The sequence below is a fragment of the Streptomyces sp. NPDC056835 genome (genome assembly GCF_042789485.1).
Taxonomy (GTDB): domain Bacteria; phylum Actinomycetota; class Actinomycetes; order Streptomycetales; family Streptomycetaceae; genus Streptomyces.
Genome location: NZ_JBHUBB010000028.1, coordinates 1 through 55,944 on the forward strand (window position 1 = coordinate 1; position 55,944 = coordinate 55,944).

Annotated in this window: 52 protein-coding genes and 1 pseudogene (1 of these 53 only partly in view); 20 read left to right on the forward strand and 33 right to left on the reverse strand. The window is 71.2% G+C overall.

Annotated features, from left to right (window positions below; all coding sequences use genetic code 11):
* Positions 1–418: 418 nt before the first annotated feature.
* The 6 genes from cobT to ACFRMN_RS27880 form a co-directional block, all read right to left on the reverse strand.
* Complete coding sequence (gene cobT, locus ACFRMN_RS27855; protein WP_383024167.1) at positions 419–3,709, reverse strand: nicotinate-nucleotide--dimethylbenzimidazole phosphoribosyltransferase; 3,291 nt, start codon at positions 3,707–3,709, stop codon at positions 419–421.
* Positions 3,710–4,054: 345 nt separating this feature from the next.
* A complete protein-coding gene (gene cbiE / locus ACFRMN_RS27860) occupies positions 4,055–5,275 on the reverse strand; it encodes a precorrin-6y C5,15-methyltransferase (decarboxylating) subunit CbiE (protein ID WP_383024169.1) in 1,221 nt (406 codons plus the stop codon).
* 173 nt (positions 5,276–5,448) lie between these two features.
* Positions 5,449–6,087, reverse strand: a complete 639-nt coding sequence (locus ACFRMN_RS27865; RefSeq protein ID WP_383024172.1) for a GNAT family N-acetyltransferase — start codon at positions 6,085–6,087, stop codon at positions 5,449–5,451.
* Positions 6,088–6,234: 147 nt separating this feature from the next.
* Complete coding sequence (locus tag ACFRMN_RS27870; RefSeq protein ID WP_383024175.1) at positions 6,235–7,095, reverse strand: MetQ/NlpA family ABC transporter substrate-binding protein; 861 nt, start codon at positions 7,093–7,095, stop codon at positions 6,235–6,237.
* A 97-nt stretch (positions 7,096–7,192) separates the two neighbouring features.
* Positions 7,193–7,864 carry a methionine ABC transporter permease gene (locus ACFRMN_RS27875; protein ID WP_383024177.1) on the reverse strand — a complete coding sequence of 224 codons (672 nt, stop codon included), beginning with the start codon at positions 7,862–7,864 and terminating at the stop codon, positions 7,193–7,195.
* On the reverse strand, positions 7,861–9,000 hold the full coding sequence (locus ACFRMN_RS27880) for a methionine ABC transporter ATP-binding protein (protein WP_383024180.1): 1,140 nt from the start codon (positions 8,998–9,000) through the stop codon (positions 7,861–7,863). The genes ACFRMN_RS27875 and ACFRMN_RS27880 overlap by 4 nt, the downstream gene beginning before the upstream one ends.
* Before the next feature lie 632 nt (positions 9,001–9,632).
* On the opposite strand from ACFRMN_RS27880, the gene ACFRMN_RS27885 reads away from it, so the two are divergent.
* A complete protein-coding gene (locus tag ACFRMN_RS27885) occupies positions 9,633–9,992 on the forward strand; it encodes a hypothetical protein (protein ID WP_383024183.1) in 360 nt (119 codons plus the stop codon).
* Between the two features lie 4 nt (positions 9,993–9,996).
* Entirely contained in the window at positions 9,997–10,410 is a 414-nt protein-coding gene (locus ACFRMN_RS27890; RefSeq protein ID WP_383024186.1) for a hypothetical protein, read from the forward strand.
* A gap of 116 nt (positions 10,411–10,526) precedes the next feature.
* Here ACFRMN_RS27890 and ACFRMN_RS27895 read toward each other — a convergent pair whose 3' ends face one another.
* The 3 genes from ACFRMN_RS27895 to ACFRMN_RS27905 form a co-directional block, all read right to left on the reverse strand.
* Positions 10,527–11,033, reverse strand: coding sequence for a GNAT family N-acetyltransferase (locus ACFRMN_RS27895; protein WP_383024188.1), 507 nt, complete (start codon positions 11,031–11,033; stop codon positions 10,527–10,529).
* Positions 11,034–11,070: 37 nt separating this feature from the next.
* Positions 11,071–11,634, reverse strand: a complete 564-nt coding sequence (locus ACFRMN_RS27900) for an RNA polymerase sigma factor (RefSeq protein ID WP_383024190.1) — start codon at positions 11,632–11,634, stop codon at positions 11,071–11,073.
* Positions 11,635–11,762: 128 nt separating this feature from the next.
* Positions 11,763–12,926 carry a glycerophosphodiester phosphodiesterase gene (locus ACFRMN_RS27905; RefSeq protein WP_383024193.1) on the reverse strand — a complete coding sequence of 388 codons (1,164 nt, stop codon included), beginning with the start codon at positions 12,924–12,926 and terminating at the stop codon, positions 11,763–11,765.
* Positions 12,927–13,217: 291 nt separating this feature from the next.
* Between ACFRMN_RS27905 and ACFRMN_RS27910 the strand changes: the two genes are divergently transcribed.
* Positions 13,218–13,847, forward strand: a complete 630-nt coding sequence (locus tag ACFRMN_RS27910; protein WP_383024428.1) for a lysophospholipid acyltransferase family protein — start codon at positions 13,218–13,220, stop codon at positions 13,845–13,847.
* An 88-nt stretch (positions 13,848–13,935) separates the two neighbouring features.
* Here ACFRMN_RS27910 and ACFRMN_RS27915 read toward each other — a convergent pair whose 3' ends face one another.
* Positions 13,936–15,477 carry an MFS transporter gene (locus ACFRMN_RS27915; RefSeq protein ID WP_383024195.1) on the reverse strand — a complete coding sequence of 514 codons (1,542 nt, stop codon included), beginning with the start codon at positions 15,475–15,477 and terminating at the stop codon, positions 13,936–13,938.
* On the reverse strand, positions 15,474–16,022 hold the full coding sequence (locus ACFRMN_RS27920) for a TetR/AcrR family transcriptional regulator (protein ID WP_383024198.1): 549 nt from the start codon (positions 16,020–16,022) through the stop codon (positions 15,474–15,476). The genes ACFRMN_RS27915 and ACFRMN_RS27920 overlap by 4 nt, the downstream gene beginning before the upstream one ends.
* Positions 16,023–16,116: 94 nt before the next feature.
* Between ACFRMN_RS27920 and ACFRMN_RS27925 the strand changes: the two genes are divergently transcribed.
* The gene (locus ACFRMN_RS27925; protein WP_383024201.1) at positions 16,117–16,638 is read left to right on the forward strand and encodes a hypothetical protein; all 522 of its coding nucleotides are present in this window, start codon (positions 16,117–16,119) and stop codon (positions 16,636–16,638) included.
* A 99-nt stretch (positions 16,639–16,737) separates the two neighbouring features.
* Here ACFRMN_RS27925 and argH read toward each other — a convergent pair whose 3' ends face one another.
* The 4 genes from argH to ACFRMN_RS27945 all read right to left on the reverse strand — a co-directional run bounded on the left by argH (position 16,738) and on the right by ACFRMN_RS27945 (position 19,910).
* Positions 16,738–18,165 (reverse strand): argininosuccinate lyase, encoded by a 1,428-nt coding sequence (gene argH, locus ACFRMN_RS27930; protein WP_383024204.1) that lies wholly within the window; start codon positions 18,163–18,165, stop codon positions 16,738–16,740.
* An 83-nt stretch (positions 18,166–18,248) separates the two neighbouring features.
* Positions 18,249–19,442, reverse strand: coding sequence for an argininosuccinate synthase (locus ACFRMN_RS27935; RefSeq protein ID WP_383024207.1), 1,194 nt, complete (start codon positions 19,440–19,442; stop codon positions 18,249–18,251).
* A gap of 37 nt (positions 19,443–19,479) precedes the next feature.
* Entirely contained in the window at positions 19,480–19,617 is a 138-nt protein-coding gene (locus ACFRMN_RS27940; protein WP_383024208.1) for a hypothetical protein, read from the reverse strand.
* Entirely contained in the window at positions 19,614–19,910 is a 297-nt protein-coding gene (locus ACFRMN_RS27945) for a DUF488 domain-containing protein (protein WP_383024211.1), read from the reverse strand. The genes ACFRMN_RS27940 and ACFRMN_RS27945 overlap by 4 nt, the downstream gene beginning before the upstream one ends.
* An 83-nt stretch (positions 19,911–19,993) precedes the next feature.
* Here ACFRMN_RS27945 and ACFRMN_RS27950 point away from each other — a divergent pair, with 83 nt between their 5' ends.
* From ACFRMN_RS27950 to ACFRMN_RS27970, 5 genes are all read left to right on the forward strand, one after another.
* Complete coding sequence (locus tag ACFRMN_RS27950; protein WP_383024214.1) at positions 19,994–20,575, forward strand: pyridoxamine 5'-phosphate oxidase family protein; 582 nt, start codon at positions 19,994–19,996, stop codon at positions 20,573–20,575.
* Positions 20,576–20,737: 162 nt separating this feature from the next.
* Positions 20,738–21,499 carry a L,D-transpeptidase gene (locus ACFRMN_RS27955; RefSeq protein WP_383024216.1) on the forward strand — a complete coding sequence of 254 codons (762 nt, stop codon included), beginning with the start codon at positions 20,738–20,740 and terminating at the stop codon, positions 21,497–21,499.
* Between the two features lie 98 nt (positions 21,500–21,597).
* Complete coding sequence (locus ACFRMN_RS27960; protein ID WP_383024430.1) at positions 21,598–22,965, forward strand: ferric reductase-like transmembrane domain-containing protein; 1,368 nt, start codon at positions 21,598–21,600, stop codon at positions 22,963–22,965.
* A gap of 8 nt (positions 22,966–22,973) precedes the next feature.
* Entirely contained in the window at positions 22,974–23,471 is a 498-nt protein-coding gene (locus ACFRMN_RS27965) for an FMN-binding protein (protein ID WP_383024219.1), read from the forward strand.
* Complete coding sequence (locus ACFRMN_RS27970) at positions 23,471–24,244, forward strand: FAD:protein FMN transferase (RefSeq protein ID WP_383024222.1); 774 nt, start codon at positions 23,471–23,473, stop codon at positions 24,242–24,244. The genes ACFRMN_RS27965 and ACFRMN_RS27970 overlap by 1 nt, the downstream gene beginning before the upstream one ends.
* 120 nt (positions 24,245–24,364) lie before the next feature.
* Here ACFRMN_RS27970 and ACFRMN_RS27975 read toward each other — a convergent pair whose 3' ends face one another.
* Genes ACFRMN_RS27975 through argC form a run of 5 tightly spaced genes read right to left on the reverse strand, consistent with a single transcriptional unit; the run spans position 24,365 to position 29,256 of the window.
* Positions 24,365–24,901 (reverse strand): arginine repressor, encoded by a 537-nt coding sequence (locus ACFRMN_RS27975; protein ID WP_030355301.1) that lies wholly within the window; start codon positions 24,899–24,901, stop codon positions 24,365–24,367.
* Between the two features lie 14 nt (positions 24,902–24,915).
* Positions 24,916–26,067, reverse strand: coding sequence for an acetylornithine transaminase (locus ACFRMN_RS27980; RefSeq protein ID WP_383024432.1), 1,152 nt, complete (start codon positions 26,065–26,067; stop codon positions 24,916–24,918).
* Positions 26,068–26,105: 38 nt separating this feature from the next.
* Complete coding sequence (gene argB, locus ACFRMN_RS27985) at positions 26,106–27,011, reverse strand: acetylglutamate kinase (protein WP_383024225.1); 906 nt, start codon at positions 27,009–27,011, stop codon at positions 26,106–26,108.
* Positions 27,008–28,222, reverse strand: coding sequence for a bifunctional glutamate N-acetyltransferase/amino-acid acetyltransferase ArgJ (argJ, locus tag ACFRMN_RS27990; RefSeq protein WP_383024228.1), 1,215 nt, complete (start codon positions 28,220–28,222; stop codon positions 27,008–27,010). The genes argB and argJ overlap by 4 nt, the downstream gene beginning before the upstream one ends.
* Entirely contained in the window at positions 28,219–29,256 is a 1,038-nt protein-coding gene (gene argC / locus ACFRMN_RS27995; protein ID WP_383024231.1) for an N-acetyl-gamma-glutamyl-phosphate reductase, read from the reverse strand. Before argC ends, argJ begins: the two co-directional genes overlap by 4 nt.
* Positions 29,257–29,498: 242 nt before the next feature.
* On the opposite strand from argC, the gene ACFRMN_RS28000 reads away from it, so the two are divergent.
* The 3 genes from ACFRMN_RS28000 (at position 29,499) to ACFRMN_RS28010 (ending at position 31,742) form a co-directional block, all read left to right on the forward strand.
* Positions 29,499–30,104, forward strand: a complete 606-nt coding sequence (locus ACFRMN_RS28000) for a dihydrofolate reductase family protein (RefSeq protein ID WP_383024234.1) — start codon at positions 29,499–29,501, stop codon at positions 30,102–30,104.
* Between the two features lie 245 nt (positions 30,105–30,349).
* Positions 30,350–31,273 (forward strand): LLM class F420-dependent oxidoreductase, encoded by a 924-nt coding sequence (locus ACFRMN_RS28005; protein ID WP_383024237.1) that lies wholly within the window; start codon positions 30,350–30,352, stop codon positions 31,271–31,273.
* 106 nt (positions 31,274–31,379) lie between these two features.
* On the forward strand, positions 31,380–31,742 hold the full coding sequence (locus tag ACFRMN_RS28010; RefSeq protein ID WP_383024240.1) for a hypothetical protein: 363 nt from the start codon (positions 31,380–31,382) through the stop codon (positions 31,740–31,742).
* Between the two features lie 135 nt (positions 31,743–31,877).
* On the opposite strand, the gene ACFRMN_RS28015 is transcribed toward ACFRMN_RS28010, so the two are convergent.
* On the reverse strand, positions 31,878–32,729 hold the full coding sequence (locus tag ACFRMN_RS28015; RefSeq protein ID WP_383024435.1) for an ABC transporter permease: 852 nt from the start codon (positions 32,727–32,729) through the stop codon (positions 31,878–31,880).
* Between the two features lie 53 nt (positions 32,730–32,782).
* Positions 32,783–33,697 carry an ABC transporter ATP-binding protein gene (locus ACFRMN_RS28020; protein ID WP_383024243.1) on the reverse strand — a complete coding sequence of 305 codons (915 nt, stop codon included), beginning with the start codon at positions 33,695–33,697 and terminating at the stop codon, positions 32,783–32,785.
* Positions 33,698–33,925: 228 nt separating this feature from the next.
* On the opposite strand from ACFRMN_RS28020, the gene ACFRMN_RS28025 reads away from it, so the two are divergent.
* From ACFRMN_RS28025 to ACFRMN_RS28040, 4 genes are all read left to right on the forward strand, one after another.
* Positions 33,926–34,873 (forward strand): MarR family transcriptional regulator, encoded by a 948-nt coding sequence (locus ACFRMN_RS28025; RefSeq protein ID WP_383024246.1) that lies wholly within the window; start codon positions 33,926–33,928, stop codon positions 34,871–34,873.
* Between the two features lie 153 nt (positions 34,874–35,026).
* A complete protein-coding gene (locus ACFRMN_RS28030; RefSeq protein ID WP_383024248.1) occupies positions 35,027–35,383 on the forward strand; it encodes a YciI family protein in 357 nt (118 codons plus the stop codon).
* Positions 35,384–35,425: 42 nt separating this feature from the next.
* Positions 35,426–36,676, forward strand: coding sequence for an RNA polymerase sigma factor (locus ACFRMN_RS28035; protein WP_383024251.1), 1,251 nt, complete (start codon positions 35,426–35,428; stop codon positions 36,674–36,676).
* Between the two features lie 152 nt (positions 36,677–36,828).
* The gene (locus ACFRMN_RS28040; RefSeq protein ID WP_249951105.1) at positions 36,829–37,020 is read left to right on the forward strand and encodes a DUF1059 domain-containing protein; all 192 of its coding nucleotides are present in this window, start codon (positions 36,829–36,831) and stop codon (positions 37,018–37,020) included.
* Between the two features lie 59 nt (positions 37,021–37,079).
* On the opposite strand, the gene ACFRMN_RS28045 is transcribed toward ACFRMN_RS28040, so the two are convergent.
* Complete coding sequence (locus ACFRMN_RS28045; RefSeq protein WP_383024253.1) at positions 37,080–37,856, reverse strand: VOC family protein; 777 nt, start codon at positions 37,854–37,856, stop codon at positions 37,080–37,082.
* 145 nt (positions 37,857–38,001) lie between these two features.
* Between ACFRMN_RS28045 and recQ the strand changes: the two genes are divergently transcribed.
* A complete protein-coding gene (gene recQ, locus ACFRMN_RS28050; RefSeq protein ID WP_383024256.1) occupies positions 38,002–39,963 on the forward strand; it encodes a DNA helicase RecQ in 1,962 nt (653 codons plus the stop codon).
* A 225-nt stretch (positions 39,964–40,188) separates the two neighbouring features.
* Here the strand turns inward: recQ and ACFRMN_RS28055 are convergent, their stop codons facing one another.
* Both ACFRMN_RS28055 and ACFRMN_RS28060 read right to left on the reverse strand, forming a co-directional pair.
* Positions 40,189–40,764, reverse strand: coding sequence for a histidine phosphatase family protein (locus tag ACFRMN_RS28055; RefSeq protein WP_383024258.1), 576 nt, complete (start codon positions 40,762–40,764; stop codon positions 40,189–40,191).
* A 218-nt stretch (positions 40,765–40,982) separates the two neighbouring features.
* Entirely contained in the window at positions 40,983–42,419 is a 1,437-nt protein-coding gene (locus tag ACFRMN_RS28060) for a PLP-dependent aminotransferase family protein (RefSeq protein ID WP_383024261.1), read from the reverse strand.
* Between ACFRMN_RS28060 and ACFRMN_RS28065 the strand changes: the two genes are divergently transcribed.
* Complete coding sequence (locus ACFRMN_RS28065; protein ID WP_383024264.1) at positions 42,418–43,413, forward strand: DMT family transporter; 996 nt, start codon at positions 42,418–42,420, stop codon at positions 43,411–43,413. The two genes, ACFRMN_RS28060 and ACFRMN_RS28065, sit on opposite strands and share 2 nt — an antisense overlap.
* A gap of 125 nt (positions 43,414–43,538) precedes the next feature.
* Here the strand turns inward: ACFRMN_RS28065 and ACFRMN_RS28070 are convergent.
* Positions 43,539–44,776: pseudogene (locus ACFRMN_RS28070) on the reverse strand (glycoside hydrolase family 10 protein).
* Between the two features lie 192 nt (positions 44,777–44,968).
* Here ACFRMN_RS28070 and ACFRMN_RS28075 point away from each other — a divergent pair.
* Both ACFRMN_RS28075 and ACFRMN_RS28080 read left to right on the forward strand, forming a co-directional pair.
* A complete protein-coding gene (locus ACFRMN_RS28075; protein WP_383024438.1) occupies positions 44,969–45,829 on the forward strand; it encodes a 3-hydroxybutyryl-CoA dehydrogenase in 861 nt (286 codons plus the stop codon).
* 174 nt (positions 45,830–46,003) lie between these two features.
* A complete protein-coding gene (locus ACFRMN_RS28080; RefSeq protein WP_383024267.1) occupies positions 46,004–46,261 on the forward strand; it encodes a hypothetical protein in 258 nt (85 codons plus the stop codon).
* A 189-nt stretch (positions 46,262–46,450) separates the two neighbouring features.
* Here ACFRMN_RS28080 and ACFRMN_RS28085 read toward each other — a convergent pair whose 3' ends face one another.
* From ACFRMN_RS28085 to ACFRMN_RS28115, 7 genes are all read right to left on the reverse strand, one after another.
* Positions 46,451–46,981, reverse strand: coding sequence for an NUDIX hydrolase (locus ACFRMN_RS28085; RefSeq protein ID WP_249951113.1), 531 nt, complete (start codon positions 46,979–46,981; stop codon positions 46,451–46,453).
* A gap of 86 nt (positions 46,982–47,067) precedes the next feature.
* A complete protein-coding gene (locus ACFRMN_RS28090) occupies positions 47,068–48,408 on the reverse strand; it encodes a transcriptional regulator (protein WP_383024269.1) in 1,341 nt (446 codons plus the stop codon).
* A 413-nt stretch (positions 48,409–48,821) separates the two neighbouring features.
* Positions 48,822–49,946, reverse strand: a complete 1,125-nt coding sequence (locus tag ACFRMN_RS28095; protein WP_383024272.1) for a PP2C family protein-serine/threonine phosphatase — start codon at positions 49,944–49,946, stop codon at positions 48,822–48,824.
* A 204-nt stretch (positions 49,947–50,150) separates the two neighbouring features.
* Positions 50,151–52,679, reverse strand: a complete 2,529-nt coding sequence (gene pheT, locus ACFRMN_RS28100) for a phenylalanine--tRNA ligase subunit beta (RefSeq protein ID WP_383024274.1) — start codon at positions 52,677–52,679, stop codon at positions 50,151–50,153.
* Complete coding sequence (pheS, locus tag ACFRMN_RS28105) at positions 52,679–53,806, reverse strand: phenylalanine--tRNA ligase subunit alpha (RefSeq protein ID WP_383024277.1); 1,128 nt, start codon at positions 53,804–53,806, stop codon at positions 52,679–52,681. Before pheS ends, pheT begins: the two co-directional genes overlap by 1 nt.
* A gap of 123 nt (positions 53,807–53,929) precedes the next feature.
* Positions 53,930–55,135: an ATP-binding protein gene (locus ACFRMN_RS28110; protein ID WP_383024280.1), complete on the reverse strand. Its 1,206-nt coding sequence runs from the start codon at positions 55,133–55,135 to the stop codon at positions 53,930–53,932.
* A gap of 84 nt (positions 55,136–55,219) precedes the next feature.
* Positions 55,220–55,944, reverse strand: the 3' portion of a protein-coding gene (locus ACFRMN_RS28115; RefSeq protein WP_383024282.1) for a TrmH family RNA methyltransferase. The gene runs 115 nt beyond the window's last position; the window shows 725 of its 840 coding nt (coding positions 116–840); the start codon falls outside the window, past its right edge — the gene reads right to left on this strand; the stop codon is at positions 55,220–55,222.

Consider the following 55,944-nt stretch of genomic DNA (forward strand, 5'->3'; position numbering starts at 1 on the left):
CGCCTGGTCCCGCCGCCCGGCTGGGGGTTGGGGGTGGGTGCGGGCCGGTGGGCCCCGCCACTCGCCGTCCTGGCGGGGGTGAGTGGCCGGGTGCGGGAGCGTGCCGCCGCCTCCCCCGTCCGCCCTTGCGCACGAACGCGTGGCTTGTGCGGGCAGTGAAGGGGGGCGCGCAGGGGTCGTGTCCGGGACGTAGAGCGTGATTTGTGGCGCGCGACCGCCAGTGTCCAAACGCTGGGCAACTGCGCGCCGTAAATCATGCAGTCCCGGACGCGAGCCCCGGAGCGCACCCCGGCAACAACCCGCACCCCGACCACCGGCCCCAGCCAAAGACGGCCGGACCGCACCCCCCGCCGGACGGCGCACCCCGGAAACCGGCCCCAGCCGAAACGCCGCCCGAACAACGCCTCCTGCCGGGAGGCTACTTCTCCGTTACCCCCGCCGAGTCGAACGTCGCCACCTCGTGCATCGCCCGCGCCGCGCTCTGGACCACCGGGAGCGCCAGCAGCGCGCCCGTGCCCTCGCCCAGGCGCAGGTCCAGGTCGACCAGCGGGCGCAGGCCGAGTTTGTTGAGGGCCGCGACATGGCCCGGCTCGGCGCTGCGGTGGCCCGCGATGCATGCCGCCAGCGCCTCCGGGGCGATCGCTCGGGCGACCAGCGCCGCCGCGCCGGCGCTCACGCCGTCCAGGATGACCGGCGTACGCAACGACGCGCCGCCGAGCAGGAATCCGACCAGGGCCGCGTGCTCCAGGCCGCCGATCGCCGCGAGGACGCCGATCGGGTCGGACGGGTCGGGCTGGTGGAGGTCGAGACCCCGGCGGACGACGTCGACCTTGCGGGCGTGCATCTCGTCGTTGATGCCGGTCCCCCGTCCGGTGACCTCCGCCGGGTCCTGGCCGGTGTAGACACAGATCAGCGCGGCCGAGACGGTCGTGTTGGCGATGCCCATCTCTCCGGTGAGCAGGGCCTTGTTGCCCGCGGCCACCAGATCGCGGGCCGTCTCGATTCCGGCCTCGATCGCCGCCAGGACCTCGTCGCGGCTCAGCGCGGGACCCGTCGTGAAGTCGGCCGTACCCGCGCGGACCTTGCGGGGCAGCAGGCCCGGCGTCGCCGGGAGTTCGCCCGCGACGCCCACGTCGATGACGCATACCTCCGCGCCCACCTGGGTCGCGAACGCGTTGCACACCGCGCCGCCGCCCAGGAAGTTGGCGACCATCTGGCCGGTCACCTCCTGCGGCCACGGGGTCACCCCCTGCGCGTGCACGCCGTGGTCGCCCGCGAAGATCGCGACGGCGGCCGGTTCCGGGATCGGCGGCGGGCAGAGCCGGGACAATCCGCTGAGCTGGGCGGAGATGATCTCCAGCATGCCGAGCGCGCCGGCCGGCTTGGTCATCCGCTTCTGGCGCTCCCAGGCCTCGCCCAGCGCCTTGGCGTCCAGCGGGCGGATTCCGGCGATGGTCTCCTGGAGCAGGTCGTGCGGCTCCTCGCCGGGCAGGGCGCGGCGGCCGTAGGTCTCCTCGTGGACGACCCAGGAAAGCGGCCGGCGCTTGGACCAGCCGGCCTGCATCAGCTCGGGCTCCACGGGGAACTCGTCGACGTATCCGACGCAGAGATACGCCACGACTTCGAGATGCTCGGGCAGTCCCAGCGCGCGCACCATCTCGCGCTCGTCGAAGAAGCTGACCCAGCCGACGCCGAGGCCTTCGGCGCGGGCGGCGAGCCACAGGTTCTCCACGGCGAGCGCCGAGGAGTACGGGGCCATCTGCGGCTGGGTGTGCCGGCCGAGGGTGTGCCGGCCGCCGCGCGTGGGGTCCGCGGTGACGACGATGTTCACCGGGGTGTCGAGGATGGCCTCGATCTTCAGTTCCTTGAACTGCTTGGCCCGGCCCTTGGGCAGCGCCTTGGCGTACGCGTCACGCTGACGCTGCGCCAGCTCGTGCATGGAACGCCGGGTCTCGGCGGAGCGGATGACCACGAAGTCCCAGGGCTGGGAGTGGCCCACGCTGGGCGCGGTGTGCGCGGCTTCCAGGACGCGCAGCAGGACCTCGTGCGGGATGGGGTCGGAGCGGAATCCGTTACGGATGTCCCGGCGCTCGCGCATCACACGGAGCACGGCGTCGCGTTCGGCGTCGTCGTAGCCGGACGGGGCCGCGGTGCCTTCCTGCGCGACGGGCGCGGGCTCGGGCGCGGGCTCAGCCTCCGCCTGAGGCTCGGGCTGCGCCTCGGCCTGAGGCTCGGGCTCGGATACGGGTAGGGGTACGGGTACGGGTACGGCGGCGGGCTCCGGTACGGCGGTTGCCTCCGCGAGAGGTTCCGGTGCGGCTTCGGGCCCGGGGGCCGGCTCCGGCGCCGGTTCCGGGGCTGACTCCTGGACCGGTACGGGTTCGGGCGTGGCTTCGGGGGCGGACTCCTGGACCGGCTCGGGTTCCGGCGCGGCTTCGGGCTCCGGGGCCACTACGCGTACGGGCTCCTCCGCAGGCTGTTCGATCTGCTCGGCGGCGGGAGCCGGTGCCTCCTGCGCTTCGGCCGGCTCGGCGGCCGGGCTCTCGGCCACGGGCTCGGGCCGCTGCTCGGGTTCCGGCTCGGGCTCCGGCGGTTGCTCCGCGGCGGGCGGTTCGGGGGCGATCGGCTCCGGCCGCGGTTCCGGCTCGACGGCGGCGGCCTCCGCGGGCTCCGCGGCCTCCGCGGGCTCCGGCTCAGCCGGGACGGGGACAGGTGCGGGCACGGGCTCGGCCTGGTCCTGCGGCTCCGGGACGACCGTTTCTGCCGGCGCCTCCGGCGCCACGGCCACGGCCACGGGCTCAGGCACGGCGGGCGGCGGCTCGGCCGACCACGGAGCCCCCGCCTGCGGCGGAATCTCGCTCAGCTGGGGCCCGGCCAGGACGGCGGGCTCCTCACGCGGGACGTCCAGGTACTCCGGGCCCGCGGTGGCCGGCCCCTGGGCCTGGGCGCGTACCCGGACGGCCTGTGTCGGCGCGCCCGCGGGTCCCCGGTCGGCGAGCGAACGCACCACGCCGCCCGTCGGGTCGGGCACCGGCGGGCCCATGTGCAGCGGACGGCGCACCGGTGTCTGGACAGAGGCGGGCGCGGGTACGGCCGCCGGGATACGTACGCCGGTGAGGTCGACCGAACCGGTGTCCCGGCCACCGGCCTCGTGCGCGCCCGGCTGGTGCGGTGTCCGACCGAGCCGAGGCGGGTCGGTCACCCCTTCGGCGACGGCCGGGGCTTCGGGCTCCACGGGGGCGGCCGGCTGCTCGAACTCGGCCTCCACGACCGGGGCCCGCTCCGGCTCGGCGGTGAACTCCGGCTGTGGCTGGTAGCCGTCCGGCGCCTCGGCCTGAACGTGTGCCACCGGCTCCTCGATCGGCGCCGGCTGTTGTATGGGCGGCATCTGCTGCTGGATCAGGGCCTGCTCGGGAACGGCGTATCCCTCGGGCGCCGCCGGGGCGTAGCTCTCCGGCGCGGCGGCGTACCCGTCGGGTGTGGCGTACCCCTCGGGCGCGGCATAGGCGACGGGCGCCTCGGCGGGCACCACCTGGGGGTCGTTCCAGCCGCCCTGGGCGCTCGGCATGAGCAGGAGGTCTTCGTCCTCGGTGACGGGTGCGGAGGGGTCGAGGTAGGTGTACGCGCCGGGAGCGGGGATGCCCGGCTGCTCCACCATGCCTGCGTTCTCCGGCAGTCCCTCGACCGGGATCTGGCCGGTGTCAGTCATGTGCGTACCCCTCGCCCATTGGTTCTGCTCCTTCAGCCCTTCCACCGGGGCGCCCGATCCGCGGCGCTTCCGGCGCCCGTCATGAACAACGAGCGTGGGCGCCGGGCGGCACGAAAGCCCCGCGTCGGCCCTGGTGTTTGGGCTCCCGCGGTCTTTCAGGGCCCTGGCGGTGGTATCCGCCACGGCCCGCTGTGGACTGCGCCACGTCGCGCGTCCCCCGGTTCTCGCCGTACCACATCAGGGCCCAAAACGGGCCCCTTTTCCGGACATTGACGAACGAAGTGACGAACGCCCGGCTGCTGTACAACGATCGGCCAGCCTACCCCGCGCGGCGCGGAAGCAGGGTCAGGGGCCGCTTTCCGGACGCTGTCCGGAGACAAGGAAGACGACGGAGCGTTCGCGCTCCGACCAGTCGCCGGTGTCCAGTCCGACGGACTGGAGCAGTGCGCACTCCACCTCATATCCGCCTGCCGCCAGGGCCGTTCCCACCGCCTCGGCCTCGTCCCGGGTGGCCGCGTGGGTGACGATGCGCTCGGGTCGGCGGTCGGCGCAGGCGGTGACCACATCGATACCGCCGCCGCCGATCCGTACGACATCGGGCTCGGGCAGCCGCTCCAGTACATGGGGCGCCCGCCCCTGGACGACCTGGAGCTGTACGCCCGCGCGGCGGGCGGCGGCGGCCGTGCTGGCACAGGCTCCCGGCTCGTCGTCCACGGCGATGACGGCCGCGCCGAAGCGGGCCGCCTCGGCGGCGAGCGCTCCGCTGCCGCAGCCGATGTCCCAGACGAGGTCGCCGATACGGGCACCGAGCCGGGCCAGCTGGGCGGCGCGCAGCCAGGTCGACTCGCCTTCGTCCAGCTCGACGCCGTACTCCTCGGTGGGCAGCGCCCAGCCGCGTTCGGCCGGTGGGTATCCGGGGTCGCGGCCGGCGATCCAGCCGCTGCCCGGGGAGAGCGCCGTGCCGACTCCGCCGATGACGATCACCACGTTCGGGTCGCGCCAGACATGGTCGGCGGTCTTGTCGGAGGTGAGGACGGTGACCTGTTCCCGGTCGGTGCCCAGCTCCTCGCAGATGACGAAGGTGCGGTGGACCCCGTCGAGGAGCAGCGCGAGTTCGGCGGGTCCGGCGCCCGGGGAGGTGAGGACGGCGACCTTGGTGTGCGCCCGGCAGACGTTGACGGCGCGGCGGAGCGTACGGCGGTGGGCGACGACGACCTGGGCGTCGTCCCAGGCCATCCCGGCCCGTGCGAAGGCGCCGGCCACGGCGGAGACCGCGGGGACGACTTCGACCTCAAGGCCGTGTTCCGGGGCGCGCAGGGTGCGTACGACGCCGAAGAAGCCGGGGTCGCCGTCGGCGAGGACCACGGCGCTGCCACGGTGTCCGGCGATCCGCCGGGCCGCGAGGTCTATCGAGCCGAGGCGGATGCGCTCGGCGCCGGGCGGCACCTCGGGGAGCGCCAGATGGTGGGCGGCTCCGGCCACCAGAGTGGCGGCGGAGAGCGCGGACTTGGCCGCGGCGGTGAGGGGCGAGCCGTCCCAGCCGATCACCGTGACGCGGTCGGCCATCGTCGTCAGTCTCCGTAAAGTCGTCTTGAGCGGGGCGGAAGCGGGCAGGGTGGGGGATCGCCGCCGGTGGTCGTTGATCGCGCCGCCGCACGGAGAGTTGCCCGTACGGTCGTGAGCGCACGGTGAGAGTACCTGGCCGGGTCGGCAGGCGGCCGGGCGGTGGGGGGTGGCCGTCAGTTCCAGTCGGTGAAGGACGCGTAGCCCGTCGCGTCCGCCATCTGTTCGGCGACGCCTTCAAGGTCCTCGGGCAGCAGGCTCCAGACGATCAGGTCGGTGCGGATGTCGGTCCAGCCCCCGTCCTCGGTCTGGGTGCGCGCTATCCAGGCGTTGCGCAGGACGCCCTCGCTGATGCAGCCGGTCTTCTGCGCGACCTGCTGCGAGGCGGTGTTGCCGGCGGGGGTGCGCACCTCGATGCGTTCGAACTTCTGGTCGCGGAAGAGCCACTGGGCGACCGCGAGCACCGATTCGGTGGCGTATCCCTCACCGCGCGCCCAGGGCGCGGTCACGTACGCGGCCTCGGTGGCGAGTGCGTGCCAGTTGGTGTTCCGCAGCCGTACGACGCCGACGAGCCGCTGGGTGAGGAACTCGGTGACGGCGAACGCGATCCCGCGCCCTTCCAGGCGCTCGGCGGGGGCGATTTTGCCGATCCACTCCTCGGCGTCTCTTCTCGTATACGGATGGGGCACGGAGGTCCAGGCCGTGACCATCTCGTCATTCATCATCTCGATGTGCGCCGGGATGTCCGCCGGCTCGAAGGGGCGCAGCACCAACCGCTCCGTGCTGATGGAAACGTCCGGAAAGGTGGTAGTCATGCACAGCTCCATGCCTCAGTCCGTCGTAAATGCACAGCATGCAGCATCGGGTGGGGGATGCGCATGACCGGGTCCGTACGGATGCGGAAGCCCCGTACACGACGGGCGTGTACGGGGCTCTCGCCGACAAGGACGTTACTGCGGTGACTACTTGGCCGCACCGAACGCGGGCACGACCGAGCCCTCGTAGGTGTCCTCGATGTACTTCTTCACCTCGGGCGAGTTCAGGAGCTTCGCGAGCTTCTCCACCCGCGGGTCCTTCTCGGCGCCGCGCTTGACGGCGAGGAAGTTGGCGTACGGGTTGCCGTCGGCCTTCTCCAGGGCGAGGGCGTCCTTGGCGGGCTTGAGGTCGGCCTCGATGGCGTAGTTGCCGTTGATGACGGCGGCGTCGACATCGTTCAGGGCACGGGGCAGCGTGGCGGCCTCCAGCTCCTTGAACTTCAGGCCCTTGGCGTCCTTGATGTCGGAGAGGTTGGCGTCGGAGCCCGCGCCGTCCTTCAGCGTGATCACGCCGTTGTCCGCGAGCAGCTTGAGCGCGCGGCCCTCGTTGGTGGTGTCGTTGGGGACGGCGACGCTCTGGCCGGCCTTGAGCTCCTTGAGGTCCTTGACCTTCGTGGAGTAGAGGCCAAGGGGCTCCAGCTCGACATTGACGACGGGCACGATGTCGGTGCCCTTCTTCTTGTTGAAGTCGTCCAGGTAGGGCTTGTGCTGGAAGAAGTTGGCGTCGACCTCGCCGCTCTGGGTGGCGGTGTTCGGCAGGACGTAGTCCGTGAACTCCTTGACCTCCAGTTTGAGGCCGTCCTTGTCCGCCAGGTTCTTCTTGACGAAGTTCAGGATGTCGGCGTGCGGCGTCGGGGACGCGGCGACGACGAGCGGCTTGGAGGTGTCGGCGGAGGATCCGGCGGCGGACGAGGAGCCCGGGTCGGAGGCGGTGCCGCAGGCGCTGAGGCCGAGGGTGAGAGCGGCGGTGGCGGCGGCTGCCGCGCTGAACTTGAGGGTGGTACGCACGAAAAGTGCCTCTTTCTGGTGATACGAGGGACAAGGCCCGGACAAGGAGTGCGGGCCGGGTGGTGGGATCCGAGGGGATCCGGGGGGCGGGATCCGGTCAGGTGGCGGTACGGCCGCGGCGCGCCAGCAGCCGTACGACCCCGTCGCCGATTAGCTGGACCACGGTGACGATCGCGATCAGGACCACGACCGTGGCGATCATGAAGCCGTTCTCGAAGCGCTGGAATCCATAGGTGACGGCCTTGGATCCGAGTCCTTCACCGCCGACCGCCCCGGCCATGGCCGAGTAGCCGATGAGCACGATGACGGTGGTGGTGACGGCGGACACCAGCGACGGCAGGGCCCCCGGCAGCAGCACCTTGCGGACGATGGTGGGGATCGAGCCGCCCATCGCCTGGACGGCCTCGACCAGTCCGTGGTCGACCTCGCGGATCGCCGTCTCGACGAGCCGCGCGAAGAACGGGATGGCACCGATCGCGAGCGGCACGATCATCGCGGTGGGGCCGATGAAGGTGCCGACGACCAGAGTGGTGAACGGGATCAGCGCGATCAGCAGGATCATGAACGGCAGCGAGCGGCCGATGTTCACGATCACCCCGACGGCCTTGTTGACCACGGCGTTCTGGAGCAGTCCGCCCTTGTCGGTGAGGACCAGCAGGATGCCGAGGGGCAGTCCGCCGGCGAGGGTGACGAGCGCGGACCACAGCACCATATAGAGGGTGTCGATGGTCCCCTGGAACAGCAGTGGCTGCATCTGCGACCAGGTCACTTGGCATCTTCCTTCACAAGTGCGGGGCTCTGCGCGGGGACGGTGGCTTCTGTGTCCGTGCCTGTGCCCGTGTCCGTGTCCGCGTCTGTACCCGTGTCCGTGTCCGTGTCCGTGTCCGTGTCCGCGTCGTCCACGACCTCGGCCTGGAGACCCTGCTCGCGCAGGAAACCGATCGGTACGACGTTGTCCTCGTAGGCGCCGGGCAGTTCGATCCGCATCCGGCCGATCTGCCGGCCGCCGACGGTGTCCATCGCCGCGCCCAGGATCGATATGTCGATGTTGTAGGTCCTGGCGAGCTGTGAGATCACCGGCTGGGTCGCGGCGGCGCCGTGGAAGGTGACGTCGAGGACCGTACGACCGGGGCCCGAGGCCGTACCGCCCACCGGGAACAGCTCCTGTGCCAGCTGGGATCCGGGGGTGGCGAGCAGTTCGCCGACCGTGCCCGACTCGACGATCCGGCCCGTGCGCATCAGTGCCGCCGAGTCGCAGATCGTCTTCACGACCTCCATCTCGTGCGTGATGAGCAGCACCGTCAGTCCGAGCTGCCGGTTGAGGTCACGCAGCAGCTGGAGGATCGAGCGGGTGGTCTCCGGGTCGAGGGCGCTCGTCGCCTCGTCGGAGAGCAGCACCTTGGGGTTGCCCGCCAGCGCGCGGGCGATTCCGACGCGCTGCTTCTGGCCTCCGGAGAGCTGGGCCGGATACGCCTTGGCCTTGTCGGCGAGACCGACCAGGTCCAGCAGTTCCAGGGCGCGGCGCGTACGTTCCCGGCCCGCCACGCCAAGGATCTCCAGCGGCAGTTCGACATTGTCCTTGACCGTGCGGGAGGACAGCAGATTGAAGTGCTGGAAGACCATGCCGATCGAACTGCGCGCCCGGCGCAGCTCCTTGCCCGCCCGCCGGCCGCGGCCGGCGAGTGCGGTGAGGTCCTGGCCGTTGACGGTGACCGTGCCGGAGGTGGGGCGTTCGAGGAGGTTGACGCAGCGGATGAGCGAGGACTTCCCGGCGCCGCTCTGTCCCACGACCCCGAAGACCTCGCCCTCGCGGACACGCAGGTCGACGCCGTCGAGCGCGGTGACTTCGCGGCCGCGCGACTGGGGGGACCGGTAGATCTTCGTCAGGCCCGTAGTAGTGATCACAGGGGTTTCCATCACTGTCGAGTGCGCGGCGAGGGGTCCGCCGGGCACGGGGCATTCGTCATTTCCGGATTTCCGGCATGGCACGCTGACGCGGTGGGTGACCGGGAGGCGGCGCACGCGGGGCAGGCACGATGCGACGGCCGGCCTTCGGGCCATGGCGCTCATGACCTTCACGGAGGACGGACGCGGCTCGGCTGTCGGGTCTCGCTTCGGGGCGCGAGGCTCAGGCAGGGGCCCTCAGTTGGCGCACATTCGACACAGACAACGAGCACCGGGCGTGTGGTTCGCCTCGGTCGCGGGGACGCGGTAGCTCGTTGTGGTCATGCGGTAAGTAAAACAGACGTGAGTACGGATGCCGGGGGGTTGTCCGTATAGCGGACGTCTCCATCGCGGCATACGGACACCCCGCCGAGGTCCAGGACAGTCGGTGGTGGCGGCCATCAGTCGGTACGTGCGCCCGCCATACCGGCCGTGACCTGCGCGGATATCACGGAGAAGGGAAGGACGGCGCCGGCCGGGGCCCGCTCGGAGCGGTCGCACGCTGTGGTCAAGGCCACGGTCCCGGGGCTCGTCCGCTCCGGCCTCGCGGGGGCGCGCGCGGCGGGCCTTTCGCCCCGTAATACGCTCGGCCCATGCTTGTCGCCCTGACGGTCACGGTCTCCGTGGCCGCGCTCGCCCTCGCCGCCTGGTGCGGCTTCGCCGCCTACCGCGACCAGCCCACCAAGGACTGGCACTTCATCGGCATGGCCGTGGTGTCGGTGCTCGCGCTGGCGCAGCTGGTGGTGGGGATCGTGCGGTTGGCGCGCGGTGAGCAGGCCGACGAGGGCTCGGTGATCTTCGTCTCGTATCTGCTGGGCGCGCTGTTCGCGGTCCCCGCGGCCGGGTTCCTGTCGCTGAGCGAGCGGACCCGCTGGGGTTCGGTCACGGTCGCCGCCGGAGCGGTCGTCCTGGCCGTGCTGGAAGTACGGCTCCATGACATCTGGGAAGGCTGACGACATGACCACCGAAGGCGCCGACGGGACACCGGTCCGGCTGGTCCGGGGTCCTGGGCTGCTGCTGGTCTGGCTGTACGGCGTGATGTCGGTCGGCGCGGTTTCCCGGTCCGCCTATCAGATCGCCACGGAATTCGACCACGCGCCGCTGGCCTATACGCTCTCCGCCGTCGCCGCCGTGGTCTACGCGTTCATCACCTACACGCTGGTGCGCGGCGGGGAGACGGCGCGCAAAGCCGCTCTGTTCTGCTGCGCCGCGGAGCTCGTGGGCGTCCTGACCATCGGGACGTGGACGCTGGCCGATCCGTCGGCCTTCCCGGACGCCACGGTCTGGTCCGACTACGGAATGGGCTATCTCTTCATTCCGGTGCTGCTGCCGGTCACCGGCATTCTCTGGCTGCGCACGGCGCGGCGGTAGGCCACCGCACGGCCGCCTGCGCCGGTGATCGAGCCGGGTGATCGAGAAGCGGAACCCCCTTCGTACCCCTGAGGCTGTGCCCCTGGGGTCGCGCCGCCGGGGATTCCGCCCTCACGTCAGGCGCTGGCGACGTACGCCCCGACGCCCGCGGCTTCCTTCTCCAGGGTGACGAGTCTCAGCCGGGGGCCCGCCTGCTCCGTCGACACCGGGGCGTAGCCGCGGCTGCGGTACAGCCGCAGATTGCCCTCGCTGCGGTGGCCGGTGAAGAGCTGGAAGCGCTGGGCGGCGGGCTGTCCCGCGAAATGCGTCTCGATGGCGTCGAGCAGCCGTCCGCCGAGGCCGTGGCGCCGCATCCGGGGATGGACGATGAGCTTGGCTATCCGGGCGGTGCCCGTCGCGTCGATACTGCCGCGCACGGACGCCACCACTTCGTCGCCGAGCCTGGCCACCAGGCCGTGGCCCTGGGCGAGTTCGGCCCTCAGGTCGTCGAGCGTCTGGGTCAGGGGCTCGATGGTGTAGTCGCCGTACAGCTCGGCCTCGTTCTGGTAGCACAGGTACTGCAGCTTCAGGATCTGTTCAGCGTCCTGCGCGCTCGCCGCTGAGATGGTCACGCTCATGCCCATGTGTGCATGCCTCCCGCTCACTTGGTCCGCCGGTGGTCTATCGCTCCTTTCCCCCGAGTTCAGGAGCCGCAACCTCGGCGGCCAGCATTCTGCGCAGGCATCCCAGGCATCTGGAACGTAACGGTCCCAAACTGCCCTGTGACATACCCAACTCCCCCGCGATCTCGCGGTAGGTGAGGTCTTCCGGCGACAGCATCGCGGTCAGGACCAGCGGACAGCGGCCGGGGGTGCGGCCGACCGCCGCGCGGAGCGTCCGCGTCCGGTCGGTGCGCAGCGCGGCGCGCTCGGGGTCGGAGTCGGGCGCGGCGACGGGTTCGTAGCGGTACGGCAGTTCGCGGGCGGCGGTGCGCCGGGCGCGGCGGGCCTCGGCCCGTACGACATCCCGTACCCGGCGCGCGGGGTCGCCCGGCCAGGGTTCGGCGGTCGGCCCTTCCAGCAGCCGTACCCAGGCGGCCTGTTCGAGGTCCCCCGGCTCGGCCCCGGCCCCCGGCGCCTCCGCCGCCGCCTCCGCGCGCACCAGCGGGAGCAGCGCGTGGACGAGAGCCGCCGAAGACCGCGCGGACTCCGAAGGGCGGACGGCCGCCGGCGGGCGGTGCGCCATGGGCTGGGGCGGTCGGGAAGCGGGGAGGGGCCGGGTGGGCCGGACTGATGTCATGCCCGCCGTGACGTCCACGCGACGACGGGCGGTTGCTCCCCGGCCGGGCGGTCACCCGACCGGGGCACAAGCGGTCAGCGGCTGACGAAGTCCGCCCGCGCCAGCAGACCGGTGTCCGGGTTGTCGGTGAAGATGCCGTCGATGCCCTGCTCGAAGTAGGCCCGGAAGGCGCCGAAGGCGTCGCCGTACGCGTTCGGGTCCGTACCGCGCCGGAAGTCGGCCGGCAGGAACGCGTTCTCGTCGCGCAGCGTGTACGGGTGGAGGATCAGCCCCTTCGCGTGCGCGTCCCGTACCAGCGTGGTGGGCGTACCCAGCTTGCCCGTGGCGTCCTTCGGGATGATCAGGTCGAGGGTCGGGCCGATGCCCTGCGCGTAGGACGCGATCCACTTCAGGCCCTCGGGCTTGACCAGATCGGCGACCGTACGCGGGTCGCCCGCGACCTTGAAGTCCCACGGGCGGGTGCCCGCGGCGTCGAGCAGGACGACGCGCGGCGAGGAGACCAGCTTGGCCAGTCGCTGGATGCTGCTCGGCTCGAAGGACTGGAGGAAGATCGCGGAGTCCTTGCGGTCGCGCCCGTAGCGGCGCAGCAGCTTCGCGAGGGGCTCCTCCAGGCCGAGGCCGAGACCGCGGAAGTAGGTGGGGTGCTTGGTCTCGGTGTACAGCCAGATCTTGCGGCCGAGGCGGCGGCCCTGCTCGTCCGCCCAGCGCAGCACCTCTTCGAAGGTGGGGATCTCCCAGCGGCCGTCGTAGAGGGTGTTGCGCTGCCGGACGCCGGGGATGCGCTCCTTGGCGCGCAGCGTCTTCAGCTCGGCGAGCGTGAAGTCCTCGGTGAACCAGCCGGTGAGGCTGACGCCGTCGACGCTCTTGGTGGTCTTGCGGCCCGCGAACTCCGGGTGGTCCGCGACATCGGTCGTGGCCGTGATGTCGTTCTCGTGACGGCACACCAGATGGCCGTCCTTGGTGGGCACCAGGTCCTGCTCGATCACATGCGCGCCGAGGTCGAGGGCCAGCTGGTACGAGCCGAGGGTGTGCTCGGGACGGTAGCCGCTGGCTCCGCGGTGGCCGATGATCGTGGGTACGGGCAGCGCCGGCTTCGCCGGTCCGTGGCCGCCCCGCCCGGCTTCAACGGCGCGCTCGGCCGCCTGCGCCGAGGCGGGCAGCGCCACGGCCGCCGAGCCGAGTACCGCCGCACCCAGTACGGTCCGCCGTCCGGGCGTATTCCGCGCACCCTGTGTCATGAACGCTCCTCGATGTGATGTCCCGCACCTGTCAACGTCTGCCAAACGAGGGCCGAGCGTAGGCGGCCACGCCTTCCGTACGGGAGACCCTGGGCGAACGTGGCGAAAACTCACGTCAACGGCGCGTATCCGGTCGATGAACTCGATGTGCGCTCGTGTGGAGTTGCGAGTACCGTCCTCACCTGCAGAGATTTAGAGGTGGCCGCCAGGCCGGCCGTCCAACGACTTCGCACGACACCGGAGGACCCGTTGTCCCGCTTCGCGCTCATCAAGGCAGCGCTCGGACCGATCATGCGCCTGATGTTCCGCACCCGTGTGGAAGGCGCCGAGAACATTCCGGGGAGCGGGCCGGTGATCCTCGCCGGCAACCATCTCACCTTCATCGACTCGATGATCCTGCCGCTGGTCTGTGACCGTCAGGTCTTCTTCATCGGCAAGGACGAGTACGTCACGGGCAAGGGCCTCAAGGGCAGGCTGATGGCCTGGTTCTTCACCGGCGTGGGCATGATCCCGGTGGACCGCGACGGCGGCCGGGGCGGGGTGGCGGCGCTCATGACGGGCCGTCGGATCCTGGAGGAGGGCAATGTCTTCGGTATCTATCCGGAGGGCACCCGCTCCCCCGACGGCCGGCTGTACCGCGGCCGTACGGGCATCGCGCGGCTGACGCTGATGACGGGCGCGCCGGTGGTGCCCTTCGCGATGATCGGTACGGACAAGCTCCAGCCGAACGGTTCGGGCATGCCCAGGACCGGCAAGGTGACCGTGCGCTTCGGCAAGCCGATGGAGTTCTCCCGGTACGAGGGCATGGACCGCGACCGCTATGTGCTGCGGGCGGTGACGGACTCGGTGATGACCGAGGTCATGGAGCTGTCCGGGCAGGAGTACGTGGACATGTACGCCACGAAGGCGAAGGCGGCGTAACCCGTCGTGGCCGGCGCGGCGGGAGAACTCACCCGCCGCGTCCGACGCGCCCGACACGCCGTCAGTGCCCGGGGCACCGTCAGCGCCGTCAGTGCTCCACACCCTCCTCCAGCTTCTGGCCGCGCAGCAGGAACCAGGCCGCCACCGACGTCGCCAGCAGCACCGCCGCGCCCGCCCCGGCGGCGAGGCGCAGACCGTCCACGAACGACTCCTGCGCGGCCGCCACCAGAGCGGCCCCGGAGTGCCCGGGGAGTCCGGTGGCGGCCTCCACCGCGCCGCCCAGGGATTCGTGCGCGGCCGAGGCCACATCGGCCGGGACACCGGACGGGGTGGGGAAGCCCCGGTAGACGCCGGTGACGATCGAGCCGAGCAGCGCGATACCGAGCGCCGCGCCCAGTTCGTACGCCGTCTCCGACACCGCGGAGGCCGAACCGGCGTGTTCCTTGGGGACGCTGGAGAGGATCACATCGGCGGTGACGGTGAAGGAGAAGCCCGCGCCCACGCCGACGATCAGCAGAACGGCGCCGAGGAGCGGATAGCCGGTGGACTGGCTGATCGTGACCAGCGCCGCGAGGGACAGACCGATCGCCGCGAGCCCGCCGGCCACCACGGACCGTACGGAGTAACGGCGTGCGACGCTTCCCGCGAGGAGTCCCGCCGCCACCGCGCCGACGGCCGCGGGCAGTTCGGCCAGCCCCGCTTCCAGCGGCCGGCGGCCCTGCACCAGCTGCAGATACTGCGACAGGAAGAAGACCAGTCCGGAGAGGCCGAGGATGGTCAGCAGGTCGGCCAGTACCGCGCCGGAGAAGCCCCGGTGGTGGAAGAGCCGCATGTCGAGCAGCGGGGCGGGCAGCGTGAGCTGGCGCCGTACGAACCAGTGGATCGCGCCCACGCCCAGCAGGCCCACGACGACGACGTTCCAGGCGAGGCCGTGCGTGGCGCCTTCCTTGATCGCGTAGACGACGCTCACGATGCCGGCCAGGGAGAGCAGCACACTGGTCAGGTCCCACGGGCCCGGCGCGGGGTTCTTCGACTCGGGCAGCATCTTGACACCGACGATCACCAGGACGGCCATCACGGGCAGATTGATCAGGAAGACCGAGCCCCACCAGAAGTGCTCCAGCAGGAAACCGCCGACGACCGGACCGACCGCCGCGCCCGCGGAGGCCATCGCGCCCCAGATGCCGATGGCGACGCTGCGCTCCTTGGGGTCGTGGAAGATATTGCGGATCAGGGCGAGGGTGGCGGGCATCAGCGTCGCGCCCGCGACCCCCAGCAGTGCCCTCGCCACGATCATCATTTCCGGAGTGGTCGCGTAGGCGTTGAGTACGGAGACCCCGCCGAAGGCGACCGCACCCGTCAGCAGCAGCTTCTTGCGGCCGATCCGGTCGCCGAGGCTGCCCATGGAGACCAGCAGACCGGCGATGACGAAGGAGTAGATGTCGCCGATCCAGAGGAGCTGGGTACCGGTCGGCTTCAGGTCCTCGCTGAGGAACGGGGTGGCGAGGCCAAGCACGGTGGCGTCGACGGCCACCAGAAGCACGGCCAGGACCAGCACGGCGAGCGCGATCCAGCGCCCGGGACGGGGCGTCTGCTCGCTCTCCGTCACGGCGAGATGGCTGCTGGTCATGGCTTCACACTCCGTCGTGCTCCGCCGAGCAGCAACTCGGCGATCATGTACTGGAAATCCTTGGGTGCGGCGCGACCGTCCTGGACGGTCCAGGCACCGGCGCTGATCAGTCCGTAGAGGGCGTCCGTCAGCCAGGCGTGGCTGAGGTCGATCCGGAACACGCCCTCCTCCTGTCCCCGCCGGAAGAGCGCGGAGACCCTGGCGTCGGTGCGGTTCCAGCCGTCGTAGACATCGCCCTCGAAGAGCTGGTTCTCGGTGAGGAGGAAGGCGAGCAGTCCGGCGGAGGGCTCGACACGGGCGATGAGCCGCCGCAGCGCCTCGTCCGCCGGGCCCTCGTCCAGCCGAGCGGCGTCGAGGGCCGTCTCCAGCTCCTTGAGGCCCAGCTCCTCCAGCGCCTTGATCAGCGCGTCCCGCCCGGCGAAATGCCGGTGCAGCGTCGCTCGCCCTATCCCCACGGACCGGGCGACCTCGTCCATGGTGGCGGTTGCCCTGCGGGTGAGAAGGGCGGCGGCGGTGCGCAGCACCTGTTCACGATCGACCGTCATGAGACGACCATAACCCACATGAGACAGCAATGTCTCATTCAATACAACGCCGAACCACTACCCAGAAGGGACGAACCCGCGTATGAAGTCGCGTATGGACTCGCGTACGAAGCCACTGCTGCTGATCGATGTCGACGGTCCGCTGAACCCGTATCTCGCCCTCACGGCCGAGCGTGCGCCGGAGGGATACGTCAAACACTGGATGCGGCCCTCGGGCTGGCCCGCGGATCAGCCGCTGCCCGTGCTGCTCAACCCGGAGCACGGGGTGGAGCTGCTGGCGCTCGCCGACCGGTACGAGCTGGTCTGGGCCACCACGTGGGAGGACGACGCCAATGAGTGGATCGGGCCGGTGCTCGGACTGCCGGAGCTGCCGTACGTCGAGTGGTCGGGCGCGGAGCGGAAGGGCCCTCGCGGGACGTTCTGGAAGACCCCGTACGTACTGGAGTACGCGGCCGGACGGCCCTTCGCCTGGGTGGACGACGAGGTCACCTCGTACGACCGCGAGTGGACGGGGCAACGCCACCTCGCCGCCGCCCTGTTGATGTGTATCGATCCCGGGATCGGGCTGATCCGTCCGGACTTCGACGCGCTCGCGGAGTGGGCGGCGGCGCTGTAGCGGCCAGGTGCCGGGGCTCCGGGAAATCCGGCTGCTTCTCGGCGATGGTCACTTCTTGGCGGTGGTTACTTCTCGGCGGTGATCACTTCTCGGCGGTGGTCACTTCTTGGCGCCGGCCCAGGCGTGCTGTATCACCAGATCGGCCTTGACCTCGGAGAGCTGGACGGCGACGGCCGACGGGGCCGTACCGCCCCGGCCGTTGCGGGAGGCCAGCGAGCCCGGCACATTGAGCACCGTCCGCACCTCGGGGGTGAGGTGCGCGGAGATCTTCGCGAACTGCTCGTCCGTGAGGTCGGCCAGCTCGACACCGAGCGTCTCGCACTCCTTGACGCACTCCCCCGCGACCTCGTGTGCCACCCGGAACGGCACGCCCTGCCTGACCAGCCACTCGGCGATGTCCGTGGCGAGCGAGAAGCCGGCCGGTGCCAGCTCCGTCATCCGCTCCCGGTTGACGGTCAGGGTCGCCATCATGCCCGTGAAGGCCGGCAGCAGGACCTCCAGCTGGTCGCAGGAGTCGAAGACCGGCTCCTTGTCCTCCTGGAGATCGCGGTTGTACGCGAGCGGCAGCGCCTTCAGCGTGGCCAGCAGCCCGGTCAGATTGCCGATCAGCCGGCCGGACTTGCCGCGCGCGAGCTCGGCGATGTCCGGGTTCTTCTTCTGCGGCATGATCGAGGAGCCGGTGGAGAAGGCGTCGTGGAGGGTGACGAAGGAGAACTCCTTCGTGTTCCACAGAATGATCTCCTCCGCGATCCGCGACAGATTGACGCCGATCATCGCGGTGACGAAGGCGAACTCGGCGACGAAGTCACGGGAGGCCGTGCCGTCGATCGAATTCCCGACCGAGCCGCGCTCGAAGCCGAGGTCGGCGGCGACCGCCTCCGGGTCGAGCCCGAGCGAGGACCCCGCCAGCGCGCCGGAGCCGTACGGGGAGACCGCCGTGCGCTTGTCCCACTGCCGCAGCCGCTCCGCGTCCCGGGACAGCGACTGCGTGTGCGCCAGCACATGGTGGGCGAAGAGGACGGGCTGGGCGTGCTGGAGATGCGTACGGCCGGGCATCGCGACCTCGGGGTGCGCCTCGGCGAGCCCGACCAGCGCGTCCTGGAGGTCCGCGATCAGTCCGCCGATGATCCGGGCGTGGTCGCGGAGGTACATCCGGAAGAGCGTGGCGATCTGGTCGTTACGGGACCGCCCGGCGCGCAGCTTGCCGCCGAGGTCGGCGCCGAGCCGCTCCAGCAGGCCGCGCTCCAGCGCGGTGTGGACGTCCTCGTCGGCGACCGTGCCCGTGAACGAGCCGTCGGCGACATCGGCCTCCAGCTGGTCGAGACCGGCCAGCATGCGGGTCAGCTCGTCGGCGGTGAGCAGCCCGGCCTTGTGCAGCACGCGGGCGTGGGCGCGGGAGCCGGCGATGTCGTAGGGCGCGAGCCGCCAGTCGAAGTGGACGGAGGCGGACAGGGCCGCCAGCGCCTCCGACGGACCGTCGGCGAACCGAGCACCCCAGAGCCGGACATCACCGTTACTGCTGCTCACTGCTGCTCCTCAGAAGGGATCGGGAAGTACGACCGCCTCCCCGCCGCGGAGGAACGGGGAGGCGGACTGTCCAACGGTTCGATTCAGGCGAGGTCACGCCGGGCGGCGATCTTCGACGAGAGGCCGAAGATCTCGATGAAGCCCTGCGCCTTGGACTGGTCGAACGTGTCGCCCGAGTCGTAGGTGGCGAGGTTGAAGTCGTACAGCGACTCGTCCGACTTCCGGCCGGTGACGACGGCCCGGCCGCCGTGCAGCGTCATCCGGATGTCGCCGGTGACATGCTGGTTGGCCTCGTTGATGAAGCCGTCCAGGGCGCGCTTGAGCGGGGAGAACCACAGGCCGTCGTAGACGATCTCGCCCCAGCGCTGCTCGACCTGCCGCTTGTAGCGGGCCAGCTCGCGCTCGACGGTGACGTTCTCCAGCTCCTGGTGGGCGGTGATCAGCGCGATGGCGCCGGGGGCCTCGTAGATCTCGCGGGACTTGATGCCGACGAGCCGGTCCTCGACCATGTCGATCCGGCCGATGCCCTGGGCACCGGCCCGCTCGTTGAGCTGCTGGATCGCCTGGAGGACGGTGACGGGCTTGCCGTCGAGGGCGACGGGCACGCCCTCCTTGAAGGAGATGATGACCTCGTCGGCCTCGCGGGGCGTGGCCGGGTTCGAGGTGTACTCGTACACGTCCTCGATCGGACCGTTCCAGATGTCCTCCAGGAAGCCCGTCTCGACGGCCCGCCCGAAGACGTTCTGGTCGATGGAGTACGGGGACTTCTTGGTGGTCGCGATCGGGAGGTTCTTCTGCTCGCAGAAGGCGATCGCCTTGTCGCGGGTCATCGCGTAGTCGCGGACCGGGGCGATGCACTTCAGATCCGGGCCGAGGGCGGTGATACCGGCCTCGAAGCGCACCTGGTCATTGCCCTTGCCGGTGCAGCCGTGGGCGACGGTGCCCGCGTTGTGCTTCTTCGCGGCGGCGACGAGGTGCTTGACGATCGTCGGCCGGGAGAGGGCGGAGACCAGCGGGTAGCGGTCCATGTAGAGGGCGTTGGCCTTGATCGCCGGGAGGCAGTACTCCTCGGCGAACTCGTCCTTCGCGTCCGCGACCTCGGCTTCGACGGCACCGCAGGCGAGCGCGCGCTTGCGGATGACGTCCAGGTCCTCGCCGCCCTGGCCGACGTCCACGGCGACGGCGATGACCTCGGCGCCCGTCTCCTCGGCGATCCAGCCGATGGCGACGGAGGTGTCCAGGCCGCCCGAGTAGGCGAGTACGACGCGCTCGGTCACGGGATTCTCCTTACGGTGCATTCACTGACAGGTATAACTATGCGATGCACCGTATTGTTTTGTCAACGTGCTCCCCGCGGACCGCCTCGGCGAGCAGCGGGGCATGGCTGTACCGCGTGTCCTTGGTGGCCGTGAGCAGGGTGAGCGTGTCCTCGGCGGACAGGACCTGGTTCACGCAGCCGGGGCGAGGGGCCGCTCGGGGCCGGGTCCGGCGAGCTCGGCGGCGTACCGGCCGGCGAATTCAGCGAACCGCGCCGGGTCGTTTCCGTACCACTTCCGCAGCTCGGCCGAGGGCGCGGCGTCCTTCAGCCACTCGTCCAGCGCGGCCTCGCTCTTTGCCAGTCCGCGCGGCCAGAGCCGGTCCACCAGTACCCGGGTCCCGTCGCCGGGCTCCGGCGCCTCGTACACCCGGCGCACGCGCACCGCGCGTCCCTCGGTGCCGCGCTTCGTCCTTCGCGCCTCCGTCATCGTTCCATCGTGCGACCGAGCGGGCCGTCCCACCCGTTGAAATCGGCCTTCCTTCCAGGCCCTCGGCACCGATAATCCAGAACATGGGTAAGCGTTACGAACGGATCGACGGCAGGATAAGAACCTTCATCGAGGAACAGCCCGTCTTCTTCACCGCCACCGCGCCGCTCGCGGCCGACGGCCATGTCAATCTCTCGCCCAAGGGGCGGGCCGGGACCCTCGTCGTGATCGACGAGCTGACCCTCGCCTATCTGGACTTCGGCGGCAGTGGCGCGGAGACCATCGCGCATCTGCGGGAGAACGGCCGTATCACCCTGATGTGGTGCGCGTTCACCGGACCGCCCAAGGTGCTGCGGGTGCACGGACGGGGCGAACCGGTCTTCCGGGACGACCCGCTCTGGGGCGAGTACATCCGCCTCTTCGCGGACGCCGACGGGCCCGGCGCCCGCGCGGTCATCGTGATCCACGCACAGCGGATCAGCGACGCCTGCGGTTTCGCCGTCCCCTTCATGGACTACCGGGAGGAGCGCACCCAGCACGCCGAGCACTTCGGCCGGAAGTCGGACGAGGAGTTCGCCGCGTACTGCGCGAAGAAGGACCATGTCGGGGTGAGCCTGGACGGGCTGCCGGCGCTGCCGCTGCCGCTCCCGGCGCGCGCGGACTGACAGAGCGCACCGCGCGGACCGACGGAAGGCACCGCGCGGACCGACAGACACGCGTATGACGCGTATCAGGGCGCACCGCCGTTACCTCCGGGGCCTCCGGGGCGCACCGCCGATCGGAGCAGCGGAGAGGCCGGTGCTCTCCCGGCGGCATACGGTCCGGGCATGCGCGTCGCTCTCGTACTCGGCTCCGTCCTGCTCACCGTCGCCACGCTCACGGCCGCCTCCCCCGGCGCACCGTCCGCCGGCGCACCACCCGCCGATGTGCCGTCCGCCGATGTGCCGCTGCCCGAACGGATGGCGGACACCGGCGGCGGCAGCCAGCTGATCACCGCCGAGGCCCCGGAGCCCGGGGCCACCACCGGCCGGGTGACCTGGTGGGACCGGCGCGGCGCGCGGTGGGTGGCGGCCGGTTCCGCCAAGGCCCGCTTCGGGGCGGGCGGGCTGACCGAGGGCCGGTCGCGTACGCAGGGCACCTCGACCACCCCGACCGGGATGTACGACCTGCCGTACGGGTTCGGCCTCGCGCCCGCGCCGGACGGGACGAGTGTCGGCTACCGCCCGGTGACGGAGGAGTCCTGGTGGTGCCAGGACAACGAGTCGGTGGCGTACAACCGCTGGGTGGAGGGCCTGCCGTCGGACTGCCGGCCGACGGAGGCCGAGCATCTGGCCGACTATCCGTCCCAGTACGACCTCGCGCTGGTGATCGGCTTCAACTACGACCAGCCGGTACGCGGCCGGGGCGCCGGGATCTTTCTGCACGTCAACGGCGAGGGCCCGACCGCCGGCTGTGTCTCCGTACCGGCCGACGCGATGAGCGCGGTCCTGGCCTGGGCCGATCCGGACCGCCGTCCGCACATCGCGATCGGCACGTCCTCGGGACCGACGGCGATCACGTCCGTGAGGGCCGCCGAGAGCGCGTCCTGACCGCGTCCCCGGCTGTTCCCCGGGGCCCCCGTTGAACCCTCCGCCGCTCATATCCGTATCGCCGGGCACGGAGGCGACGGAGGAGCAGTCCTGTGGCGATGTTGCACAACGGCCGGGCCGCCAGAAGGCAGACCCTGCGCGCGATCCGCCCGCGACGGTCGGGCGCACTGCCGGTGCTGGTGGTCTGCTGGGCGGGGGCGGGTGCCGTCCTGGCCCTGTGGTGGTGGAACACCCCGGTCGTCGCTCTCGACCCGGCGGAGTGGCTGACCGGAGCGGGCCGGCTGACCGGGCTGCTCGGCGGATACACGATCGCGATCGTGGTGCTGCTGATGGCCCGGATCCCCGCGCTGGAGCGGCGGGTGGGCTCCGACCGGGTGACGCGCTGGCACGCGACGGGCGGACGGTACGCGGTCGGGCTGGTGCTCGCCCACGTTCTGCTGACCGTCTGGGGGGACGCGGTCCGGGCCGGCACCGGCCTCGTGGAGCAGGGCGTCGGCGTCGTCCTCGAATATCCCCGGATGGTCGAGGCGGCGACCGGAACCGTGATCTTTCTCCTGATCGGCGGTGTCTCGGCGGGGGCGGTGCGCCGCCGGGTGCGCTACGAGACCTGGTACTACCTCCATCTGCTCACCTACGTCGCCGTCTATCTGACGTTCTGGCATCAGCTCGCCACCGGGGCCGAGTTCGTGGGGAACCCGACGGCCCGCACGGTCTGGTACGTGCTGTACGGCGCGGCGGGCGCGCTGCTGGTCCGGTACCGCGTGCTGGCCCCGATCCAGCTCAACAGGCGCCACCGGATGCGGGTCGAGCGGACCGTGTACGAATCGCCCGGCGTGGTCTCCGTACTGATCACCGGCCGGCGGCTGCACCGGCTCGGCGCCCAGCCGGGCCAGTTCTTCCGCTGGCGGTTCCTCACCGACGGGCTGCGCTGGAGCTCCAATCCGTACTCCCTGTCGGCGGCGCCCCGGCCCGATCTGCTGCGGATCACCGTCAAGGCGAACGGCGGGCACAGCGCGGCCCTGGCCCGGCTGGAGCCGGGGACCAGGGTCTGGGCGGAGGGCCCGTACGGCGCTCTGACAGCGGCCCGGCGCAGCAAGGAGAAGGTGCTGATGATCGCGGGCGGCGCCGGTATCACGCCGATGCGCGCGCTGTTCGAGACGCTGCCCGGCGGGCCCGGTGATCTGACGCTGCTCTACCGGGCCGGTAAGACCGAGGATCTGGCGCTCTGGGCCGAGCTGCGGGAGATCGCGTCGGCACGCGGCGCGCGGCTGCTGTACGCCGTCAACGGGCCGGACGGCGTGCGGCCCGAGATCACCCCGCGGCGGCTGCGGGAGCTGCTGCCGGACATCGAGGACCACGATGTCTATCTCTGCGGGCCACCCGGGCTCGCCCGTCAGTCGTACGAGGCACTGCGCGAGGCGGGCGTGCCCACCCGTCGTATCCATCACGAGTCCTTCGAACTGTGAGGCAGCCGATGAAACCGACGAGAACACCGCGTCCGCTCCGGCGGATCATGATCGGTGTCGCCGCGACCGCGTCGGGCATTGTCCTGCTGCTCGCGCTGAAGCAGCCCGGCGGATCGCCGGTGACCGGGGCGGCCGTGGGAGCGGGGACGGGTGCGGCGGGTGCCGGTACGGGAGTGTCCGCGCCGGCGGGCACCGGCGGGCCCGGGGGCGGAGATTCCATCGCCGAGGGCTCGCGGACCGTGGTCGGGGATGCCGTGGACACCCAGTACGGGCCCGTCCAGGTCCGGATCACCGTGGACGGCGGCAGGATCACCAAGTCCGAGGCGGTCCAGGCCCCCGGCGCCGACGCGCGCAGCCGGTCGGTCACCGCCGACGCCGTCCCGCGGCTCGATCAGGCGGCCGTCACCGCCCAGAACGCCCGGATAGACGCCGTCTCCGGAGCCAGCTACACCAGCCAGGGCTACCGGGACTCCCTGCAGAGCGCGCTCGACAAGGCGGGGGTCTGATGTCGTACGGCACCGCCCGACTGCGCCATGTCGAGGAATCGATGGGCACCGTCTTCTCGTTCGACATCCGCGGGGTACGGGACGAGGCCCGGGTCCGGGCCGGGCTGCACGCGGCCGTGGCCTCGCTGCACCACGCCGACGAGCTCTTCTCGCCGTTCCGTCCCGACAGCCAGATCCTGCGGCTGGGCCGGGGCGAGCTCGCCCTGTCCGCGTGTGCGCGGGAGGTCGTCGAGGTGCTGGAGCTGTGCGCGGCGGCGGAGCGGGAGAGCGAGGGATGGTTCACCACCCGCTACGCGGGCGGCCTCGATCCGACGGGGCTGGTGAAGGGGTGGGCGGTGGAGCGCGCGGTACGGATGATCGCCTCGTCCGGCGCCGGTTCGGTGTGTCTCAACGGCGGTGGCGACATCCAACTGCTCGGCGGGCCCTGGCGGGTGGGGATCTCCGACCCGCTGCGCCCCGGCGGGCTGGCCACGGTGATCGAGACCGGGGAGGGGCTGGGCGTGGCCACCTCGGGACCCGCCGAGCGGGGCTGCCATGTCCTCGACCCGTACACGGGCCGGCCGCCGGTCGGCGGGCTCGCCTCGGTCACCGTGGTCTGCCCGGAGGGGCTGACCATGGCAGACACCCGCGCGACGGCCGCGTACGCGATGGGCGAGCGGGCGCGCGGCTGGCTGGAGGCGCTGCCCGGCGCCGAGGGCTTCGCCGTCATGCCCGACGGTCGTACGTGGACGACGAGCGGCTTCCACCGCTATGTCGCCAAGGTCAGCGCCTGAGCGGAACCGGCAGCGGATCCGAAGGCGGAGGCAGATCCGCAGGCGGAAGTGGAACGGGAAGGGGAACGGGAACGGGGAGCGGATCCGGAAGCTACGGCCGGGCTCCGGACTCCCCCGCTCTCAGCGGTCGTTCTGGGCCAGCTTCAGCAGATGGTCCGCGAGTGCCTGGCCGCCCGCCGGGTCGCGGCTGATCAGCATCAGGGTGTCGTCCCCCGCGATCGTGCCCAGGATGTCGCTCAACTCCGCCTGATCGATGGCCGAGGCGAGGAACTGCGCCGCGCCCGGCGGCGTACGCAGGACGACGAGATTCGCCGACGCCTCGGCGGAGATGAGCAGTTCACCGGCGAGCCGGCGCATCCGCTCCTCCTTCGCCGACTCCCCGAGCGGGGCGTGCGGGGTACGGAAGCCGCCCTCGCTCGGGACCGCGTAGATCAACTCGCCGCCGGTGTTGCGGATCTTGACCGCGCCCAGTTCGTCCAGGTCCCGGGAGAGCGTCGCCTGGGTGACGCTCAGCCCGTCGTCCGCGAGCACCTTCGCCAGCTGGCTCTGGGAGCGCACCGGCTGCCGGTTGAGGATGTCAACGATCCTGCGGTGGCGGGCGGTTCTGGTCTGCGGTACGGACTGCCCGCCGTGCTCGGTGTCCTGGGCCTCGGTCATCGTCGTCTCGTTTCTCAGGATCGTCCATCCTCGTCGGCCGCGTCGAGAATGCCGGGCAGCGCCCCCAGGAGCGCGTCCACCTCGGTGTCGCCGATGATCAGCGGGGGCATCAGCCGTACGACATCCGGAGCGGGCGCGTTCACGAGGAACCCGGCACCCTGAGCCGCCTGTTGCACCTGGGGCGCGAGTGGCTCGGTGAGCACCATACCCAGGAGCAGACCCGAGCCGCGGACGTGGGAGACCAGCGGATGGCCAAGGCCCTCGATACCGTTCCGCAGTTTCTCGCCGAGCCGCTTCACCTGGTCCAGGAGTCCGTCGGCGGCGAGCGTGTCCAGTACGGCGAGTCCGGCGGCGCAGGCGACCGGGTTGCCGCCGAACGTCGTACCGTGCTGGCCGGGCCTCAGCAGCTCGGCCGCCTCCCCGAACGCGACCGCCGCGCCGAGCGGCAGCCCGCCGCCGAGCCCCTTGGCGAGGGTGACGACATCGGGCTCGACCCCTTGGTGCGCCTGGTACTCGAACCAGTTCCCCGTCCTGCCGACGCCCGTCTGGACCTCGTCGAGCACCAGCAGGGTGCCGGTGGCGCGGGTGATCTCCCTGGCCGCCTCCAGATAGCCCCTGGGCGGCACGACCACGCCGTTCTCGCCCTGGATCGGCTCGATGATCACGAGGGCCGTCTCTTCGGTGACCGCGGCGCGCAGCGCCTCGGCGTCCCCGTACGGGACGTGGGTGACATCACCGGGCAGCGGCCGGAAGGGCTCCTGCTTCCCGGCCTGGCCGGTGAGGGCCAGCGCGCCCATCGTGCGGCCGTGGAAGCCGCCGTCGGTGGCGACCATGTGCCGACGGCCCGTCAGCCGGCCGATCTTGAAGGCCGCTTCGTTCGCCTCGGCGCCGGAGTTGCAGAAGAAGACCCGGCCGGGGCGGCCGAAGAGCTGGATCAGCCGCTCGGCGAGCGCGACCGGCGGCTCGGCGATGAAGAGGTTGGAGACATGGCCGAGGGAGGCGATCTGGCGGGAGACGGCCTCGACAACGGCGGGGTGCGCGTGGCCGAGGGCATTGACCGCGATGCCGCCGACGAAGTCGGTGTACTCGCCGCCGTCGGCGTCCCGGACCCTGGCGCCCTCGCCGTGGACGAGGGACAGCTTCGGCGTACCGTAGTTGTCCGCCATGACGCTCCGCCAGCGCTGCGCGAGCTCCTCGTTGCCGGTCACTTCGCGGGTCCTTCCTGTCCGTCGGGCACGACCATCGTGCCGATTCCCTCGTCGGTGAAGATCTCCAGCAGGATCGAGTGCGGGACCCGGCCGTCCAGTACGCGCGCGGTGGTGACGCCGTTGCGTACGGCGAACAGACAGCCCTCCATCTTCGGCACCATGCCGCTGGACAGCTCGGGCAGCAGCTTCTCCAGCTCGGTGGCGGTGAGCCGGCTGATCACGTCGTCGCTGTTCGGCCAGTCCTCATACAGCCCCTCGACATCGGTGAGGACCACCAGCGTCTCGGCGCCCAGCGCGGCGGCGAGCGCGGCGGCGGCGGTGTCGGCGTTGACGTTGTAGACATGGCCGTCGTCGGCGCTGCGCGCGATGGAGGAGATGACCGGGATCCGGCCGTCCGCCAGCAGCGCTTCGATGGCGCCCGTGTCGATCGCGGTGATCTCGCCGACCCGGCCGATGTCGACCAGCTCTCCGTCGATCCGCGGCCGGTGCCGGGTCGCGGAGATGGTGTGGGCGTCCTCGCCGGTCATTCCCACGGCGAGCGGGCCGTGCTGGTTGAGCAGTCCGACCAGCTCGCGCTGGACCTGCCCGGCCAGCACCATCCGTACGACATCCATCGCCTCGGGCGTGGTGACCCGCAGCCCGGCCTTGAACTCGCTGACCAGACCGTGCCGGTCGAGCTGGGCACTGATCTGCGGTCCGCCGCCGTGCACGACGACCGGCTTGATGCCCGCCTGCCGCAGGAAGACGACGTCCTGCGCGAAGGCAGCCTTCAGCTCCTCGTCGATCATCGCGTTGCCGCCGAATTTGATGACGATGGTCTTGCCGTTGTGCCGGGTGAGCCAGGGCAGCGCCTCGATGAGGATCTGTGCCTTGGGCAGCGCGGTGTGCTTACGGGCGGTCATGAGCTGTACGCGCTGTTCTCGTGGACGTACTCGGCGGTGAGATCGTTGGCCCAGATGACGGCGGAGTCCGTGCCCGCCGCCAGATCGGCGGTGATCCGTACCTCGCGGTACCGCATGTCTACGAGGTCGCGGTCCTCTCCGACGGAGCCGTTCTCGCAGACCCAGACGTCGTTGATGGCGACATTGAGCCGGTCGGGCTCGAAGACCGCGCCCGTGGTGCCGATGGCGGAGAGCACCCGGCCCCAGTTGGGGTCCTCGCCGTGGATGGCGCACTTGAGGAGGTTGTTGCGGGCGATGGAGCGGCCCACCTCGACGGCGTCGTCCTCGGTCGCGGCGTTGATCACCTCGATACGGATGTCCTTGGAGGCGCCCTCGGCGTCGCCGATCAGCTGACGCGCCAGATCGGCGCAGACCGTACGTACCGCCTCGGCGAACTCCTCCTCGCCGGGCGTCACCCCGGACGCGCCGGAGGCGAGCAGCAGCACGGTGTCATTGGTGGACATGCAGCCGTCGGAGTCCACCCGGTCGAAGGTGGTACGGGTGGCGGCGCGCAGGGCGGTGTCCAGGACCGGCGTCTCGATGTCGGCGTCGGTGGTGAGGACGACGAGCATGGTGGCGAGGCCGGGGGCGAGCATGCCCGCGCCCTTGGCCATGCCGCCGACCGTCCAGCCGTCGCCCTGGACCACCGCGGTCTTGTGCACCGTGTCGGTGGTCTTGATGGCGATGGCGGCCTTCTCGCCGCCGTGCGCGGAGAGCTCGGTGGCGGCCTTCTCGATGCCGGGGAGCAGCTTGTCCATGGGGAGCGGCAGGCCGATCAGCCCGGTGGAGGCGACGGCGATCTCTCCCGCGCTGTGGCCGTCCGCGCCATCGCCGTCGGCGCCATCGACGCCGGTGCCATCGACGCCGGTGCCGCGCCCGCTGAGGACTTCGGCGGCCTTCTCGGCGGTGGCATGGGTGTCCTGGAAGCCCTGCGGCCCCGTACAGGCGTTGGCGCCACCGGAGTTGAGGACGACGGCGGTCACCGCGCCGCCCCTGAGGACCTGCTCGGACCAGAGGACCGGCGCGGCCTTGACACGGTTGGAGGTGAAGACGCCCGCGGCGGCGCGGCGCGGACCGTTGTTGACCACGAGGGCCAGGTCCGGGCCGCCGTTCTCCTTGATTCCGGCGGCGATGCCCGCCGCCGTGAATCCCTTCGCTGCGGTGACGCTCAAGGTGCCACTCCGATCGTGGAAAGTCCGGTGTCCTCGGGGAGTCCGAGGGCGATGTTCATGCTCTGCACCGCGCCACCGGCGGTGCCCTTGGTCAGGTTGTCGATGGCGCTGATCGCGATGATGCGGCCCGCGGACTCGTCGTGGGCGACCTGGATCTGTACGGCGTTGGAACCGTAGACGGACGCCGTGGCGGGCCACTGCCCCTCGGGGAGCAGATGGACGAAGGGCTCGTCCGCGAAGGCCTTCTCGTACGCGGACCTGACGTCCTGCGCCGTGGTGCCGGGCCTCGCCTTGGCGGAGCAGGTGGCGAGGATGCCGCGGGGCATGGGTGCGAGGGTGGGCGTGAAGGAGACGGTGACCCGCTCCCCCGCGGCCTCGCTGAGGTTCTGGATCATCTCGGGGGTGTGCCGGTGCCCGCCGCCGACGCCGTACGGGCTCATGGAGCCCATGACCTCGGAGCCGAGCAGATGCGGCTTGGCGGCCTTGCCCGCGCCTGAGGTGCCGGACGCGGCGGTGATCACGGCCTCGGGCTCGGCCAGCCCCGCCGCGTACGCCGGGAAGAGCGCGAGCGAGACGGCGGTGGGATAGCAGCCGGGCACCGCGACGCGCTTGGCCCCCTCCAGCGCGGCACGGGCACCCGGCAGCTCGGGAAGGCCGTACGGCCAGGTCCCGGCGTGTGCGGAGCCATAGAACCGCTCCCAGTCCGCCGCGTCCTTCAGCCGGAAGTCGGCGCCCATGTCGACCACAAGCACCTCGTCACCGAGCCGTTCGGCGACGGCCGCGGACTGGCCGTGCGGCAGCGCGAGGAAGACGACCTCATGCCCGGCGAGGACGTCGGGCGTGGTCGCCTCAAGCACCCGGTCGGCCAGCGGCAGCACATGCGGCTGAAGCCCACCGAGCCGCCGGCCCACGCTGGAGTTGCCGGTGAGGGCGCCGATCTCGATCCCGGGGTGGCCGAGAAGCAGACGGAGCAGTTCCCCGCCCGCGTACCCACTGGCTCCCGCCACCGCGGCACGTACCGTACGAACAGCCATCGAAAAACCCTCCTCAGCGATGGCATGACTATACGTTTCGCCGCAGCTTTATGCAATGACGGACTCGGCCACCGCCGAGCCGGCTGTGACCGAGCGCTTCAGTTGGCCCCTGAGCGTTTTACTTGGCCCGGCTGAGCGTGACGGTTTGCCGGGCCGTTTTCTCGTTTACTCCACAGCGCGGCCGATGAGTTTGTGGCTCCCGGCCGGTCCAAGCTCGTGACACCTCAGGAAAGGACACCGCCATGTCGGAGCTTCTCGTCGACTTCATCACCTCCCTCGACGGCCACGCATCGGGAGAGGGGTGGCCCGGGTTCTGGGGCCTTGAGGGCCCGGAGTACCTCTCATGGCTCGGCGAGCAGCCCGAGGCCACCTATCTGATGGGAGCGAACACCTACCGCCTGATGTCGGGCTTCGCCGCAGGCGAGGTCCCGAGTGGCCAGGACGAGTTCAGGCCCGAGGAGGAGGCGTCCGTCGACGAGCTCACGCGAGCTTCCAAGGTGGTGTTCTCCTCCTCTCTCAAGGAGCCCCTGACATGGGCCAACTCCACGCTCGTCCGCGACGACGCTGTCGAGGCGGTCCGCGCCATGAAGTCGAGTGGCTCGGGGCTCCTCAGCACGATCGGCAGCCTCAGCCTGTGCCGGTCCCTGCTACGAGCCGGACTCGTCGACCGCTTCCGGGTCGTGATGTTCCCGGTGATCACCGGGGCCACGTGCGAAGAACGCATCTACGACGGCTATCCGGACGTTGCCCTCGACACGATCGAGCACCGCACCTTCGACGGCCGCATCCAGCTGGTCGAGTACAAGCCCCGCGTGCTTGAGCACCCGCCGCTCGGCGTCCCTGCGTGACGACGCCCCGTCCGCCGCTCTGGACGGCCGCCAGGCCGACGCCGGCGGGCGGCCAACGTCAGGGCGCCCGGCCCACCTGGACCCGAGCCGTCGCAGGTCAGCCCATGTACGCCCGCCCAGGCCGCGGTCTCCGCAAACACCGGCTCCACGCCGGACAGGACCTGGGTCCTCGGTTCACACAGCTGACAAGAAGCCGTCACACGACTACCGGAATGCGAGAACGGCCGACGCTGGTTCACACCGACATGACTGTGGGAGTAGCACTCAACGCGACCGGTCCCGACAATCAGATCGACACCACCGTACGGCTGGCACAGGAGGCCGCCGCGGCGGGACTGCGGTCCGCTTGGTTCGGGCAGACCTTCGGCGCCGACTCGCCTCAGCTCGCGGCGATCGTCGGGCGTGAAGTCCCGGGCCTTCAGGTGGGCACGTCCGCGATCCCCGTCTTCGGACGCCACCCGCTGGTCGTCTCCAGCCAGGCCCTGACCGCGCAGGCGGCCACGCACGGCCGGTACCACCTCGGGCTCGCGCTCGGCACCAAGCTGCTGACCGAGGGGGGTTTCGGTATCCCGTTCGAACGGCCCGTCGCGCGTCTGCGTGAATTCCTCACCGCTCTGCGGCAGTTGACCGAGACCGGCACCGCCGACTTCCGCGGTGAGCTGATCACCGCGCACACGCCGATGCCCGCGCGCGTGCCGGGGGCCGACGCCGGTGTGCCGCTGCTCGTCGCCGCGATGGGGCCACAGGCGCTGCGTGCCAGCGGTGAGCTCGCGGACGGGATCCTGCCCTATCTCGCCGGGCCCCGCGCCCTGGCCGAGCACATCGTCCCCGCCGTCACCGCGGCGGCGGAGGCCGCGGGACGGCCCGCGCCCCGGATCGTGGCTCTCGTGCCCGGCGTGGTCACCGACGACGTCGACGCCGTACGCGAGAAGGCCACCGAGCAACTCGCGTTCTACGAGCAGATCCCGTCCTACGCGCGGGTCATCGAGCTCTCCGGCGGCAAGCGGGCCGCCGATGTGGCCGTGATCGGCGACGAGGAGACGGTCGCCGCCGAGGTACGGCGCTACCGGGACGCCGGGGCGACGGAAGTGGTTTTCTCGGCGACGGAGATCGCGGGGGACGCCGACCGACGCCGTACCTGGGCACTCCTGGGGGAGCTGGCGGGCTGAGCCGGCGACCGGCGGGGCGGCTCCCCGACCATGAGCGGTCAGTCGCACGGGTGAGGTTGCGCCGAACCTCCGCGTCCGCCGTGCGGCTGTCGCTACGGTGACCGGCATGGACGCCAAGGACGCACCCCGCCCTGAGGAGGAGTGGCCTGTGCCTCCTTCCTGGATGTGGAGCTGCCACGACTGCGACAGGCTGTACAAGGCGATGAAGCGCGCGCCCGAGGTGGTGGAAGCGGCGCGGGCGGCGGGTGACCCGGGGGTGGATTACGACCCCTTCGACTCTGTGGTGACGACACAGATCCGGCTCGCCCAGCACATCGCCGCCGCGCACACTTCGGAGGTGCCCGCGGTCGACCCGGCGTGCGAGCGGTGTATGTCGGACACGTCGAGTCGGCGGATCCCCGACGAGATGGTCCTGGAGCACCGTGCCCGCCATCTGTTCGCGCCGCCGCGCATCGTCGGCTTCATGTGACGGGATGACGATCACGATCAGGGCGCCGTGACCGTCACCCGCCCTGCCCGCCCCACTCAGAGGCCGCGCGGACAGGTGGGGCGGCGTCGCCTGTCCGCGCGGCCTCTCAGTCGTTCCCCGTCCGCCTCGCGTTCCCTATCCGACTCGCCGCAGAGCCTTCTCGCGGCGCTCGGCCACGCTCGAACCCGACTCCCGGCGCGCCATCCGGCGCAGCACCATCGGCGCGACGACCAGACCGATCACCGCCCAGGCCCCCAGCACGCCGACGGTCTCCAGGTGCCGCCAGGACGCGCCGATCTCGACGCCGACCGCGCTGTCCGGGAGCAGGGCCGAACGCATGCCCAGGCCGAGCCAGTAGATCGGGAACACCTGAGCGACCCCTTGCAGCCACTCCGGCATCGAGGTGAGCGGGTAGAAGATGCCGGAGATCGCGATCATGCCGAGCACCGGCAGTTGGATCAGCCCTTTGCCGCGCGCACTGGAGAACACCGATCCCAGGATCGCGCCGAGGGGCAGGGTCGCCACCATGCCGAGTACCAGCACCCAGACCAGGGTCAGCCAGGCCCCCGGGCTGCCGACCGTCAGACCGTCGATGAGGAGCATCCCGGGAATCAGCAGGATCGCGAGATCGGCGAGCAGACCGCCGGAGACCGTGACGACCTTGCCGACGAGATAGCTCGGCATCCCGTTCGGTGTCGCCCTGGCGCGGAGCAGGGTGCCGTCCTCGCGTTCGGCGGTGAGCACTTGACTCATGCCGACCATGCCCATCGCGACATTCATCCCCAGAACGCTCGGCAGGGCCAGGGTGCCGAGGAGGAGTCCGCCGGTCCCGAACTCCGTGTCCCGCAGGAAATACAGGACAACCAGCATCAGCACCGGCCAGAGCAGATGGGACAGGAGATCCCCGCCGTTCGTGAACGACTGCCGCAGCTCGATCACGCCGCGCTTCCAGCCCACCCGTATCGCTCCGGTCGCCCGCGCGACCATGGCCGACCGTGCCGCAGTCGCCCGCGTCGCCGTCGTCGCCCGTACCGCCGCGGTCACAGGGCCGGCTCCTTCGACTCGCGCGCCTCGGCTTCGCCCTGCCGTACCAATGCCAGATAGCTGTCCTCCAACGAGGCCCGGCGGACCTCCAGTTCGCCGATCGCCGCGCCGTACCGGCTGAACAGCCCGCGTACGAATTCCGTCGACTCGGTGGTCGAGGCCGCGAAGTGCTCACCGTCGCGGGTCCAGCGCACCTCGTCGTCGGCGGCGGTGCGTCGCGCCAGTTCGTCCGTCGAGCCGTCCGCGACGATCCGGCCCCCGGCCAGGATCATGACGCGGTCGGCGAGTTTCCCCGCTTCGTCAAGATCGTGCGTGGTGAGCAGGATCGTGGTGTCGTGCTCCTCGGCGAGCCGGCGGACGAGGTCGTGGAACGCGTACCGGGCCTCCGGGTCGAAGCCCGCGGTGGGCTCGTCCAGAAACAGCACTTCGGGGCGGCCCACGATGCCGATCGCCACGTCGAGCCGGCGCCGCTGCCCACCGGACAGTGTCTTGATCTTCTTGCCCGCGTGCGCGGTGAGGCCCACCGCCTCGATGAGTTCGTCGGTGTCCCACGGCCGCCGGATCAAATCGGTGGAGTAGGGCGCGTAGTACGTACCGAGGTGGGCGAGCAGTTCACGCACCCGCCATTTGCCGTGGTCACGCCAGGATTGCAGGACGACCCCGAGCCGTGACCGCCATCGTTCTCCGCCGTACGCCGGATCCGTGCCCAGCACCTCCACCCGGCCCGCCGATCGCGTCCGGAACCCCTCCAGGATTTCGATCGTGGTGGTCTTGCCCGCCCCGTTCGGGCCCAGCAGGGCCAGTACCTCCCCGTGGTGTGCCCGGAAGGTCACCTCGCGCAGGACATCGTTCGTGCCGTACCGCATACGCAGCCCGTCGACATCGAGTACCGCTTCCTCGCTCGCCGTCATCAACTCACCTTCATGCCCTCACCGGATTCTCTTCAGAACGCCGTGAAGGCTACGTTGCGTTTTACCACCCATCAATTAAGGAAGGGTCCAACCTTCCTCATTTCTCGGGAATTTCTGACGTCTATTGCAATGAGATTGCGAGTGAACGCAACCGGCGACAGGCCAATCGTTGCAATGTGCTGATCGTGAACGCATACTGGGCCGACAGCCGAAGGAAGGCGCGAACCAATGCCGGGAGGCAGGCTCACCCACCAGGACCGCCGGAGCATCGCCGCAGGACTGGCCGAGGGGCTCGGGTACGCCGAGATCGCCAGGCGGCTGGACCGGCCGACGTCGACCATCAGCCGGGAGGTGGCCCGTAACGGCGGCTCGGACGGCTATCTCGCGGACCACGCCCACTACTCCACCGAGCGGCGAGCCCGCCGACGCGGGCCGGTCCCGCCGCCCCCGGAGTCCCCCGGGCCCTCTGCCGCAGCCGACGCCCACGGGCGCGAGCCCGAGGCGGTCCACGGCTTCGCGGAGGAGTTCGCGGCGCTGATGGTCGCGAACGGGCTGCCACGGATGGCGGCGCGAGTGCTGGCCCGTCTGGTCACCACCGACTCGGGCGCCCTGACCGCCGCTGAACTGGTGCGAGGTCTGCGGGTCAGCCCCGCGTCGGTGTCCACAGCCATCGGCTATCTCGAAGGGCTGGATCTGGTCCGGCGCGAGCGCGATCCCCGGCAGCGCCGCGAGCGTTACCTCATCGATGACGATGTCTGGCTCCGGACCTGGCTGACCAGTGCCCGGACGAACGCGATGCTGGCGGACGTCTCCCGGCGCGGAGCCGAGATCCTCGATACCGCCACCCCCGCCGGAGCCCGGCTGGACCGGATGCGGCAGTTCTTCGTACAGCTCAGCGACGACATGGCCGGCGGGCCGACGGCCGCCGTCTTCAGCGACACTCTCACCGTGCTCGCCGCGCTGGTGCACGCCGGGACACCACGCACCGCGGACCAGCTGGCGGGCGCGCTGGGGTGGCCCCTGGAGCGCGTCGCCGACGCCCTGGACAGCGCCGAGCGGCACCCCGACATCGCCGATCCGGTCTCCCTGCGGTACGACGAGAGCGGCGCCCGCACCGTCACCGCCAGGCCCGGCCGGCTCACCCCCGCGCAGCGCGAGGCGCTTGGTCACCCGTAGAGACCAGGATCCGGTGCCGGATCGGTACGGGACAGGCCGGTCCGGAAAAATCTTGGAAGATTTCCGGAGGAGCTGTCGATCCGGCCGTATCCCGTTCGACGCAAGGGTGTGAGAGGCGGGGAGAGCCCCTGCCCTCCCGACCGAGGAGTCACCATGCCGCGTTTTCTGACGATGGTCCGCATCGACGACCGGAATGCCCCCACCGAGGGCCCCGACCCCGAGTTCGAGGCGCGCATGGGCGCACTGTTCGAGGAGATCACCAAGGCCGGGGTCATGCTGGAGACCGCGGGACTCGCCCCGACGTCCGAGGGCACCCGGATCACCTGGTCCGACGGCAAGCTCAGCTACACCGACGGGCCCTTCACGGAGAGCAAGGAAGTCATCGGCGGCTACTCCCTCACCCGCTGCGAGGACAAGGCGGAGGCCCTGGAATGGGCGAAGCGGTTCCTTGAGGTCCACCCGGAGAACTGGACCGTCTCCGTCGAGGTCCGCGAGATCGCCGAGGGCTGACCGGGCCGCGCTTGCCGCACCCCGGCACGGCTGCTCTGATGGGTGGTCGTGACCTCAGCAAGCGCGACCGAAACGGTCGAAGCGGTCTTCAGGATCGAGTCCGCGCGGATCATCGCCGGTGTCGCCCGCGTCGTACGGGACGTGGGCATCGCCGAGGAAATCGCGCAGGACGCTCTGGTCGCCGCGCTGGAGCAGTGGCCGGAGTCGGGCGTCCCGGACAGACCGGGCGCCTGGCTCATGGCCACCGCCAAGCACCGCGCCATCGATCTCGTACGCCGCAAGGAGACCTACGCGCGCAAGCTTGCGGAGGTCGGCAGAGCGCTGGAGGACGTGGCGCCACCGCCCGAACCCACGGGCGAGGACGACATCGACGACGATCTGCTGAGGCTGATCTTCACCGCCTGCCATCCCGTGCTGTCGACGGAGGCCAGGGTCGCCCTCACGCTGCGGCTGCTGGGCGGGCTGACGACGGAGGAGATCGCCCGCGCGTTCCTGGCCCCGGAACCGACGGTCGCCCAGCGCATCGTCCGCGCGAAACGGACGCTCGCCAAGGCCGGGGTCCCCTTCGAGGTCCCGGGCGCCGCCGACCGGGCCGCCCGCGTCTCGTCGGTCCTTGAGGTCATCTACCTCATCTTCAACGAGGGCTACTCCGCGACGGCCGGGGACGATCTGGTGCGCCCCGCCCTGTGCGAGGACGCGCTGCGTCTGGTGCGTGTCCTGGCGGGCCTGATGCCCGAGGAGCCCGAAGTCCACGGTCTGGCCGCGCTCCTGGAGCTCCAGTCCTCGCGCATCGCCGCCCGCACGGGCCCCGACGGCGAACCGGTGCTGCTCGCCGACCAGAACCGGCACAAGTGGAACCGCATGCTCATCCTCCGCGGCGTCGAGTCCCTGCGGCGCGCGGGCCACGGCCCGTACTCCGTCCAGGCCGCGATCGCCGCGTGCCACGCGCGGGCGGTGCGCTACGAGGACACGGACTGGACCGCGATCGCGGCGCTGTACGGCCGGCTGATGGCGCTGACCCCGTCCCCGGTGGTGGAGCTGAACCGAGCGGTCGCCGTTTCGATGGCGGAGGGCCCCGCGGCCGGGCTGAAGCTGGTGGACGCCCTGACGGAAGGACCGGCCCTCAAGGGCTATCACCTGCTGCCGAGCGTCCGGGGAGATCTGCTGGAGCGCCTGGGCCGGGGGGAGGAGGCGCGCGCGGAGTTCGAGCGGGCCGCCTCCCTGACCCGTAACGCACGCGAGCGGGCGCTGCTCCTGGAACGGGCCGGCCGAGCCGCTTCCGCCTCGGAATAGGCCCTACGCGTACGAGCAGGCGCCAGCATGGGCGGCCATCCGTGCGGCGAGCGGCCTTCAACCGCGACGCCGCACGCGCCTCGCCGGGTCCTCGTAGAGCAAACGGGTCTTCGTAGAGCAAAAAGGAGGAAACTGGTACGCGGAGGTACATCATGCGCAAGGTAGCCGACTGCCGGGATTTCCCGAGCGAGACGAATTGCACCCTCGCCATCTCCGGCGAGGAGGAAGAAGTGGTCCGCGCCGCCAGCGAGCACGCTGTGTCCATGCACGGCCACAAGAGCAGCCCGGAACTGCGTGAGCAGATCCGCTCCGCGCTCAAGGACGAGATGCCGCAGCACGCCTGAGGCCCGGCCGACCCGGCCCGACCCGCGTCGCGGGCCGGGCGGGGGTGTGCCGGAGGGGCCTACGAAGTGCGCGCGCGCCGGGCGCCCACCTCGAAGGAATTGCCGAAGGGGTCGGTGATCTTCGCCAGCCGCGCGTAGATCATGTCCGAGGGGGCGTCCGCCGTGCCGCCGGCCGCCACGGCCCGCTCCGCCGCCGCGTCCGCGTCGGCGACCTCGAACAGCGTCTGCCACGCGGCGGACGGCGCCTCCGGGACCCCCGTGATGCCGCCGATCTCATGACCGTCGGGCCGGCGCAGGAAGGTGAAGTCGACGCCCGGGAGATCGTCGTTACCGTCCAGGGTGAAGTCGAAGACGGCCGGGTAGAACTCCCGGGCCGGGCCCGGGTCCGGGCTGGTGAGGTCGTTGCGCAGGAGACTGCCCGGCTCGTTCACGGTCTCGCAGCCGAGGAGCGCGCGCCCCTCCCAGAGGCCGAACCGGGAGCCGGACGGGTCCACGGCGAGCGACAGCCGGCCCTGGTCCCCGATCTCCAGCGGGCCCCGCGTCAGGGTGCCGCCCGCGTCGACGATCCGCTTCACGGTGGCGTCGGAGTCGTCGGTCGCGAAGTACACACACCACAGGCCGGGGAGGGCCGAAGCGTGCGAATCGGAGGCGGGGACCTGCCGGAATCCCGCCACCGCCCGGCCGTGCAGACGGCACACCGTGTAGGCGGTCTCACCCGCCTCGTACTCCCAGCCGAACAGCGCGCCGTAGAACTCCTTGGCGCGCTCGACATCGGGTACGTCGAGGTCGATCCAGGTGGGGGTACCGGTCGGCTGGTTGCGGATGACATGGCTCATCGTTCGCTCCTGATCGCTTCGTGCCCGGAGTCTGCCTCCGTGCCGGGTCTCCGACGCTAGAGACGATGCAGGTCAGGACGTGTCCTACAGCGAGACCGACATCGATCGGCTGATCGGTGTCGGCGGACCCTCGTAGAATCGGCGGATGAGCTTCCCGGAAACCGGCACCCCTCCCGAGACGCACGCTGAAGCAGACCCTGAAGCTGGTCCTGAAACAGGCCCCGAAGCAGGCCCAGGGACGGGTCCTGAGACGGGTCCTGAAACGACCGAGTCGCTTGAGGTGCTGCGTCGCGTCTTCGGATACGACTCCTTCCGCGGGAGCCAGCAGGAGATCATCGAGCATGTGGTCGCCGGCGGCGACGCGCTCGTGCTCATGCCCACCGGTGGCGGCAAGTCGCTCTGCTACCAGATCCCCTCCCTGGTACGTAAGGGCGTCGGGGTCGTCGTATCACCGCTCATCGCCCTCATGCAGGACCAGGTCGATGCCCTGAGGGCGCTCGGCGTGCGGGCCGGATTCCTCAACTCCACCCAGGATCTCGACGAACGGCGTCTCGTCGAGGCCGAGTTCCTCGCCGGCGAGCTGGATCTGCTCTATCTGGCGCCGGAGCGGCTGCGCGTCGAGTCGACCGTACGGCTGCTGGAACGCGGCACGATCTCGCTGTTCGCCATCGACGAGGCACACTGCGTCGCCCAGTGGGGGCACGACTTCCGCCCCGACTATCTCGCTCTCTCCTCGCTGCACGAGCGCTGGCCCGATGTGCCGCGTATCGCGCTCACCGCGACCGCCACCGAAGCCACGCACGCGGAGATCGCGTCCCGGCTCGGCCTCCAGGACGCACGGCACTTCGTGGCCAGCTTCGACCGGCCCAACATCCAGTACCGCATCGCGCCGAAGAACGATCCGAAGCGGCAGCTGCTCCAGCTGCTGCGCGCCGAGCACCCGGGCGACGCGGGCATCGTCTACTGCCTCTCCCGGGCGTCGGTGGAGAAGACCGCCGAGTTCCTGGTGAAGAACGGTGTCGACGCGCTGCCGTACCACGCGGGGCTCGACACCCGTACGCGCGCCGAGAACCAGGCGCGCTTCCTGCGGGAGGACGGGATGGTGATGGTCGCGACGATCGCGTTCGGCATGGGCATCGACAAGCCGGACGTACGCTTCGTGGCCCATCTCGATCTGCCGAAGTCCGTCGAGGGCTACTACCAGGAGACCGGACGCGCCGGGCGTGACGGGCTGCCGTCCACGGCCTGGCTGGCGTACGGGCTCCAGGACGTCGTACAGCAGCGCAAGATGATCGACACCTCCGAGGGCGACGACGCGCACCGCCGGCGGCTGGGCGCCCATGTCGACGCCATGCTCGCGCTGTGCGAGACCGTCGAATGCCGGCGCGTCCAGTTGCTCGCGTACTTCGGGCAGCGAAGCACCGCGTGCGGCAACTGCGATACGTGTCTGACGCCCGCGGAGTCCTGGGACGGCACGGTCCCGGCGCAGAAGCTGCTGTCGACCGTCGTCAGGCTGAAGCGCGAGCGCAATCAGAAGTTCGGTGCGGGGCAGATCACCGACATCCTGCTGGGCAGGAAGACGGCCAAGGTCATCCAGTTCGACCATGACGCGCTGAGCGTGTTCGGAATCGGTACGGAGCTGCGCGAGGCCGAATGGCGGAGCGTGGCACGGCAGTTGCTGGCGCAGGGGCTGATCGCCGTCGAGGGCGACTACGGGACGCTGGTCCTCACCGACGAGAGCGGTGAGGTCCTGGGCGGGCGGCGCCCGGTCGTCCTGCGGCGCGAGCCCGAGAAGGCGGCCAGGCCGGCGCGCGCGGAGAAGTCGTCCAAGCAGCGTTCCGCACCTGTCGATCTGCCGGAAGAGGCCGTGCCGGTATTCGAGACGCTGCGCGCCTGGCGGGCGGCGTCGGCGAAGGAGCAGGGCGTACCGGCGTATGTCATCTTCCATGACGCGACGCTGCGCGAGATCGCGACGCTGGCTCCGTCGACGCTGGCGGAGCTGGGCACGGTCACCGGGGTCGGTGAGAACAAGCTGGCGAAGTACGGGCAGCAGATCCTTGAAACGCTCGGTACGGCGGTCGATACCGCGGTCGGTACGGCGGAATGAGCCTGCCCCGGTCGTCTCAGGCGCAACAGCGGCCACTGCCGCGCGTGCTCTGGATCGGCGGGCCGCCCGCGGCCGGCAAGACGACCGTGGCACGGCTGATCGCCCGGCGGCACGGACCGCGCTGGTACCGCCATCGCCGATTTCCCGGCACCGCCCGACGATGCCGCGTCCCCGCCGGTCCTGGCCCCGGGGCCCGCAGGGCCTGGGGTGTCTTTGGCGGGCCGGTCAGCCGCCGCCGTCCAGCCGCAGACTCCACCGGCCCGGGGTGCCCGTCAGGGTGACGGTCGACAGCGGCTGGACATCCACGTACCAGTACGTCCGCGGCGGCGCCTTGAGCGCGTACACCAGCGCGGCCCGTACGACAGCCGGTTCCGCGACCGCCACGATCGCGGCGATGTCCTGGGCGGGCCGGGTGTCGAGCCAGCCGCCTATCCGGGAGATGAAGGCCAGCAGCGTCTCGCCGCCGTGCGGGGCGGAGCGCGGGTCGGCGAGCCAGGCGTCGACGGCGGCCGGTTCGCGGGCTATCACCTCGGCGAGGGTGAAGCCGCGCCAGCGGCCCATGTCGCAGTCGCGCAGGGCGGGTTGCGCGAGCGGCGCGTAGCCGAGGGCGTCGCCGGTGGTACGGCTGCGCAGTGTCGGCGAGCAGTAGCGGAGGTCGGCGGCGGACAGCGGGACGAGGGCGTGGGCGACGCGCTGCATCTCGTACCAGCCGGCCCGGTCGAGGGGGCGGTCGTCGTCGAAGCGCTCGTCGTACAGGTCCGAGTTGCGCGCGGCGGCGACCAAAGTGACCCGAACAGTCATGGCCGCGATCGTGGAGCCGAAAGCCCGACCGGTCAAGGTGCGGCCGGTGGTATGGAGGCAACGATTCCGGATATCTGCCGGGCATGTTCCCGCGCCATACCCGGCAAGCGTCCCGCGCCGGAGCGGCCGTCCCGTGCCGCGGCGGCCGTCCCCGCGCCGGAGCGGCCGTCCCGCGCCGCGGCGGCCGTCCCGCGCCGCGGCGGCCGTCCCGTGCGAGTTCAGCCCAGCGCCTCGTCCCAGGCCGTACGGAGCCGTCGCACTCCCTCGGTGATCTCCGCGGGCCCCGCCACCGCGGCGAAGCTCAGCCGCAGATGGGCGGCGGGCGGTTCGGCGCTGAAATACGGGCGGCCCGGGGCGACCGCGACGCCCGCGCGCAGGGCGGCCGGGACGATGGCCTGTTCGTCGGTGCCGTCCGGGAGGCGGAGCCAGAGGTGGTAGCCGCCGGACGGGATGTACGGGAGGGCCGGCTCGGGCAGTTCGGTGCGCAGCGCGGTGGTCAGGGTGTCCCTGCGGGTCTTCAGCGCGGCGGAGACGGAGCGCAGATGGCGGTTCCAGGCGGCGGAGCCGACCAGTTCCAGGGCCGCTTCCTGGAGCGGGCGCGGTACGAAGAAGGTGTCGACGACATGGATGGCGCGCAGCCGTTCGAGGACCGGGCCCCGGGCGGCCAGTACGCCGACCCGCAGGCTCGGGGAGGTCGCCTTGGTGAGGGAGCAGACATGGACGACGACGCCGTCGGGGTCGTCGGCGGCGAGCGGTCCCGGCAGCGGGCCTGCGTCCTCGTGCACCAGCCGCCGTACGAAGTCGTCCTCCACGACGAACGCCCCGGCCTCCCGGGCGATCCGCAGTACTTCGGGTCTGCGGGCCGGGGACAGCACGGCTCCGGTGGGGTTCTGGAAGAGCGGCTGGCAGACGAAGACCCGGGCGCCGCTGGCCCGGAAGGCGGCGGCGAGCAGTTCGGGCCGTACGCCGTCGGGGTCCACCGGGACCGGTACGGGGCGCAGCCCGGCGGCGCGGGCGATCGCCAGCATCCCCGGGTAGGTGGGCGATTCGACCAGAACCGGCGCACCGGGCGGGGCGAGCGCGCGCAGCGCGGTGGTCAGCGCGCTCTGGCCACCCGCCGTGACGAGGACTTCGGCAGCCGTCCAGGTGTCCCCGATCCCCCGCGCGAACCAGTCGCGCAGCTCGGGCAGTCCGTCGATGGGCGGTCTGCCCCAGGCGCCGGGCCGTCTGCCCGCCCGCGCCAGCGCCGCGGCCATCGCCCGCTCCGGCTGGAGCGAGGGGTGCAGATAGCCGCCGTTGAACTCGATGACTCCGGGCGGTGGCGCGGCGAGCGTGACCAGTACTCCGGTGGCGTCGACCGAGCGCGGTACGAGTTCGGTGGCGGCGTCGGCGCTGAGGGCGACCTCCTGCCAGGAGGTGTCGCCCGGCGGTGTGGCGGCGGTCCTGGCGGGCGCGCGGAAGGCCCCGGCGCCGGGGCGGGTGACGACCAGCCCTTCGGCGGCGAGCCTGGCGAGGGCGCGGGAGACGGTCACCGGAGAGACGCGGTAACGGTCGACCAGCGCTCTGCTGGACGGCAGCTTTCCACCGGGCGAGTAGCGGTTGAGGTCCTGCTTCAGCGAATTCGCCAGTTCCGCCACACTGCTACGCTCGTGCATGACAGAACACGATAGCGCTACTCCCGCCATCCCGATAGCGGTCAGCGGCCAACCCGCCGCCCACACCGACGCCCACATGGACGCCGACGTCGACGGCCGCACCGGCCGCACCGGCCGCGACACCGGAAGCACTCACGGCACGCGCGGCGGCACCCTCCTCGCCGCGCTGGGCGTCATCGCCTTCTCGCTCACCTTCCCGTCCACCGTGTGGGGCCTGGAGAGTTTCGGTCCCTGGTCCCTCGTCGCCGTGCGCAGCGCGCTCGCCGCGCTCATCGCGGGCGGCTTTCTGCTGGCCCTCCGCGTCCCGGTCCCCGCACGCCGGCACTGGGGCGGACTCGCGGTCGTCGGCGGCGGGGTCGTGGTGGGTTTCCCACTGCTGACGACGCTCGCGCTGGAGACCTCCACCACCTCGCACGCGGCCGTGGTGGTCGGGCTGCTGCCCCTCACCACGGCCGCGTTCGCCGCCGTCCGTACGGGCAGGCGCCCCTCCAGGGCCTTCTGGCTGGCCGCTCTCGCCGGCGCCGCCGTGGTGATCGCGTTCGCGGTCCAGCAGAGCGGCGGGGCGCTCTCCTCCGGGGATCTGTATCTCTTCGGCGCCCTGCTGGTGTGCGCGGCGGGCTATACGGAGGGCGGCAGGCTGGCCGGGGTGATGCCCGGGTGGCAGGTGGTGGGCTGGGCGCTGATCGGCTGTCTGCCGCTCGCGGTGGCGGGCGCGGCGGTGGCGCTGTCCTTCGAACCGGCCCGGCTGACGGCCCACGGCGTGATCGGACTCGCCTGGGTCGCCGCCGGCTCGACGTTCTTCGGCCTCTACGTCTGGTACCGGGGCATGGCGTCGATCGGGATCGCCAGGGCGAGCCAGCTCCAGCTCGCCCAGCCGGTCCTCACCCTGGTCTGGTCCGTACTGCTGCTCGGCGAGCACCTCACACCCGCCGCGCCGGTCGCGGCCGTCGCCGTGCTCGTCTGTATCGCGGTCACCCAGCGGGCCGCCACCTGACAGCCACAGGAACAGGGACGGCGACAGGGACAAGGGACAGCGATAGCGATAGCGATAGCGATAGCGACAGGGACGGCCACTACCGCGGCGAGAGGACGAGTGGGCCCGGGAGGCCGTCGCTCAGCTCATCGGGGCACCCGCTTCCCGTAGTGGTCGGCCACCACCCTCGTCATCGCCCCGATCGGATCCGCGCCGACCTCCTTCGCGGAGAAGAAGCAGTGCCCCCGCGCCCCCGCGTACTCCTTGGCGAGGGTCAGATGACGGGACAGCTCGGCCGGGTCCTGCCAGGCGGCGGGCTGGGCCGGGTCGCCCGCCTTGTAAAGGGCCTCGCCGATGTACAGATCGACGCCCGTCCCCCGTACGACGCCGTCCCACCAGCTCAGCAGCTTCGCGTAGTCGGCGGCGGGGAAGCCGATGTTCCAGTACAGCTGCGGGACGATGTAGTCGATCCAGCCCTTCTTGACCCACGCGCGGGTATCGGCGTGCAGATCGTCGTACGTCTGCACCCCGGCCCGGGTGTCGGAGCCGAGCGGATCGGTGGCCGCGTTGCGCCACACCCCGAACGGGCTGATCCCGAACCGCACCTGCTTCTTGATCTTCTTGATCCGCTCGGCGGTCTCCCGCACCAGCCGGTCGGTGTTGTCCCGCCGCAGGCCGCCTTGTCCGGAAAGCCCGCGCCATAGCGCTCGAACTCCGCGTCGTCCTCGAAGACCTGTCCGGCGACCGGATACGGATAGAAGTAGTCGTCCCAGTGCACGGCGTCGATGTCGTAGCGCTTGACCGCGTCCAGCATCGCGTCCTGGACGAACGTCCTGACCTCGGGCAGGCCGGGGTTGTAGTAGAGCTTCCCGCCGTACGGCAGCACCCAGTCCGGGTGGACCCTGGCCGGATGTGTCGCGATGAGCCGCGAGGGGTCGGTGTGATTCGCGACCCGGTACGGGTTGAACCAGGCGTGCAGCTCAAGTCCGCGCGCGTGTGCCTCCCGTACCGCCGTACCCAGCGGGTCCCAGCCGGGGTCCTTGCCCTGGGTGCCGGTGAGGTACTGCGCCCAGGGCTCGTACGGCGAGGGCCACAGCGCGTCCGCCGTGGGCCGTACCTGGAAGACCACGGCGTTCAGTCCGCGGGCGACCGCCGTGTCCAGATGCCGGCGCAGCTCCGCCTTCTGCCGGTCGGCGGTGAGGCCCGGCACGGAGGGCCAGTCGCGGTTGACGACGGTCGCGATCCACATCCCGCGCAGCTCCCGGCGCGGAGCGTGCCGCCGCGGTACGGACGCGGCGACGGCCGCCACATCCCCGGCGGCGACCAGCGAGGTCACCACCCCTGTCGCCGCCACCACGAACCCTCTTCTGCCGATCCGCCCCATGCGCCGTCCCCTGTGTCCGGTCCGCGCGGCCGGTCACCGAAACCCGCACCGCCGTACGGGCTCAGCATGCCCGCCCCGGCACCCCGCCCACACACCCCGGCGGAGTAACGTCCTGTCCCGGGGCGGGCGCCGGAATCACACGGGGGACCTGCCGGGACACGGACCAGCGAAAGGCACGATGTGACCGACACCCTGACCGATATCGCCCGCGTCGGAGTGGTGGGCTGCGGCCAGATGGGCGCAGGCATCGCGGAGGTCGCCGCGCGCAGCGGCCTGGAGGTCAAGGTCGCCGAGACCACCGGCGAGGCCCTGGAGATCGGCCGTACCCGGCTGCACAACTCCCTCTCGAAGGCCGCCGAACGCGGCAAGATCACCGAGGCGGAGCGGGACGAGGCGCTCGGCAGGCTCAGCTTCACCACGGACCTCGGGGAGTTCGCCGACCGCGATCTCGTCATCGAGGCCGTCGTCGAGAACGAGCAGGTCAAGACGGAGATCTTCCAGGTACTCGATCAGGTCGTGACGCGTCCCGACGCGATCCTGGCCTCCAACACCTCCTCCATTCCGCTGGTCAAGCTGGCCGTCGCGACCTCACGTCCCGACCAGGTCATCGGGATCCACTTCTTCAACCCGGCCCCGGTGCAGAAGCTGGTGGAGCTGATCCCCGCGCTCACGACCTCCGACGAGACGGTCAAGCGGGCCGAGGCCGTGGTCCAGGGGGTACTGGGCAAGCACGCGATCCGCGCCCAGGACCGCTCGGGGTTCGTGGTGAACGCGCTGCTGATTCCGTATCTGCTCGCCGCGATCCGGATGTTCGAGTCGGGCATCGCGAGCCGCGAGGACATCGACAACGGGATGGAGTTGGGCTGTGCCCATCCGATGGGCCCGCTCAAGCTCTCGGATCTGATCGGTCTGGACACCGTCGCGTCGGTCGCCGATTCGATGTACGCGGAGTTCAAGGAGCCGCTGTACGCGGCGTCCCCGCTGCTCCAGCGGATGGTGGACGCGGGCAGGCTGGGCCGTAAGACGGGTGCGGGCTTCTACTCCTACACGTAAGGGTTACGGAGAGTCGCGAAATTCGCACGGTGTGTGCGAAGGGTGCTCGCATATGCCATTCACACACCCTGCTGCCCCGCACACAAGGGGAGTTGACTCGGTTCCACTTGGTCCCGGCACCACCGGGGCCGGGCGTAGAACCCTTGGACGACTTTCCCGAACAGGAGCGGATTCGTGACCACCCCCTCTGACCATTCCGTGGTCGGCGAAGAGTGCGCCGAGTTACGGCGCAGCCTCGACGTCGGTCTCGCCAGGACCGACGGCAGGCTCGCGTTACTGGCCCAGCGCAACGACCAGACCGACAAGGATGTGACCGATCTGGCCGCGCGCGTCGCGGCCCTGGAGCACGCCAGGTGGCCGCTGCCCGCCGTGGCGGCGCTCTGCTCGCTCGGAGCGCTGGCGGTGGCGGTCTGGCAGGCCCTGGGCCGATAGGGCGTGTCTTCAAAGTAGCGCCGTCCGCCTGAAGGGCGGGCCCGGCGGCGTCCGGTGCGTGCGATCGCAAGGCGGAGGGTCTCCCCAGTACTGGACGTACTGGGGAGATCCCGACAACGCCGCGAGCGTGCGTGCCGGACGCCGCCGGGCAGGCGGGACTTCGAAGACACGCCCCAGCCGGACCAGGGCTCAGCCGAGCCTCAGGTGATGGAGCATCAGCAGCCCGGCCGTCATATTGGCGGCCGGGATCTCGCCCCGGGCGATCATGTCAGGCACCAGCTTCAGCGGGATCCACTCCCGGCGCGAGGACTCGAAGTCGTCCTCGGGATGGCCGATGTAGGTGGCGTCCTCCGCCCAGTAGAGATGGTGCCTGGCGTCGGTCAGACCGTTGGACGGCTCGACCGTGAGCAGATGCCGGAGCGGTCCCGGGCGCCACCCGGTCTCCTCCTCCATCTCCCTGGCGGCCGCGGTCTCGATGTCCTCGCCGTCCTCGACGACCCCCGCGGCCAGCTCCCAGCCCCAGCTGTCGGTGATGAAGCGGTGCCGCCAGAGCATCAGCACCTCGTTGGCGGAGTTGACCGCCGTCGCCACGGCGACGGGGCGGAGCCGGATGAGGAAGTGGTCCAGATGCCGGCCGTCGGGGAGTTTGACGTCCGCGAGATTGACCCGGAACCAGCGGTTCTCGTACACGGTCTGTTCGCTAAGTTTCGTCCACTGCACGTTTCTGCCACCTTCCGACAAGTTGATGGCAATATCGCAGCAGCAGTCTCGGCGAACGGGAACGTGCTGGGGGCTCATAAAGGGGCTCACAGAGGAACGCGCAGCGCGCCTTCGATGAGTTCCGCCGTCTCCTCGGCGTCCGTGGATCCGCTGGCCACCAGCTGTTCCCGTACGGCGCGCAACCGGTCTCGCAGGCGCTGGGACTCCATCCCCCTGGCGCGCTCGGCCATTTCGGCCGCTGTTCTGGCGGCGCGGTCGGCCTCGCCCTGCCGCAACTCGATATGGCTGAGCATCGCGAGCCGGTGGACCCGGCCGCGATCGTGCGCCGGGGTGTCCACGGCCGCCGCCGCGTGCGCCCGTGCGGCGGCCAGATCACCGAGGCTGAGCAGCGCCTCCGCCACCTGTACGTTCACCAGGCCCGGCTGTACGTAGCCCGTCTCGTCCGGTTCGTGGCCCGGCCGGATGCGCTCCGCCTCCGTCTCCGCACGCCGGATACAGCCGAGCGCCCCGCTGCCGTCGCCAAGATGCGCATACGACTTGGCCTGCATCGCGTACAGATCCGTGGCGAGCGCCGGGGTGATCTGGCGCCCGGCCGTGCGCAGCGCCGCCTCGGCGAAGGCGACGGCCTGGCGGTACTCCCCCATGTGCAGCGACTGATTGACCAGCAGCGCGATCACATACGCGCCGAGGCCCCGGTCCCCGCTCGCCTTGGCCAGCCGCAGCGCCTGGTGGAAGTAGCGCTGGGCGAGCCCATGGGCGTCCGAGTCATAGGCGCAGATACCCGCCACCGCGACCAGACCGCCGGTGGCGCGGTGCAGTTGGCGGCCCAGCGCGTCGCTGTACCCGCCGCGCAGCAGCGGGGCGGTCTCCGCGTTGAGGAAGCGGACGATCCGCGCGCGGGTGGCGACTCCACCCGCCCGCCGGTACATCAGCTCGTAGTGCGCCCTGGCCGACCGCAGCAGTTTGATGTCGGCCGGGCCGACCTTGTTGCGACCACTGCGGGAGACATCGGCGTCCTCGGGAGGGTTCTCCCACTCCCAGACGGGCATCACGGCGGGCGTGCCGGTGACGGTGGGGGCGCCCACTATGTGCGGACGTTGCTGTTCGTCGGAGCGCCACAGCGCGGTCGCCCGCTCCACGAAACCGGAGAGCGGAGTGCCGTGCGGGAGCAGTGACTCCCCCGTCACCCCGAGCCCGATGTCGTCCAGCGTGAGCGAGCGGTGCAGCCGCTCGCTCAGCACCGCGCAGATCAGGTCGGGCACTTGGCCGCGCGGCCGCTGCCCCTTCAGCCACCGTGAGACGGCGGTGTGTTCGTAGCGCAGGGCCAGGCCTCTGGCCCGGCCCGCCTGGTTGACCCTGGCGGCGAGACCGGCGTGGGAGATACCCGCCTCGTCGAGCAGGGAATCGAGCAGAGAATTGGGGTGCATGAGTGCCCCTCCGGTGGCTCGGCCGAACCAGCGTAGTGGAACGGGAAACGCACGGGGTGTGAACGTAATGCCCGAATCCGCGCCCCGTGCACCCTGCCGCCGGAAACTCGGGACCGGTTGACTGAATCGCCTCGCAAAAGAGGCGCCGGGCCACCGGCTCCCCCTCGTACAGTGCGGTGGCCCGCAACCGCGCCGTCCGCCCTGCCGACCTGCCCGACACTCCGCGGCGGAGCGGACGGCGCGTGTACGAGACAGGGGCGGCCGGGGGCAGCCGTCGGCGCTTCCCGGCCGGGGGCAGCCGTCGGCGCTTCTCGGCCGGGGGCAGCCGTCGGCGCTTCCCGGCCGGAGGCAGCCGTCGGGGCCTTCCAACGGGCCTTCCGACAGGGTTCGTTCGGCGGGGGTGGTTCGCCGGGTCATCCCGGGCCGGGCGCGTGACTGGTGGGTTCTCGCGCGGGAACCCACGTACGGCACAGGCCCGGTCCGCCGGGCTGCGTCGGCACGCGCGAGGAATCGCCCACCGGTGGGCGGTCGTTGCGCAGCACGAGCAGCGCCATGTCATCGGTGATCCGCCCGCCGGTGTGCCGCAGTAACGCCGCGTGGACCTGGCGCACCACGGCGGCGGGTGCCAGGGGCGGGCCAGCCGCGGCCTCCGCGAGCGCTTCCTCCAGAGCGAAGAACCGCCCCGCCGAGTCCCGGGCGTCCTCGGCCCCGTCGGTGTGCAGGAACAGCGCCTCGCCGGGCAGCAGCGGACCGCACTGGTACGGCAGCAGATCGGCGGGCAGCGGAAAGGCGCCCAGCGGCGGCAGCGGTTCACCGGAGGCCAGCCGCGCGGCGCCCCTGCCGAGCCGATAGGGCCAGGGATGGCCGCAGTTGAGGGCCCGTACCTCCGCGTCGGCCCCGATCTCCAGCAGCAGTACGGTGACGAACTCCTCCGCCGACAGGGAGTCCAGCTCCTGGCCCGGGGCGGCGGGCGGCTCCTGGCGCGCCAGTTCCCGCAGATGGCGCTGGTGGGCCCGGTCGAGCCGGCGCAGGACACCGTCGAGTCCGGCCTCGTCGTGGGCGGCCTCCCGGAAACTGCCGAGGACCGCGGCCACCGCGCCGATAGCGGGCAGCCCATGGCCGCGCACATCCCCGATGACGACCCGCACCCCATGGGCCGTGGCCACCGCCTCGTACAGATCGCCGCCGACATCGGCGCCGCGCGAGGCGGAGAGCTGGCGTGCGGAGAGCGCGAGCCCGTCCAGCCGGGGCGGCAGAGTCCGGATCAGCACCTCCTGGGCGGCCCGCGCCACGGCCTTGACCTCGCGCAGCTCCCGGGCCGCCCGCCGCCGCACGCGGATCAGCAGATACGCCACCACCAGCAGGAAGACAACGCAGTTCACGATGCGCGAGAGCAGGTCGTCGCGGTCCGCCGCCGGGCGGGTCAGCTCCCAGGTGATCACCGCTGTGAGCAGACCGCCCGGGAGCGCGCATTCGACAAGGCCCCAGGAGGCCGGCGCTTCCGCCTGCGCGTCCTCTGTTGCCTTGGTCCGGTTCATCCGTCGGCCTCCCTCGGCCGTCCGGCCGCTAAGCCGTGGGGCGTACGTCGACCGTCTCGGCCGGATCGATTGTGTCGATCACGGAAGCCCCATGACGTGACACGCCAGGACTTCTCACCCGAATGAGTGAGGGGCGCATCCGATGATCCGGATGCGCCCCTCAAGGGCCGAGAGCCAGTACAACGACGGCGCACGGCAGGGTGGTCACGCGCCGCGCAGGACCGCCCCGGTCCGTTCGGCGGCAAGCGCGACGGCCGTGTCACGGGCCGCCGTGGCCTCGTCGACCGTCAGTGTGCGGTCCGCGGCGCGGAAACGCAGGGCGTAGGCAAGCGACTTGTGTCCCTCGCCGATCTGCTCGCCGACGAACACGTCGAACAGCCGCAGGGACTCAAGGAGGTCCCCCGCGCCCTCGCGCAGCGCCCGCTCGACCTCGGCGGCCGGGACCTCGCTCGGTACGATAAGCGCGACATCCTGCGTGGCCACCGGATAGGTGGAAATTCGCGGCGCCTTGATCACGCCGTCGCCCGCGCGCTCCAGCAGATCGAGATCGATCTCCATGGCGCAGGTGCGCTCCGGCAGCCCGAGCGCCTTCACGACGCGCGGATGCAGCTCACCGGCGTGGCCGAGCAGCGTCTCCTCGCCGTCCACAGCGGCGAACAGCGCCGCGCAGCGGCCGGGGTGCCACGGCTCGTACCGTCCGGACCGTACGGTCAGTTCGGCGCCGGCCTCCCGGGCGACGGTACGGGCCGCCTCGACGGCGTCCGCCCAATCCGCCGGGCGTCCCTTGCCCCACCAGCCGGCCTGCTCGCGCGCCCCGGCCAGCACGACGGCGGCGTACCGCGGCTGGCGCGGCAGCGCGGCGTCGAGCGCGGCCACTTCCTCGTCGGTCGGCCGCCGGTCGACGGGCAGCCGTACCGGCACGGACTCGTGGCCGGTGGGCAGGAAGACCAGCCCGGTCTCGAAGAGCGCCAGATCGTGCGACCCGCGGCCGTCATTGCGCCGCAGCGCCGTGAGCAGGCCCGGCAGCAGCGTGGTGCGCAGCGCGGGCTCCTCGTCGGAGAGCGGGTTGACGAGCGTGACCGTACGGCGCCGGTCGTCGTCGGCGGGCAGCCCGAGGGCGTCGAACGCCGCGTCGCCGAGGAACGGGTAGTTCAGCGCCTCGACATAACCGGCGCCGGCCAGGGCGCGGCCGACGCGGCGGTGCAGCCGCTGGCGCTCGGTGAGCCCGCGGCCGGACGGCGGGGTGGGCAGCGTCGAGGGAAGGTTCTCGTACCCCTCCAGCCGGATGACCTCCTCGGCGAGGTCGTTGGGCGCGCCGAGGTCGGGCCGCCAGGACGGCACGGTGACGACCAGCTCGTCCTGGCCGTAGACGTCGCAGCCGATCTGCTGGAGCCGCCGTACGACGATCTCCCGGCCGTACGCGACACCGGCGACCCGGTCGGGGTGGTCGGCGGGCATCACGATGGTGTGCGGCGCGGAGGGCGCGATGACTTCGGTGACCCCGGCCCCGGCGGAGCCGCCCGCGAGCAGCACCAGCAGGTCGACGGTCCGCTGCGCGGCGGCGGCCGCGGCCTGCGGGTCGACCCCGCGCTCGAAGCGCTTGGACGCCTCGGAGGCCAGCTTGTGGCGGCGCGCGGTACGGGCGATGGAGATCGCGTCGAAGTGCGCGGCCTCGATCACCACATCGGTGGTGCCCTGGGCCTCGCCGGTCTCCGGATGGATCGTGGTGTCGGCGATCTCGGTGTTCGCGCCGCCCATCACTCCCGCGAGGCCGATGGGCCCGCGGTCGTCGGTGATGACCAGGTCCTGGGCGTCCAGTACCCGCTGGACACCGTCGAGCGTGGTGATCTTCTCGCCCGCGTGGGCACGGCGGACGCCGATCGCGCCCTCCAGCCGGGTGCTGTCGTACGCGTGCAGCGGCTGGCCGAGCTCCAGCATCACGTAGTTGGTGATGTCGACCGCGAGCGAGATCGGCCGCATCCCGGCCTTCTGGAGCCGGCGGCGCAGCCAGATGGGGCTGTGCGCCTCCGGGTCGAGGCCGGTGACCGTACGGGCGGTGAAGCGGTCGCAGCCCCTCGGGTCGGCGATCTTCACCGGGTGGCCGTACGAGTTGGGCGCGGGCACGTCGAGCAGCGCGGGGTCACGCAGGGTGAGTCCGTACGCGATGGCGGTCTCGCGGGCGACTCCGCGCAGCGAGAGGCAGTAGCCGCGGTCGGGCGTGACGGCGATGTCCAGGACCTCGTCCACCAGCTCCAGGAGCGCGATGGCGTCGGTGCCGGCCTCATGCTCGGGCGGGAGCACGATGATGCCGCCCGAGCCGTCATCGCCCATGCCCAGCTCGTCGCCGGAGCAGATCATGCCGTGGGAGGTCTTGCCGTACGTCTTGCGCGCCGCGATCGCGAAGTCGCCAGGAAGGACCGCGCCGGGGAGGACCACGACGACCTTGTCGCCGACGGAGAAGTTCCGGGCGCCGCAGACGATCTCCTGCGGCTCGCCGGTGCCGTTGGCCGTGCCGACATCCACCGTGCAGAAGCGGATGGGCTTCTTGAAGCCCTCCAGCTCCTCGATCGTGAGCACCTTGCCGACGACGAGGGGGCCCTTGAGGCCGGCGCCGAGCTGCTCGACGGTCTCGACCTCCAGACCGGCGGAGACGAGCTTGGCCTGGACGTCACGGCCGGTCTCCGTCGCCGGCAGGTCGACGTACTCCCGCAGCCAGGAAAGCGGGACGCGCATCAGATCTCCATCCCGAACGGCCGGGTGAACCGGACGTCACCCTCGACCATGTCTCGCATGTCTTCGACGTTGTGGCGGAACATCAGCATCCGTTCGATCCCGAACCCGAAGGCGAATCCGCTGTACTTCTCGGGGTCGACACCGCAGGCGACGAGCACCTTGGGGTTGACCATGCCGCAGCCGCCCAGCTCGATCCATCCCTCGCTGCCACAGGTACGGCAGGGGCGGTCGGGGTTGCCGACCGAGGCGCCCCGGCACACGTAACAGACCATGTCCATCTCGGCGGACGGCTCGGTGAAGGGGAAGAAGTTCGGGCGGAGCCGGGTCTTCATGTCCGCGCCGAAGAGCGCCTGGACCATGTGGTCCAGGGTGCCCTTGAGGTCGGCCATGGTCAGGCCCTCGTCAACGGCGAGCAGCTCGATCTGGTGGAAGACCGGGGTGTGCGTGGCGTCCAGCTCGTCGGTGCGGTAGACCCGCCCCGGGCAGACGATGTACACGGGCGGCTCACGGTCGAGCAGGGCACGCGCCTGGACCGGCGAGGTGTGGGTACGGAGCACCACACCCGACTCGTCGCCCTCTGTGCCCTTGGGGCCCTGGACGAAGAAGGTGTCCTGCATCTGCCGCGCCGGGTGGTCGGGCACGAAGTTGAGCGCGTCGAAGTTGAACCACTCCGCCTCGGCCTCGGGGCCCTCGGCGACCTCGTAGCCCATGGCCACGAAGACGTCCGCGACCCGCTCCATGAAGCTGGTCAGCGGGTGGCGGGCGCCGGGCGGGGTGCGGTCGTGCGGCAGCGTGACATCCACCGCCTCCTCGACCAGCACCCGGGCGTCCCGCTCGGCCTCCAGCTCGCTCTGGCGGGCGGCCAGGGCCTTGCTGACGGCGCCGCGGGCCTGGCCCACGCGCTTGCCCGCCTCGGCCTTGGCCTGCGGGGGCAGGGCGCCGATCTCGCGGTTGGCGAGGGCGAGCGGCGAGGTGCCCCCGGTGTGCGCGGTCTTCGAGTGGGCGAGCGCGTCGAGATCACCGGCGGCGGCGAAGGCGGCGAGCGCCGCGTCCCGCATCCGCTCGATCTCTTCCGGTTTCAGTGCCTCGACCTCGACTGGGTCGTACGACTTGTTGGGTGCCGACATCTCTTCCGTACTTCCGTTTGGCTGGCGAAACGACCCTGCTCGATCACTGGGGCGCGCGAAGGCGTGAAGGTGCCAAAAGTCGAGTCTAAAGGTCGTACGAAGGTGAGGAAGCCCGTGGGCCGCTCAGGACAGGTAGGCCGGAGCGCCGACGGGCAGGATAAATCGGAACTCGGCACCGCCGCCGGGTCCGCGGCCGACGGTGATCGTCCCGCCGTGCGCCTCGACGATGCCCTTGACGATATACAGGCCCAGGCCGGTCCCGCCGCGCTTGCTCCCCCGCCAGAAGCGGGTGAAGACACGGCCCATCGACTCCTCGGGGATGCCGGGACCCTCGTCGCACACGGTGACGGCCGTTCCCTTCTCTGTCTCCGTCTCGGTTTCCGGCCGCTCCGCGTGCCTGAGCGTCACGGCGGCCACTTCAATGGTGACGGTTCCCTCGCCGTGGCGCACCGCGTTTTCCAGCAGATTGCCGAGCACCTGATCGATTTTGTCGGGATCCGCCCACAGATCGGGCAGCGGCTGCTCTATCCGTACGAGGAACCGGTCCGGCGACTGGCCCGCGGCGGTGTGCGACTGGACATGGCGTCCGACGGCCGCGCCGATGTCCACCGGCTGCCGGCGCACCTCCAGCCGGCCCGAATCGATCCGGGAGATGTCCAGCAGCTCCGCGATCAGCCGGGTGACCCGATTGGCGTCGGCGTCGACGGTCTCCAGCATCAGCCGCTTCTGGTCATCGGTGAAGCGCTCCCACTTGGCGAGCAGCGTCGCCGTGAACCCCTTCACGGAGGTGAGCGGGGAGCGCAGCTCATGGGCGACGGTCGCGATCAGTTCGGCATGGCTCAGTTCGGTGCGGCGGCGCGCCTCCGTGCCCCGGATGGAGATGACCAGCCGGCGTACGGGCCCGGTCGGGTACGCGCGTACGTAGCGGGCGGAGACCAGGACCTCCCGGCCGCCCGGCAGCAGCAGATTGCGCTCGGGCTGGCCGACCCGGGTGGCGAGGCCGCCGTACGGATCGGTCAGCGCCCACCAGCGGCGGCCCTTCAGGTCCTCCAGCGGCAGCGCCCGTTCCAGCGAGCGGCCGAGGGCGTCGGCGCACGGGACGGCGGTGATCCGGGCCGCGGCGGCGTTGAAGCAGATCACCCGGCCGGTCTCGTCGGCGACCACCAGCCCGTCGGGCAGTTCGTCGGGGTGCATCCCCCAGTCGCCCGCGCCGATCCGTTCATCCATACCGGTCCGCTCGTCCGGCCCGGGCGGCTCACCCGCGCCGGTCCCGTACGGGGGCGGTAAGGCTCCCTGGACCGCGGCGGGTCCGCTCGCCCCGACACTCATCCCCGCATCCCACCTCTTCCGTGTAGCTCAGTGGGCCCCAGAAAGCGCAACAGTACTAGCTGAACGTGACGGAGCGGGACCCCCTCAGCACGTACCGCGCACGCGCTGGGCGCGCGCCGAGGCGTAGAGACATACGGCCGCGGCCGTCGCGAGGTTCAGGCTCTCCGCCTTTCCGTGGATCGGCACCCGTACCACCGCGTCCGCGAGGGCGCGGGTCTCGGCCGGCAGCCCCCAGGCCTCGTTGCCGAAGATCCAGGCGGTGGGCCCGCCCATGGTGCCCGCGTCCAGCTCGTCGTCCAGGTCGTTGTCGCCCGCGCCGTCGGCGGCGAGGATCCGTACGCCCACGTCCCGGAGCCCTTGGACGGCCTGTTCGACAGGGACACCGACGGCGACCGGCAGATGGAAGAGCGAGCCGACGGACGCCCGGACCGATTTGGGGTTGTAGAGATCGACGGAGGCGTCGGTGAGGACGACGGCGTCGGCGCCCGCCGCGTCGGCGCAGCGCAGCACCGTACCGGCGTTCCCGGGGTCGCGGACATGCGCCAGTACGGCGACGAGCCGGGGCCTGGCGCGCAGGATCTCCTCGAAGGGCGAGTCGAGGAACCGGCACACCCCCAGCAGCCCCTGCGGGGTGACGGTCTGGGACACCTCGGCGAGCACGGCGTCGGGCGCGAAGTGCACCCGGGCCCCGGTGGCACGGGCGGCGTCGACGATGTCGGCGTACCGCTCGGCGGCCTCGACGGTGGTGAACAGCTCGCTGAGCGTGGGCTCCCCGCCGTCACCGCGATGGGCCACCGCTTCCCGTACGG

Coding starts and splice junctions, on each gene's coding strand:
- cobT (WP_383024167.1), bottom strand. CDS start 3,709: ATGACTGACACCGGCCAGATCCCGGTCGAGGGACTGCCGGAGAACGCA.
- cbiE (WP_383024169.1), bottom strand. CDS start 5,275: ATGGCCGACCGCGTCACGGTGATCGGCTGGGACGGCTCGCCCCTCACC.
- ACFRMN_RS27865 (WP_383024172.1), bottom strand. CDS start 6,087: ATGACTACCACCTTTCCGGACGTTTCCATCAGCACGGAGCGGTTGGTG.
- ACFRMN_RS27885 (WP_383024183.1), top strand. CDS start 9,633: ATGCTTGTCGCCCTGACGGTCACGGTCTCCGTGGCCGCGCTCGCCCTC.
- ACFRMN_RS27890 (WP_383024186.1), top strand. CDS start 9,997: ATGACCACCGAAGGCGCCGACGGGACACCGGTCCGGCTGGTCCGGGGT.
- ACFRMN_RS27895 (WP_383024188.1), bottom strand. CDS start 11,033: ATGGGCATGAGCGTGACCATCTCAGCGGCGAGCGCGCAGGACGCTGAA.
- ACFRMN_RS27900 (WP_383024190.1), bottom strand. CDS start 11,634: ATGGCGCACCGCCCGCCGGCGGCCGTCCGCCCTTCGGAGTCCGCGCGG.
- ACFRMN_RS27905 (WP_383024193.1), bottom strand. CDS start 12,926: ATGACACAGGGTGCGCGGAATACGCCCGGACGGCGGACCGTACTGGGT.
- ACFRMN_RS27910 (WP_383024428.1), top strand. CDS start 13,218: ATGCGCCTGATGTTCCGCACCCGTGTGGAAGGCGCCGAGAACATTCCG.
- ACFRMN_RS27915 (WP_383024195.1), bottom strand. CDS start 15,477: ATGACCAGCAGCCATCTCGCCGTGACGGAGAGCGAGCAGACGCCCCGT.
- ACFRMN_RS27920 (WP_383024198.1), bottom strand. CDS start 16,022: ATGACGGTCGATCGTGAACAGGTGCTGCGCACCGCCGCCGCCCTTCTC.
- ACFRMN_RS27925 (WP_383024201.1), top strand. CDS start 16,117: ATGGACTCGCGTACGAAGCCACTGCTGCTGATCGATGTCGACGGTCCG.
- ACFRMN_RS27945 (WP_383024211.1), bottom strand. CDS start 19,910: ATGACGGAGGCGCGAAGGACGAAGCGCGGCACCGAGGGACGCGCGGTG.
- ACFRMN_RS27950 (WP_383024214.1), top strand. CDS start 19,994: ATGGGTAAGCGTTACGAACGGATCGACGGCAGGATAAGAACCTTCATC.
- ACFRMN_RS27955 (WP_383024216.1), top strand. CDS start 20,738: ATGCGCGTCGCTCTCGTACTCGGCTCCGTCCTGCTCACCGTCGCCACG.
- ACFRMN_RS27960 (WP_383024430.1), top strand. CDS start 21,598: ATGTTGCACAACGGCCGGGCCGCCAGAAGGCAGACCCTGCGCGCGATC.
- ACFRMN_RS27965 (WP_383024219.1), top strand. CDS start 22,974: ATGAAACCGACGAGAACACCGCGTCCGCTCCGGCGGATCATGATCGGT.
- ACFRMN_RS27970 (WP_383024222.1), top strand. CDS start 23,471: ATGTCGTACGGCACCGCCCGACTGCGCCATGTCGAGGAATCGATGGGC.
- ACFRMN_RS27975 (WP_030355301.1), bottom strand. CDS start 24,901: ATGACCGAGGCCCAGGACACCGAGCACGGCGGGCAGTCCGTACCGCAG.
- ACFRMN_RS27980 (WP_383024432.1), bottom strand. CDS start 26,067: ATGGCGGACAACTACGGTACGCCGAAGCTGTCCCTCGTCCACGGCGAG.
- argB (WP_383024225.1), bottom strand. CDS start 27,011: ATGACCGCCCGTAAGCACACCGCGCTGCCCAAGGCACAGATCCTCATC.
- argC (WP_383024231.1), bottom strand. CDS start 29,256: ATGGCTGTTCGTACGGTACGTGCCGCGGTGGCGGGAGCCAGTGGGTAC.
- ACFRMN_RS28000 (WP_383024234.1), top strand. CDS start 29,499: ATGTCGGAGCTTCTCGTCGACTTCATCACCTCCCTCGACGGCCACGCA.
- ACFRMN_RS28005 (WP_383024237.1), top strand. CDS start 30,350: ATGACTGTGGGAGTAGCACTCAACGCGACCGGTCCCGACAATCAGATC.
- ACFRMN_RS28010 (WP_383024240.1), top strand. CDS start 31,380: ATGGACGCCAAGGACGCACCCCGCCCTGAGGAGGAGTGGCCTGTGCCT.
- ACFRMN_RS28015 (WP_383024435.1), bottom strand. CDS start 32,729: ATGGTCGCGCGGGCGACCGGAGCGATACGGGTGGGCTGGAAGCGCGGC.
- ACFRMN_RS28020 (WP_383024243.1), bottom strand. CDS start 33,697: ATGACGGCGAGCGAGGAAGCGGTACTCGATGTCGACGGGCTGCGTATG.
- ACFRMN_RS28025 (WP_383024246.1), top strand. CDS start 33,926: ATGCCGGGAGGCAGGCTCACCCACCAGGACCGCCGGAGCATCGCCGCA.
- ACFRMN_RS28030 (WP_383024248.1), top strand. CDS start 35,027: ATGCCGCGTTTTCTGACGATGGTCCGCATCGACGACCGGAATGCCCCC.
- ACFRMN_RS28040 (WP_249951105.1), top strand. CDS start 36,829: ATGCGCAAGGTAGCCGACTGCCGGGATTTCCCGAGCGAGACGAATTGC.
- ACFRMN_RS28045 (WP_383024253.1), bottom strand. CDS start 37,856: ATGAGCCATGTCATCCGCAACCAGCCGACCGGTACCCCCACCTGGATC.
- recQ (WP_383024256.1), top strand. CDS start 38,002: ATGAGCTTCCCGGAAACCGGCACCCCTCCCGAGACGCACGCTGAAGCA.
- ACFRMN_RS28055 (WP_383024258.1), bottom strand. CDS start 40,764: ATGACTGTTCGGGTCACTTTGGTCGCCGCCGCGCGCAACTCGGACCTG.
- ACFRMN_RS28065 (WP_383024264.1), top strand. CDS start 42,418: ATGACAGAACACGATAGCGCTACTCCCGCCATCCCGATAGCGGTCAGC.
- ACFRMN_RS28060 (WP_383024261.1), bottom strand. CDS start 42,419: ATGCACGAGCGTAGCAGTGTGGCGGAACTGGCGAATTCGCTGAAGCAG.
- ACFRMN_RS28090 (WP_383024269.1), bottom strand. CDS start 48,408: ATGCACCCCAATTCTCTGCTCGATTCCCTGCTCGACGAGGCGGGTATC.
- ACFRMN_RS28095 (WP_383024272.1), bottom strand. CDS start 49,946: ATGAACCGGACCAAGGCAACAGAGGACGCGCAGGCGGAAGCGCCGGCC.
- pheT (WP_383024274.1), bottom strand. CDS start 52,679: ATGCGCGTCCCGCTTTCCTGGCTGCGGGAGTACGTCGACCTGCCGGCG.
- pheS (WP_383024277.1), bottom strand. CDS start 53,806: ATGTCGGCACCCAACAAGTCGTACGACCCAGTCGAGGTCGAGGCACTG.
- ACFRMN_RS28110 (WP_383024280.1), bottom strand. CDS start 55,135: ATGAGTGTCGGGGCGAGCGGACCCGCCGCGGTCCAGGGAGCCTTACCG.